The organism is Streptomyces sp. NPDC005728 (genome assembly GCF_040630895.1).
Lineage (GTDB): Bacteria > Actinomycetota > Actinomycetes > Streptomycetales > Streptomycetaceae > Streptomyces.
In genome coordinates, this window is the sequence record NZ_JBEXYL010000059.1 from 1 (window position 1) to 57671 (window position 57671).

At 68.2% G+C, this 57671-nt stretch carries 45 protein-coding genes, 1 tRNA gene and 3 pseudogenes (1 of these 49 running past the window's edge); 30 read left to right on the forward strand and 19 right to left on the reverse strand.

Annotated features, from left to right (window positions below; translation table 11 throughout):
* Positions 1-590: 590 nt before the first annotated feature.
* The 4 genes and pseudogenes from ABZ471_RS31385 to ABZ471_RS31400 all read right to left on the reverse strand — a co-directional run bounded on the left by ABZ471_RS31385 (position 591) and on the right by ABZ471_RS31400 (position 4233).
* Positions 591-1445, reverse strand: a pseudogene (locus ABZ471_RS31385) (DUF4041 domain-containing protein).
* Positions 1446-2209: 764 nt separating this feature from the next.
* Positions 2210-2398 carry a hypothetical protein gene (locus tag ABZ471_RS31390; protein ID WP_359071120.1) on the reverse strand — a complete coding sequence of 63 codons (189 nt, stop codon included), beginning with the start codon at positions 2396-2398 and terminating at the stop codon, positions 2210-2212.
* Between the two features lie 50 nt (positions 2399-2448).
* Positions 2449-2745, reverse strand: coding sequence for a hypothetical protein (locus ABZ471_RS31395; protein WP_359071121.1), 297 nt, complete (start codon positions 2743-2745; stop codon positions 2449-2451).
* 90 nt (positions 2746-2835) lie between these two features.
* Positions 2836-4233 carry a replication-relaxation family protein gene (locus ABZ471_RS31400; protein ID WP_359071123.1) on the reverse strand — a complete coding sequence of 466 codons (1398 nt, stop codon included), beginning with the start codon at positions 4231-4233 and terminating at the stop codon, positions 2836-2838.
* 1353 nt (positions 4234-5586) lie between these two features.
* Here ABZ471_RS31400 and ABZ471_RS31405 point away from each other — a divergent pair.
* The 4 genes and pseudogenes from ABZ471_RS31405 to ABZ471_RS31420 all read left to right on the forward strand — a co-directional run bounded on the left by ABZ471_RS31405 (position 5587) and on the right by ABZ471_RS31420 (position 8404).
* Positions 5587-5838: a hypothetical protein gene (locus tag ABZ471_RS31405; RefSeq protein ID WP_359071124.1), complete on the forward strand. Its 252-nt coding sequence runs from the start codon at positions 5587-5589 to the stop codon at positions 5836-5838.
* Positions 5839-5843: 5 nt separating this feature from the next.
* On the forward strand, positions 5844-5969 hold the full coding sequence (locus ABZ471_RS31410; protein WP_359071125.1) for a hypothetical protein: 126 nt from the start codon (positions 5844-5846) through the stop codon (positions 5967-5969).
* A 308-nt stretch (positions 5970-6277) separates the two neighbouring features.
* A pseudogene (locus ABZ471_RS31415) lies at positions 6278-7459 on the forward strand (IS3 family transposase).
* 240 nt (positions 7460-7699) lie between these two features.
* Positions 7700-8404: a nucleotidyltransferase domain-containing protein gene (locus ABZ471_RS31420; RefSeq protein WP_359071126.1), complete on the forward strand. Its 705-nt coding sequence runs from the start codon at positions 7700-7702 to the stop codon at positions 8402-8404.
* 110 nt (positions 8405-8514) lie between these two features.
* Here ABZ471_RS31420 and ABZ471_RS31425 read toward each other — a convergent pair whose 3' ends face one another.
* From ABZ471_RS31425 to ABZ471_RS31440, 4 genes are all read right to left on the reverse strand, one after another.
* Entirely contained in the window at positions 8515-8913 is a 399-nt protein-coding gene (locus ABZ471_RS31425) for an NUDIX hydrolase (protein WP_359071128.1), read from the reverse strand.
* A gap of 26 nt (positions 8914-8939) precedes the next feature.
* Entirely contained in the window at positions 8940-9893 is a 954-nt protein-coding gene (locus ABZ471_RS31430) for an FAD-dependent oxidoreductase (RefSeq protein WP_359071129.1), read from the reverse strand.
* Between the two features lie 39 nt (positions 9894-9932).
* A complete protein-coding gene (locus ABZ471_RS31435) occupies positions 9933-11057 on the reverse strand; it encodes an IS630 family transposase (RefSeq protein ID WP_359071131.1) in 1125 nt (374 codons plus the stop codon).
* 689 nt (positions 11058-11746) lie between these two features.
* Positions 11747-13936 carry a tetratricopeptide repeat protein gene (locus ABZ471_RS31440; protein ID WP_359071132.1) on the reverse strand — a complete coding sequence of 730 codons (2190 nt, stop codon included), beginning with the start codon at positions 13934-13936 and terminating at the stop codon, positions 11747-11749.
* A 142-nt stretch (positions 13937-14078) separates the two neighbouring features.
* On the opposite strand from ABZ471_RS31440, the gene ABZ471_RS31445 reads away from it, so the two are divergent.
* Positions 14079-14165 (forward strand) — tRNA-OTHER (locus tag ABZ471_RS31445).
* 13 nt (positions 14166-14178) lie between these two features.
* On the opposite strand, the gene ABZ471_RS31450 is transcribed toward ABZ471_RS31445, so the two are convergent.
* From ABZ471_RS31450 to ABZ471_RS31460, 3 genes are all read right to left on the reverse strand, one after another.
* On the reverse strand, positions 14179-14781 hold the full coding sequence (locus ABZ471_RS31450) for a pentapeptide repeat-containing protein (protein WP_359071134.1): 603 nt from the start codon (positions 14779-14781) through the stop codon (positions 14179-14181).
* Positions 14778-15164, reverse strand: coding sequence for a hypothetical protein (locus ABZ471_RS31455; RefSeq protein ID WP_359071136.1), 387 nt, complete (start codon positions 15162-15164; stop codon positions 14778-14780). The genes ABZ471_RS31450 and ABZ471_RS31455 overlap by 4 nt, the downstream gene beginning before the upstream one ends.
* A gap of 597 nt (positions 15165-15761) precedes the next feature.
* Entirely contained in the window at positions 15762-16361 is a 600-nt protein-coding gene (locus ABZ471_RS31460; protein ID WP_359071138.1) for a hypothetical protein, read from the reverse strand.
* Positions 16362-16942: 581 nt separating this feature from the next.
* On the opposite strand from ABZ471_RS31460, the gene ABZ471_RS31465 reads away from it, so the two are divergent.
* The 7 genes from ABZ471_RS31465 to cutA all read left to right on the forward strand — a co-directional run bounded on the left by ABZ471_RS31465 (position 16943) and on the right by cutA (position 30931).
* On the forward strand, positions 16943-18292 hold the full coding sequence (locus tag ABZ471_RS31465) for a hypothetical protein (RefSeq protein WP_359071140.1): 1350 nt from the start codon (positions 16943-16945) through the stop codon (positions 18290-18292).
* 640 nt (positions 18293-18932) lie between these two features.
* On the forward strand, positions 18933-20561 hold the full coding sequence (locus ABZ471_RS31470; protein WP_359071142.1) for a TIGR02677 family protein: 1629 nt from the start codon (positions 18933-18935) through the stop codon (positions 20559-20561).
* Positions 20558-21883 (forward strand): TIGR02678 family protein, encoded by a 1326-nt coding sequence (locus tag ABZ471_RS31475; protein ID WP_359071143.1) that lies wholly within the window; start codon positions 20558-20560, stop codon positions 21881-21883. Before ABZ471_RS31470 ends, ABZ471_RS31475 begins: the two co-directional genes overlap by 4 nt.
* Positions 21880-26118 carry a TIGR02680 family protein gene (locus ABZ471_RS31480; protein ID WP_359071145.1) on the forward strand — a complete coding sequence of 1413 codons (4239 nt, stop codon included), beginning with the start codon at positions 21880-21882 and terminating at the stop codon, positions 26116-26118. Before ABZ471_RS31475 ends, ABZ471_RS31480 begins: the two co-directional genes overlap by 4 nt.
* On the forward strand, positions 26115-27395 hold the full coding sequence (locus ABZ471_RS31485) for a TIGR02679 family protein (protein WP_359071146.1): 1281 nt from the start codon (positions 26115-26117) through the stop codon (positions 27393-27395). Before ABZ471_RS31480 ends, ABZ471_RS31485 begins: the two co-directional genes overlap by 4 nt.
* A gap of 495 nt (positions 27396-27890) precedes the next feature.
* Entirely contained in the window at positions 27891-29405 is a 1515-nt protein-coding gene (locus ABZ471_RS31490) for a NaeI family type II restriction endonuclease (protein ID WP_359071147.1), read from the forward strand.
* Between the two features lie 1199 nt (positions 29406-30604).
* A complete protein-coding gene (cutA, locus tag ABZ471_RS31495) occupies positions 30605-30931 on the forward strand; it encodes a divalent-cation tolerance protein CutA (protein WP_359071149.1) in 327 nt (108 codons plus the stop codon).
* Positions 30932-30985: 54 nt separating this feature from the next.
* On the opposite strand, the gene ABZ471_RS31500 is transcribed toward cutA, so the two are convergent.
* Entirely contained in the window at positions 30986-32230 is a 1245-nt protein-coding gene (locus tag ABZ471_RS31500) for a helix-turn-helix transcriptional regulator (RefSeq protein ID WP_359071150.1), read from the reverse strand.
* Between the two features lie 248 nt (positions 32231-32478).
* On the opposite strand from ABZ471_RS31500, the gene ABZ471_RS31505 reads away from it, so the two are divergent.
* The 17 genes from ABZ471_RS31505 to ABZ471_RS31585 all read left to right on the forward strand — a co-directional run bounded on the left by ABZ471_RS31505 (position 32479) and on the right by ABZ471_RS31585 (position 47222).
* A complete protein-coding gene (locus ABZ471_RS31505; RefSeq protein ID WP_359071197.1) occupies positions 32479-32877 on the forward strand; it encodes an ATP-binding protein in 399 nt (132 codons plus the stop codon).
* A gap of 449 nt (positions 32878-33326) precedes the next feature.
* Positions 33327-33458, forward strand: coding sequence for a hypothetical protein (locus tag ABZ471_RS31510; protein WP_359071152.1), 132 nt, complete (start codon positions 33327-33329; stop codon positions 33456-33458).
* 130 nt (positions 33459-33588) lie between these two features.
* The gene (locus tag ABZ471_RS31515) at positions 33589-33843 is read left to right on the forward strand and encodes a hypothetical protein (RefSeq protein ID WP_359071153.1); all 255 of its coding nucleotides are present in this window, start codon (positions 33589-33591) and stop codon (positions 33841-33843) included.
* 242 nt (positions 33844-34085) lie between these two features.
* Complete coding sequence (locus ABZ471_RS31520) at positions 34086-34568, forward strand: DUF6082 family protein (protein WP_359071154.1); 483 nt, start codon at positions 34086-34088, stop codon at positions 34566-34568.
* A 34-nt stretch (positions 34569-34602) separates the two neighbouring features.
* Entirely contained in the window at positions 34603-35298 is a 696-nt protein-coding gene (locus tag ABZ471_RS31525) for an HAD-IA family hydrolase (protein ID WP_359071156.1), read from the forward strand.
* Positions 35295-37142 (forward strand): hypothetical protein, encoded by a 1848-nt coding sequence (locus tag ABZ471_RS31530; protein WP_359071158.1) that lies wholly within the window; start codon positions 35295-35297, stop codon positions 37140-37142. Before ABZ471_RS31525 ends, ABZ471_RS31530 begins: the two co-directional genes overlap by 4 nt.
* Positions 37139-38089, forward strand: coding sequence for a thymidylate synthase (locus ABZ471_RS31535; RefSeq protein WP_359071160.1), 951 nt, complete (start codon positions 37139-37141; stop codon positions 38087-38089). The genes ABZ471_RS31530 and ABZ471_RS31535 overlap by 4 nt, the downstream gene beginning before the upstream one ends.
* A gap of 8 nt (positions 38090-38097) precedes the next feature.
* Positions 38098-39816 (forward strand): carbamoyltransferase C-terminal domain-containing protein, encoded by a 1719-nt coding sequence (locus ABZ471_RS31540; RefSeq protein ID WP_359071162.1) that lies wholly within the window; start codon positions 38098-38100, stop codon positions 39814-39816.
* Positions 39813-40865 (forward strand): hypothetical protein, encoded by a 1053-nt coding sequence (locus ABZ471_RS31545; protein ID WP_359071164.1) that lies wholly within the window; start codon positions 39813-39815, stop codon positions 40863-40865. Before ABZ471_RS31540 ends, ABZ471_RS31545 begins: the two co-directional genes overlap by 4 nt.
* A 96-nt stretch (positions 40866-40961) precedes the next feature.
* Positions 40962-41471: a topology modulation protein gene (locus ABZ471_RS31550; protein WP_359071166.1), complete on the forward strand. Its 510-nt coding sequence runs from the start codon at positions 40962-40964 to the stop codon at positions 41469-41471.
* A 31-nt stretch (positions 41472-41502) separates the two neighbouring features.
* Complete coding sequence (locus tag ABZ471_RS31555; protein WP_359071168.1) at positions 41503-42351, forward strand: class I SAM-dependent methyltransferase; 849 nt, start codon at positions 41503-41505, stop codon at positions 42349-42351.
* On the forward strand, positions 42348-43109 hold the full coding sequence (locus ABZ471_RS31560; RefSeq protein WP_359071169.1) for a phosphotransferase: 762 nt from the start codon (positions 42348-42350) through the stop codon (positions 43107-43109). The genes ABZ471_RS31555 and ABZ471_RS31560 overlap by 4 nt, the downstream gene beginning before the upstream one ends.
* Entirely contained in the window at positions 43106-43762 is a 657-nt protein-coding gene (locus ABZ471_RS31565; RefSeq protein ID WP_359071171.1) for a histidine phosphatase family protein, read from the forward strand. The genes ABZ471_RS31560 and ABZ471_RS31565 overlap by 4 nt, the downstream gene beginning before the upstream one ends.
* Positions 43759-44595, forward strand: a complete 837-nt coding sequence (locus ABZ471_RS31570) for an aminoglycoside phosphotransferase (protein ID WP_359071173.1) — start codon at positions 43759-43761, stop codon at positions 44593-44595. Before ABZ471_RS31565 ends, ABZ471_RS31570 begins: the two co-directional genes overlap by 4 nt.
* Before the next feature lie 35 nt (positions 44596-44630).
* Entirely contained in the window at positions 44631-45629 is a 999-nt protein-coding gene (locus tag ABZ471_RS31575) for an NAD-dependent epimerase/dehydratase family protein (RefSeq protein ID WP_359071175.1), read from the forward strand.
* Positions 45630-45660: 31 nt separating this feature from the next.
* The gene (locus tag ABZ471_RS31580) at positions 45661-46782 is read left to right on the forward strand and encodes an adenosylhomocysteinase (RefSeq protein WP_359071176.1); all 1122 of its coding nucleotides are present in this window, start codon (positions 45661-45663) and stop codon (positions 46780-46782) included.
* A 5-nt stretch (positions 46783-46787) separates the two neighbouring features.
* Entirely contained in the window at positions 46788-47222 is a 435-nt protein-coding gene (locus ABZ471_RS31585) for an NUDIX domain-containing protein (protein ID WP_359071178.1), read from the forward strand.
* 558 nt (positions 47223-47780) lie between these two features.
* Here the strand turns inward: ABZ471_RS31585 and ABZ471_RS31590 are convergent.
* From ABZ471_RS31590 to ABZ471_RS31600, 3 genes and pseudogenes are all read right to left on the reverse strand, one after another.
* Positions 47781-50921: a DUF87 domain-containing protein gene (locus ABZ471_RS31590; RefSeq protein WP_359071180.1), complete on the reverse strand. Its 3141-nt coding sequence runs from the start codon at positions 50919-50921 to the stop codon at positions 47781-47783.
* 158 nt (positions 50922-51079) lie between these two features.
* Positions 51080-51460 (reverse strand): hypothetical protein, encoded by a 381-nt coding sequence (locus tag ABZ471_RS31595; protein WP_359071199.1) that lies wholly within the window; start codon positions 51458-51460, stop codon positions 51080-51082.
* Between the two features lie 183 nt (positions 51461-51643).
* Positions 51644-51721: pseudogene (locus tag ABZ471_RS31600) on the reverse strand (zinc ribbon domain-containing protein); the annotation flags it as partial.
* A gap of 178 nt (positions 51722-51899) precedes the next feature.
* On the opposite strand from ABZ471_RS31600, the gene ABZ471_RS31605 reads away from it, so the two are divergent.
* The gene (locus ABZ471_RS31605; RefSeq protein WP_359071182.1) at positions 51900-52634 is read left to right on the forward strand and encodes a hypothetical protein; all 735 of its coding nucleotides are present in this window, start codon (positions 51900-51902) and stop codon (positions 52632-52634) included.
* A gap of 205 nt (positions 52635-52839) precedes the next feature.
* Here the strand turns inward: ABZ471_RS31605 and ABZ471_RS31610 are convergent, their stop codons facing one another.
* From ABZ471_RS31610 to ABZ471_RS31625, 4 genes are all read right to left on the reverse strand, one after another.
* Positions 52840-53184, reverse strand: a complete 345-nt coding sequence (locus tag ABZ471_RS31610) for a hypothetical protein (RefSeq protein ID WP_359071183.1) — start codon at positions 53182-53184, stop codon at positions 52840-52842.
* A gap of 771 nt (positions 53185-53955) precedes the next feature.
* Positions 53956-55020, reverse strand: a complete 1065-nt coding sequence (locus ABZ471_RS31615) for a hypothetical protein (protein ID WP_359071185.1) — start codon at positions 55018-55020, stop codon at positions 53956-53958.
* 1235 nt (positions 55021-56255) lie between these two features.
* Positions 56256-56582, reverse strand: a complete 327-nt coding sequence (locus tag ABZ471_RS31620; RefSeq protein ID WP_359071187.1) for a helix-turn-helix transcriptional regulator — start codon at positions 56580-56582, stop codon at positions 56256-56258.
* Positions 56579-57671, reverse strand: partial view of a tyrosine-type recombinase/integrase gene (locus ABZ471_RS31625; protein ID WP_359071188.1) — the 3' portion only. 23 nt of this gene lie beyond the right edge of the window; 1093 of the gene's 1116 nt are visible here — the last part of the coding sequence; its start codon lies beyond the right edge, outside the window; its stop codon occupies positions 56579-56581. The genes ABZ471_RS31620 and ABZ471_RS31625 overlap by 4 nt, the downstream gene beginning before the upstream one ends.

The following is a 57671-nucleotide window of genomic DNA, read 5'->3' on the forward strand; positions in this document are numbered from 1 at the left end:
ACCCACCCCCATCGGGATACCTCATACCCCCGGCATAGCGCGACCAACGACAGCCGTCACGCCCCCGCGTAACCCGCACCGTTAAAGATCTCTAGCTCGGCGTAAACCAGCATCTGCTGCGTCGGATAGTAGTCAGAACCTTCAACCTCCGGAGAGCTCGCCGACCGCGCGGCCCACGCTCTGGTTCGAGTGGGCGACGAAGGTCGCGCCGACGTCGACACAGCGCACGACGCCGACATCGCCAGCGACTGCGCTGGCCGACACCGAGCAGCACCGAGCGAAGATCCTAAGCAATTACAGTAGGCAACGGCCTGGCATCAACCAGCAGTCCGCCCGCGCCCGAACAGCTGATTCGGCGGCCGAGTTGGAATCACCGATGTGGGCAAGCGTATGCGGCGCAGCTCGAGCCGCTTCATGGCCTATTTCGCGCTTCGCCGGATCCGTCAGCCAGATGTGAAGCTCTGCGCGACCTGTTGAACGTCGAATCCAACGCCTGGCCCTGGCCGTTCAACAGTGACGGATGTCGGCAGCGCTCACGTCATGGTCCTGGCTGTTTCTAAGGGCCTCCCGGACAGGGAGGGTGAACCTCTTTATGTCATTGCCCTCGCTGCGGAGAAGGGAGGGCAGCTTGCCCTACTGGCCCTCCATTCCAAGGCTTGGGGCTCCTCCGTGAACTCGACGAGGTGCTGTCCGGCGTACCGTTGCAGGGCTTCGCGCACCTGGGACGGGGTGACGCGGAAGAATTCCTTGCGTGCGTTGACGCGGTTGACTCGATGTTCCGCGAACTCCTGGTGAAGCTGCGACTCCAGGCCAACCGCGACTTTGCTGAAGATCAGCGCGTGGACGTCGAATCAGAACGGAGCTGCGGCACCACTGAGTTCATAGATACGTTCCAGTGGTTCCAGGCGTCGAGTCATGCCAATCTTGACCATGCACTCACCGAAGGCGCCGATGTTGGAGATCACGTACACGTAGCCGGCTCGAATGTTGGCGGCGCGTGCTTCGACGGAGCTGAGGGCCTGCTCAATTTCCGCCAGCTTCGCTTCCATCTCTGCTACCGCGTCGACATCACCGCGGACCCGGAGCCGGTCCAGGGCAGCCTGATAGTGACGCTGCTCTTTCTGCAGCTTCTCACGCTCACGGTCCAACTCCCTCTGAGCGGCCGCCTCTTCCCATTCGCGAGCCCGGATTTCCCGCTGGGCCTCCCTCTCCTCCTCCTTCTTCTGTAGAGAGTCCGCCGTAAGCTGGAGCTCACGCACGCGGGCGTCGTGGTAGGCGTCGGAGATGCGGATGTTCATGGTCGCGCCGAGTTTGGCGATGGTCTCCCTGCTCTTATACAAACGATCGACGAGCGACGTGAGGCGGTGGGGTTTCATGGTCCGCACTGCGTAGTCCGCGTCGGCGTTGTACGCCCTGAGCATGAGCTTGGAGAAGTCCCGAACCATCTTGCGTCCTGCGCGCACCGACCCATTGACGTGGGGGCGGGCGCCGGGGTCAGCTGCGCTGGTGGCGCAGTCTGGCCGATGGCGAGCCGATCCGTCCCTACCGCAGTGGGATCAGTGACGCCGACGGCACTGGCGTCGCGCATGGGATCGGGCACCCACAGCTGCCACCCATCCTGAAGCGGCGGCCAAGAAGGGTCCGGACGCCATTCGGGCGGTGGCGTACACCCGGCAGGCGGAGTCGGCCAACCCGGCGGCGGATTGAACCTGTACAGCAACGTGCCTCCCCACCCCAGCCTGTCCCCACAGGCCGGCAACGAGCCCACACCCCGTGTCGATCAGAATACGGTCCGTCAAATTACGTGGATGCGAAACTGTTCTTGAGGCTGGTATCACGGTCGTTGGGTGACCCTCGCGGCACGGGTTCCTGGGCGTTTCCACGCCACCGTTAAGGCGGCGCGTCGGCCGAAGGGGCACCCTCGCCGCCAACATCTGAGCCGACGCAGAAGGACGGTACGTCGCCGCGGAACCCGGGTAGCCGGCCGGGGTCGAATGGACGCTGCTGTGGATCGAGAACTCCGGCAGCCAGCTGACCGAGGGCAAGTCCTAGCAAGCCAATCGCAGCTGACGGGCCAGCCGCAGGCTGACCTGCCGTGGTCGGGCCCATGGGGTGGATGCGACCACCAGGCCGACCACGCCCCGCAGGCACCCGCCCAGGCGATGCAGACAGGTCAGGCAGCACTCCACTGGTGCGCGCCGCCGCCGCGCTACTCGATCCACCGGTCGTCGTCCAGGATGTTCTCGGGATCGTGGATGCCCGCGCTCTCGAGGAACACCACCAGATCGTGATCGCTGTAAGCGGTGCCGAGGATCTCGTCCCGGCCCGGGGAGTGCACGGTGACTCTCTGGCCATCCGTGCGGGAGGGCGGGTGTACGACGATCGGCGCGCTGTTCACGCTTCCCAGCGTGCCCCTGGCAGGCCCGCCCAGCGAGCCTGCGCCAGCGGTCAGGGACTGTCGCCGGAGTAATAGAAATGGCACATCACGCCGGGGCCAGGCGTACGCGGATCGCCGGGATGCGGGTCGTACAGCGACCGTCCGCCGGGCCACCGCCCCAGCTCGGTAAACAGAGCGACGCCGTCGTCGACTTCCTCGGGCCGCCATCCTGTGATGTCCAGCAGCAGCCCGTCCAGCGGTCCGCCTATGAGCGCGGCGTAGGTCTGCCCGGGGAGCGGGCCGGGGTTGGGGGCGTCGTGGTCGCAGCCGTACACCCGGCCGCGCAGCAGTTGCTCATTGCCGTTCATCCATCCAGCCTTCCAGCCGCCACCGACAACGCGGGCTTGCCCAGGGCTGCCTTGGGCTTGCCCGCACTGCCGGCGGAAGGCTTGCCCGGGTCAGGTGCGGAAGCGGGAGAGCCAGCCGTCGGCCTTCTGCGCAGCGGCCTGTTCCTCTGCCTCCTGTCGGAGGCGTTCTTGCGCCTGGCGCTCGCGTTCGTCGGCTTCGGCCTGCTGCTGGGCTGCCACGGCCCGGCTCTGGCAGTCGCCGCACAGGTGCGGGTGCGACTCGCGCGGCTGGCCCCAGTCCCGCCAATCGACCGCGGCCCATCGGCCGTCGGTGAACTTCCGTCCACAGTCAGCGCACACCGGCCGCTGCGCCTCCCGTGCTGCGGCTTCCTGCTCCGCGTGGCGCCGTTCCTGCTCGCGTGCGGCGTTGCGGTGGCGGAGGAGGGCGGCGTCCCGGCGGGGGTTGCCGATCGCGTCCAGCAGCGGCTGATGCTCAGTGCGGCCGAAGCGCCAGAACGCGGGCCCGGCCGGGCCGTGCTCGCGCAGTAGCTCCAGCGTGGTCGCCACGATCGGGATGCGGCCGTCATAGGAGTGGAAGCCGTCCGTGCTGTGCCAGGTGCCTTGCCAGTGCTGGCGGGTGAGGTCGGCGACCTTCTGTATCTGGGTTTTTGCGGAGCGCCTGCCGACCTGGTGAAAGACGAGCAGGACCGGCGGGTGCACGCGCTCGTACAGCTCCAGGTCGGGCGCGGACCAACGGGTTTGCCACATCGCCTTCTCGATGCCGTCGGTGTCCTTCGCCTTCCGATTGAAGAACCGCATGTACTTGTCGAACTTCGCGGCGATGAGTGCGGCGTCCTCGGTGCAGTTGTCGGCTTCGATGAAGAGCAGCGGCACCCCGGCCTCCGGAGCGACAAGGACGATGTCGGCGCGGGCGCTGCCGATGCCGGGGTTCTTCCAGGTGCCGGTCGCTGGGAGCGCGACCTCGGTGGCGTAGGAGGTGATGGTGCCGATCCCGTCCAGGGCACGGGCGGCGGCCTGCGCGGCGGCGACCGCTTCGGCCGGCTCCCCCGCCACCAGGTCCATGTCGGGCTTCGGTCGGATCATCGCGATGACCGTCTCGTTCACCGTCATAGGGTGCGAGGCACCGGAGCGGCCCGCGCCCTTGGGTATGCCGCCCATCTCTTCCGGCGCGCGGTCCAGGTCGATCGCGGCGGCGCCCAGACCGGCCGCGGTGAGCAGCCTGACCTCTTCACCGCCTCGGGTACGGCCGCCGTCGACCGACAGACCATGGCGCCGCAGGTCGTTCGCCGCACCGCGGTGGGATGCGGTGCGTGCTTCCTTCTGCTGGGCCGCCGTCTTCTTCAGGGTGTGCCGGTAGGTCAGGTGCGGCGAGGACAGCCGCTGGATCTGGTCGGCGGTGGCGACCTTCAGCACCCCGAGCACGCGCAGCACATCGCCGCGCAGGTCGTTGGTCGATCCCGCCTCGTTCGCCTTCCGCTTGCCCGCCATCAGGCTCGCCCTCCCGTCGTCCGCGACCGGCCAGCGGCCGGGCGCCGGCCCCCGGCCGTGGAGGGGACCGGGCCCCCCGAACCCGATGATCTCCTCCACCACCGACAACCAACTCAAGAACAAGCGGAGAGAAGAGGGTTGTGACGATCCGGCGCGGACCCGGAAATCCGTGGTGAGCTGCGGGAATGCGGGGCCTGTGGGTGCCGGGCACGGAAGTGGCTTCGGCAGTGGGAACGCAAGCGCCGACGGCAGGAGCTCACCAGGGCTTACCCACGCCCCCCGGCCAGGTGCGGTCGGTGCGGGCCGAGCGGCGAAGTCGTGGCGCGCCAGGCCCCAGGATCCCGGGCGACGTCGCCCGTGGGAAGGGGCGGCAGGTTGGGCTGCGGGCACGGTGTCCTCGCATTCTCCGACACCAGGGGCGGGTGGGCGGGTGATCGTCCAGTCCCGCGCGCAACGGACGCGTGCGGGACTGGATGCCACCCTGCCCAAGCACCCCTTGACCACGGTCTACTCACAGCGTTCCGCCGCGGCCGGATCGACAGCAACCCCTTCTCCGTCCGGGCCTGCCCCCGACGCAGCGAACCGCGCCCGTCGGTCAAGGCATCCCACGCCCACCGGATTGGGGCGGCCGGTGGAGTCAGAGGCGGGGGCGTATGTGGGATTCATGCCGTCAGCTCACCACCGACCCCGACCCGGCTGACGGCCACCAGCCCCGACCATCGGTCACGATCCGGCAACGCACCCGCCCAGCTGGCATGGTCGGGCCGACCACGGCCTCCAGGCCCCGGCATGCCCATGGTGCGCAGCCCGATTGCGCACCCCCGAACGGGCGGTGCGCAACGGGGCTGCGCAACCGATCGAGGATCGTTCGCAGTCGGATTGCGCGAAGCGGATGCGCAGTGCGGCCCGTGGCGCCGGACGTCCCCGTTGCGCAGGTCAGGGTGCAGCGATGCGCAGACGCCTGCCACGACCCGGGCTGCGTCCGTGTGCGCATCAGTGTGCGGGGGCCGGTCGCCGGACGGCATGACGGCCTGGACGCCGTCTTCGGCCGGGACGCGACTGGGCTCTCGCCAACGCTCGACCGACCCATGGTCGGGCCTGTGGTTGGGCCGTCCACGACCCCAACCATGAGCCTCGTATCCCCATCACGACTGTGGTAGGGGTCTCGTGGTCGGGGTCGGCGGGTTTTCTCAAGGTCAGCAACATCTGACTTGACCTGGGAGTTTGACCATGTCTCGTGGCAAACAGGCTCTCCTAGAGCGAGGCCGCTGCTCCGATGGCCGCGGGCGCCCGGCAGGAGGCGATGCGTCGCCGTGTCCGCCTCTCTCGCGCCTGGCCGTTCTGACCGCAATCGTGGCCGGCTCCATCGCCTTGGGCGTCGCCGTCACCTCCACCCCGACGACCGTCGAGGCCGCCACCCCCGCCAAGCCCACCGCCGTGCGCACCACGGCGACCGCCGCCAACCCGGCAGGCTATGCGCAGTTGTTCGTCAACGCGTGGCTGCGCAGCAGCGCGGATGAAGCCACGAGTGTGCAGGCGCGGCTTGCGCAGTCGATGGCGCCGGATGTCGAATTGCCGGCCGCGGGTGCGCAGCCGAGGCCGTAGTCGGTGTGCGCGGTGCGCAGCGGGAGGGCGGCACGTGGTCGGTGACGGCGGCTGCGCAGCGCACCGACGGATCGGTGCGCTACTACGCCGTGCCGGTGGCCACCGACCACACAGGCGCCACGTTCGCCTGACCGGTGCGCCTGGTGTGGTGGCTGGCCCGGCTCGGGCCGAAGTGCCGACGTCGTCGTACGGCGTGAGTGTCCCAGAGGGTGATCTGTCGTCCGCCGCCGGGGAGTTCCTCTCCGCGTACCGACCAGTGCCGGGGAGGTCGACCGCTACCTCGCGCCCAGGTGAAGCTGTCGGCGATCTCCCCCGCCCCGTACACGACGGTCACGGTGCAGCAGGTGTCCGCTGTCGAGGGGGCGGCGGCGGGCGTTTCCCCTTGAGCGTGGACACCTTGATCATTGGATCGTGAGGATCCATAGGACTGGAGTTCCCGTTGGGGAGGTCGAAGTACTCGCCTGAGTTCCGGGCCGATGCCGTCGCGCTGTACCACTCGAGCCCGGGTGGGACGTACGCGTCGGTGGCCAAGGACCTGGGCGTCAACCACGAGACGCTCCGCACGTGGGTGCGGGATGCCGAGCAACCCGCCCGGCCCGGGGCGGTGGAGGCCACCGCGATGGAGAAGGAGAACCGGCAGCTGCGGGCGCGGGTGAAGGAACTCGGGCTCGAGCGGGAGATCCTGCGGAGGGCCGCGAAGTATTTTGCGGCGGAGACCAGTTGGTGAGCAGCAGCTTCCGGTTCGTCGAGGATCACCGTGGCGCCTTCGGCGTCAAGCGGCTGTGCCGGATACTCGCGGTCTCGCGTTCCGGCTTCTACCGGTGGCTGGCCGGCGCATCCGCGCGGGCCGGCCGGGCGAGGGCGGATGCCGAGCTCGCCGAGCTCATCAACCGGATCCATCAGGAATCGGACGGCACCTATGGGGTTCCGCGCGTAACCGCCGAGCTGAAGGAGGCCGGTAGGCCGGTCAATCACAAGCGGGTCGAGCGCGTCATGCGCAAGTTCCACATCGTCGGGCTGCACCTGCGCAAGAAGGTCCGCACCACCATTCCCGAGCCGTCGGCGACACCGGTGCCGGACCTGCTCCAGCGGGACTTTGCTGCCCAGGAGCCGAATACCAAGTACGTGGGAGACATCACCTATCTCCCGATCGGCAACGGCCAATTCCTCTATCTGGCCACGGTGTTGGACCTGTGCTCAAAACGCCTGACTGGCTGGTCGATCGCCGACCACATGCGGACCTCGCTGGTCACCGACGCGCTCAGGGCCGCAGCGAGGGCCCGCGGCGGGGACGGTCTGCGCGGGGCGATATTTCACAGCGACAACGGAGCGGCAATATGTGTCGAAGGAGTTCGCCCAGGTCTGCTCGGAACTGGGCGTGACCAGATCGCGCGGCGCGGTCGGCACAAGTGCGGACAACGCCGCCGCGGAGAGTCTGAACGCGACCATGAAGCGCGAGACGCTCCAGGGCCGCAAGCGGTGGAACGGGGCCAGCGAGGCCCGCCTCGCGGTCTTCCGCTGGGCGATCCGCTACAACACCCGCCGACGGCACTCCCGCCTCGGCCAGATCAGCCCGATCACCTACGAACAGCGATCAACTACGCTGGCCACCGCCGCATGAAAACCGGTGTCCACGATCACGGGGAAGGCCCCGAGACCTTCGGCAGTCTGCGCCTTAAACGATCCGGCGTCGCAGGTAACGCCCCTGCACGCAGGAGCGTGCTCACCTCGCACGACTAGATTCACTGTCAAACGACTCGATTGGACGGCAGAGGACAACTGGGATGAGGGGCGCAAGCCGCCGCAGCCCTACCGGGAGAAACGGTGTGCGTGCGGTGGGGACAGTGCTGATAGTTGCCACATGGATGCGATCGAGGCCGCACGCGCCGTCGTAGAGGAACATCACCCCAACGCGCAAGCCGCGTTCCTGGGAGGCAGCGTCGTGACAGGCCGACGCACGGCGACGTCGGACCTGGACATCGTGGTGCTGCTCCACGGCGCCCCAGCCCCGTACCGGGCAAGCCTCCAGTACGCCAGCTGGCCGGTGGAGATGTTTGTGCACACCGAGGCGACGTGGCACGCCTACGTCGAACGGGAACGACGCAAGCGCCGGTCACCACTGCTGTGGATGTGTGCCGACGGGTTGCTGCTCTTCGACACCGATGGGCTCGGAGCGCGCCTCGCCGCAGAAGCCCGGAAGCTGACCACCGCAGGACCGCCGCCGGTGCCAGCGGAAGAGATCGAGGACCGCCGCTACGCGATCAGCGACCTCCTCGACGACCTCGCGGGAAGCAACGACCAGAGCGAGCGTCTGTTCATCGCCACCGAGCTGGTCCGACGCACCGGCGAGCTGGCGCTGGCCATCGGCGGTTCGTGGAGCGGAGGAGGGAAGTGGCTGGCACGCCGTCTTGAGACGACCACCCCGGGACTCAGCACGCGCCTGCACCACGGTCTCCGCGAGGTACTGAGCGGGCGGGTGGAGCCACTCGTGACCGTTGCGGACGAGGTGCTCGAACAGGCAGGCGGCCGGTTGTGGGTCGGCTACCGGCGTACCGGCACTCCCTGAACGATCGCGCACGGCGGAGGCGGCCAACGCCCCATGGGTTTCACCGACTTGACCGACAACTGTGAGTGAGAAGCTCGGTGGCCCAGGCCGCCAGTCGCGAGCACCGGATCTCAGGAGGGCAGGGCTCCGTCGAGGTAGTCCCGCACGGGCTCGAACAGCCCAGCGGGCACATACTGAGTGATCTCTCCACGGGTCACCCAGGCAAGTTCGGCCAGTTCGTCGGGGGCGGCGATGTGGGCCGTGCCACTCATCACATCGCAGGCGACGTACGACATCACCCGACCCGTCTCCGGATGAACCCGCTCGCCGAGCATCGTCACAGCCGCCACAGCCAGGCCGGTCTCCTCCTGCGTTTCACGCACGGCCGCGTCTTCTCGAGTCTCACCAGGTTCGACCTTGCCGGCCGGGAACTGCCAGGAGAGCGAGCCTTCGCTGACACGGCGCCGCACCAGCAGTACACGTCTCCCGTGAACGATGACGGCTGCGGCTACGCCCGGCTGTTCTGCCACAACGTCTGTTCCTCCGAGAGATCGGATCACTTGGTGGCGAGCAACGTCCGAGTCTCCTCGGCGCACCCCCACGACAGCGTGACGCCGGAGCCCCCGTGCCCGTAGTTGTGCACGACCACGGTGCCGTCCTCCCACCGGTCGCTCTCCACACGGATCGTGGCGCGGGTCGGTCGAGCGCCGATCCGGTGCTCCAGGACGCGGGCCTCACCGAGGCGGGGTTCGACCTCGGCGCAGCGGGCGAGGATGCCGGCCGCCGCCTTGTCGTCGGGGGCAAGGTCGCCCTCACCGTCGATCGCTGTGCCGCCCAGGACGACGGTGTCGCCGTGGGGGTAGAAGCACAGCAGATCCGGCGAGAGGCCGGCGTCCTCTGAGAAGAACTCGGTCAGCCCCGGGTTAGTGACGACGACGTGCTGACCGCGGATGGGCCGGAGGTCAGCGTCCGGGACCAGGTCGCGTGCACCGAGGCCCGCACAGTTGACGATCACCGAAGCCGGACCGGCATCCGCGAGCGAGACCAGCCGTCGCCGCTCGATCGCTCCCCCGGCATGGTGCAGCCGGCGCATGAGGTAGTCGAGGTAGATGGGCATGTCGATCAGCGGCACGGTAAACCGGTAGCCCGCCGTGAACCCGGCCGGGAGTTCGGCAAGCTCGCACGGCCGGAAGCCCGGCAGGGTCGTGGCCCACTCGGGCGGGGCCTCGGCCGTGCGGGACGCATCGATACCACTGGTCGGCCGGACGCCTGTCGTCGCGTCCTCGGCCAGCTCCCGGAAGATCTCCAGGGACCGTTGTCCCCACTGCTCGACCTTGTCCTTCGGCTCGACCAGGTACGGACCCCACATCGCCCCGGCCGCCAGCGACGTGACACCAGGCACCTGCTCGGCGATCACGTGCACCGACACCCCGGCCTCGGCGAGAACGACGGCGGTGGTGAGCCCTGCCACCCCAGCCCCGACAACGACAACGCGCTCCCCTGCGGTCATGGCTTTGACCCTAGTGTGATGCGCCAGAAATTCTGAGGGTTAGTTCTGCTCTGTTTTCTGGCCGGTGGTTCCGACTTTGGTGAGGTAGTCGGCGAGGGAGTTGAGGATCTCGTCGGCTGTCTTGGTCCAGGTGAAGGGCCGCGGGTTGTCATTCCAGGTGCTGATCCACGCAGTGATGTCGTCCTCCAGTGCCTTCACGGAGGTGTGGACGCCGCGGCGGATGAACTTGTCGGTCAGCAGGCCGAACCACCGCTCCACCTGGTTCATCCAAGAGGAGCCGGTGGGGGTGAAATGGACGTGGAAGCGAGGGTGTTTGCCGAGCCACGTCCTGATCTCGGCGGTGTTGTGGGTGGCGTAGTTGTCACAGACGAGGTGCACGTCGAGCCCGGCGGGCACCGCCTTGTCGATCCGGATCAGGAACTTCTTGAACTCAATCGCCCGGTGGCGGCGGTGCAGTGCCGATATGACGGTGCCGTCGGCGATGTTGAAGGCGGCGAACAGACTGGTGATGCCGTGCCGGTAATAGTCGTGGGTACGCCGTTCGGGCATGCCCGGCATCATCGGCAGCACCGGCTGGGACCGGTCCAGCGCCTGGATCTGGCTCTTCTCGTCCACACAGAGCACGACCGCCTTCTCGGGCGGGTGATGGTACAGGCCGACAACGTCGACGACCTTGGCGACGAACTGCGGATCAGTGGACAGCTTGAAGGAGTCCTGCAGGTGGGGCTTGAGGTCGAACCGCTTCCAGATTCGCCCGATCGTCGACTTCGACAGGCCAGTGCGCTGGGCCATCGAGGCCCGCGACCAGTGCGTGTCCTGGCCCGGGACCGACTCCAGGGTGGCCACGACGACCTCCTCGACCTGGTCGAGGAGGATCGAAGGCGGCCGACCCGAGCGCGGCTCGTCATGCAGACCATCGAGGCGTTTTGCGATGAACCGGGCCCGCCAGCGGTCCACGGTCGACCTGTCGATGCCGAGGTCGGCCGCAGCCTGCTGGTTCGTCCCGCCCTCCGCGCAGCGCAGCACGATCTTGGCCCGTAACGCGAGGAACTGGGCGGTCTTGGCCTGCCGCGCCCACTGCTGCAGCTGCCTGCGCTCGGCATCGTCGAGGATCAGGTCGGCCTTCGGCCGGCCGATCCAGCCGGCGTCCTCAAGCCCAGCCATCCGCTCTGCGGCGAAAGCCCGACGCCACTTGCTGACCGTCTTGGCCTACCGACGAGCCGTGCGACACCCGCGTTTGACATGCCGTCAGCACACGCCAGGATGATGCGGGCCTTCTCGGCCGAGCGCCGGTGCGGCATTTTCGTCCGGCGCACCAACTCGGCGCGCTCGGCCTCGGACAATGTGATCGCCACAGCAGAAGGCCCCGAATGCGACATGACAACAGGGTACTTACTAACCATCAGGATTTCTGGCGCATCACACTAGAGGTCATATCAGCCATCACACGCCCATGTGACGCAGTTGAACGGCCCTGCATGCCGCCCAGCAAGGCACCAACAGACTTGGAAAGCGTGAATACCGGGAAGCGGCGCATCGCCATCCAGCCGTGCGCGTTCTGCCTGAAGACGGACGGTCGAACGGTGCTCCCCGTTAGGTTCGCCGTCCGCGCTGTGGGCCATCTGTGGGCCATCTGTGGGCCAACGTACCTATCCCACAGATAGTTTGTGGCATCAGTGCAGATCAGAGAGCGGGGCCAGTGCGATGCCCCAACGCCTTGAAAACCGCCGTAGTGCAAGGCGGTGCGGAGCGGCATCCGTGGAGGGCAACGGGACCGTAGGCGTACGCCAATACCCCGCAACCCATGCGACGAGCCCGTCAGGCCCGGGGACGGCGTCGGATCCCGTCGGCCTTCAGGCATGGGGTGTCTCTCCCGCCTTCCCCCGCCAGTAGGCGAGGCTGTTGCGGGTGGCCAGGGTGCGGGGGTGGTCCTCCCCCAGTACTCGCAGCCGGTCGGCCAGCAGCTGCTCGAACGCGGCTACGGCACCGGCCGCATCTCCCGTCTCCCCCCGCCTGTAGGCGAGGTTGTGGCGGGTGATCAGGGTCTCGGGGTGGTCCTCACCCTGCACCCGTAGCCGGTCGGCCAGCAGCTGCTCGTACGCGGCTACGGCACCGGCCGCATCTCCCGTCTCCCCCCTCCAATGGGCGAGGTTGCTGCGGGTGATCAGGGTCTCGGGGTGGTCCTCACCCAGCACCCGAACTCGATCGGCCAGCAGCTGCTCGAACGCGGCTACGGCACCGGCCGCATCTCCCGTCTCCCCCCTGCAGTAGGCGAGGTTGTTGCGGGCGGTCAGCGTGTGGCGGTGGTCCTCACCTTGCACCCGCAGCTGGTCGGCTAGCACCTGCTCGAACGCGGCTGCGGCACCGGCGACGTCTCCCGCCTCCCCCCGCCATCGGGCGAGGTCGTTGCGGGTGGCCAGGGTGTAGGGGTGGTCCTCACCTTGCACCCGCAGCTGGTCGGCTAGCAGCTGCTCGAATGCGGCTGCGGCGCCGGCCGGGTCTCCCGCCTCCCCCCGCCAGTAGGCGTGGTCGTGGCGGGCGGCCAGGGTGTCTAGGTGGTCGGGGCCGAGGCGGTGGCCGGTGGTCTCGGTCAGGTGATGGAAGTGGGCTGTGGCGGCGGTGACCTGGCCCGCTTCGCCGAGGCTTCGTCCGGCCAGGTACAGCACCGCGTGCGCGTCGGGCTGGTACAGGGCATCTTCGGCGGTGCGGGTGAGGGTGGTGGCGTTGGCGCGCAGGGCCTGGGCGAGTTCGGTGTCGCGTTCGATGGCGGGCCAGGCGGCGGTGAGGGCGCTGGCGGTGGTGCGGGCGAGTCGGTCGTGCTGGTCGGGGGTGAGCGTGTCACGGGCGGCGCGCTGGATGAGCTGGTGGACGCGGACGGCTTGGTGTGGGGTGGCGGGGGTGTGGTCGATGAGGCTGAGCCGATCCAGCGCCCGCAGAGCACCGACCGCCTCGGCCGCAGTGACAGACACGGGAGTCTTGCGGTGCCGGGTCAGGTGGTCGAGGGCGGGCGCGCTGGCCAGAACGGCTTCGGGGATGCCGTTGGGGCTGAGGAACGCGGCGAGCTGGAGCATCGGGCGGGCCAGGCCCACCGGGCGCAGGCTGTCGGCACGGTCCACGGAGAGCGACCAGGCCGCCGCCGCGGTCTGGGCCTGACCGTCGGGCAGGACCTCGGGAGCGGCATCCGCGAGAGAGGCGCTACGGTCGGCCAGCCGAGCTCGGTAGGCGGCGGCGCTGATGCCGGCGTCGATGAGGTAGGCAGCGGCTTGCGACAGCGCGAGCGGCAGGTGTCCTAAGTCCTGGGCGAGCGCGCTGAGTTGTTCGTCGGGCTCGTGGCGGTTACGGGCGCCCAGTGCGGAGGTGAGGTAGGCGAGGGATTCGGCCTCGGTGAACAGTCCGACCTTGATCAGACGGCCGGCCAGGGCGGCGTCCTGACGGCGGGTGGTGACCAGGGTCCGGCCGTGCGGGCCGGCCGGCGGCCACAGCCCGTTCAGGTCGGCGGGGTCGGTGACGTCGTCGAGGACGACCAGCCACCGGCACGGCGTCGCGTTCGCCTTGGGTTCCAGCCAGGCCAAGAACGCGCGGGCTGCCGTCTCCCGGTCCGCGGGGTCGGCGCCCAGGAGTTCCACGGCGGCCTGCGCATACCCGGACGCGGCTGCGGTGGCGTTGCTCGCGGTGATCCACACCAACACATCCAGCTCACCGGCCCGCCAGGCCGTGCGGGCATAGTCGGCGGCCAGCTGCGTCTTGCCCACCCCACCCATACCGGCCAGCACCTGCCCGCGCACCGTGTCCTGCCCCACCAGGACCGCGGCCCGTCCACCCGTGAGTGCTTCACTCAGCCGCACCACTTCCGCCCGGGTTTGGAAGCAGCCCGCCCGTGGCGGGATCACCCCCACCTGATGCAGCCACCCGGCCGCGGCCCGCCGGGCCCCGTAGTAGTGGTGATGGTCGCCCTTGCCCGTGACCGGACCGGTGAACACGCCATCGCGGAAGTCGACGTGGTCTCCGCCCTCGGCGCCGTACCGCGCCTCCCCGCCCGCCACCAAAAGCCCCCTCGAACACGGCCGGAATCCAGCACCCCGACCGTACCTGCGCGCTTGCCCCGGCCACCGGCTGTTCGCGACACAGAGCAGACCTGGAACAGACGCCGATTCCCCCAGGCATCCCCCAGACGCGGCACGCAGAGGCAAACCTGCAGGTCACGGATAGCGGACTTAGCCCGCTGTAAATCTGCCGGCTCAGCCTTCCCAGGTTCGAATCCTGGCGCCGCCACACGGGGCCTTCGTCATACATGCGGATGATCGGGCAACTGCCTGTTCCTTGAGAAGACCCGGATGTTCTTGACTGGGGCCCGTTCGACCTGCGGGTGCTGCTCAAGATGCAAGGGCAGTTTTGTTGACGCGTCGAACTCAGTCTCAAGGAGCTGTTCCAACGAGATCTGCGCGGCAAGACGATCGCCAACGAGGTCTGCGCCCCGCAGGTCCGCGTTCGTCAGCTTGGCATCGGCGAAGTCGACGGCAGCCAGATGGGCGAAGGCGAGGACCGCACCAGAGAGGTCGGCACGGTCTAGTGCGGCGCCAGTCAGGTCGGCACCCCGCAGATACCCGCCAGACAGATCGGCACGCCTAAGGTCCGTGAACGACAGGTCCAGTGATTGTTTCTCCTCCCTGGTAGGACGCCGCAGGAGTACGGTGAAGGCGGCCTGTACGTCGTCCTTCGGCGCTGGCATTGGGACGTCCCGTTCGTCGGGACGCGGAAGGTCGGGGTCAGGGGCTGGCGCATACTTGCGGACGAAGGCCGCGAGCACCTGGATCGCTGTCTCGTGATCCTTCTTCGAGTCCCGCATGATGCGTTCGAGGGAGTAGATACCTCCCAGCCTGGCCATCATGCCGTCGTCACCTGGTGTCGACAGAAGCTTGATCGCCTCAACGTACCGCTCAGTGACTTGGCTTTCGCGGGTGAGTTCGGTCTGCCCTCGGTCCTTCTCTCTGGCATGCGCGAATTGCTCTTGGCTGTGTTCATACAACTTCTCAGCTGCCGATGACTCCGGTGCGTGTAGTGCAAACCGAGAGCGGCGACGGCTCCAGCACCAAGGGCAACGAGCATGGTGCGGAAGCCGGTGATGACGACGCCGTCGGCGGGCTGGAGGTTCTTCGTGCGGAGGTGGGCGCCGTCGATCCACCAGGGGCCACGCCACAGCAGCAGCGCGTACCCGATGACCACCACGACAAGGGTGACGGCGAGCACGATCCGCTTCGTCTTCGGGTTCATGCGAGCAGCATGCCGTCGCTCGCCGTCCCTCAATCGCAGAACGCCTCCGTTCAGAGCCGAAGTTGAGGTTCACGGAGCCGTGCGATCAGGCGGCCTGGGTGGTGGTGACGAGGGGCTGGCCGTCACGTCCGGCACGAACGGCACTCACGTGTTCAGCGTGCCCGGGCGGCGGTAGCTGCTGGGCTACGGCGTGCTCAGCACCCAGCAGTCGCCGACATCTCCTGTCTCGGGATCCTGCGCACACTCCCACCGAGTGGCAGATGTAGTGGGGCTAGGTGAGTCCGCTGGCCTTACCCGCCCGCCGTCTGCTGAGACCAGCATGACCACCGCAGCGAACGCGGCGCACGCCAGAAGGGCCACCGGGATGAGCAACAGCCCCTTGAACGTGAACTCCTGGAGGATCCACCTCAGGGTCTTCATGGAGTTCCCTTCTGGATTCGCGCTTGGGAGCTACTTGATGTCACCGGTGCGGGGCTTCGGCGAGGGAACTGCCGTCCTTCAGCCAACCGTCGTCCATGCTCTGGGCCTCCGGCCAGGCTGGGCGGAGTGCCTCGGCCTCTTCTTCGCTGGGGCTCACGCTCAGGGTACGTTCACCGGCTACTGCTCCCTGCGGCGCCAGGGAAGACGGCGCCGAGTGGGCGGGTGGAGGACAGCGCGCACCGCGGTCCCGAAGCCAGCGGCGGCTGCTTCAAGCTGCCGGGGGTCACGGGTCTCGTGGTAGCTGAAGACAGCCGTCACGAGCCTGTCGGTAGCCTCCACCACTTCGGCGCTGGGGTGTCGCTGGAGCGGAGCGGCGGCAGCTTCCAGCTTCGGTGTGATGCTGGCGGAGGCCGTCCTCGACTGGTGTCGCTCGTGGGCCAGGAACCAGCCTGCGCCTCCGAGGGCGGCGGCGATCTCTCGGCGGTCGGAGCCCCTGACGAACGCGGCTGGGGCGAGTCCGGTCACCGTCGCCAGGAGGAAAGTGCGTGCCTGCTCCTTCCAGCCGCTCCACAGGACGTGGTCTGCTTCGACGGCTGCGCGGAGTCCGGCGACGGCGAGGAGCATGGCGTCGAACTGAGCGCCGAGGGCATCGCATTCGGCTTTGGCTTCGGCACGGGCGGTCGCCCGGGAGTTGATACGGGCGGTCAGCCCAGCACCGAGTGCGACGGCCGCGAGTGTGCCCGCGGTATTGATCAGGGCATTGATGTCGATGTGCACCGGCTCAGGATGTCCACGCGGCCGGCGGGCTGCCGTGGATGTTGCGGAGCCGTGACGGCCTGAGTCGACTGGCAGCGGCAAAGAGGGCGACGGGCGTGGAAATGAGCGTCGCGGTGATGGGGGGGGCCATGCGCGTGGTCTTCCCATGCGGAGGGTGCACGAGTCCTCACGGGGGTCGGAAACCTGAGCGGAGCGACTCACTCCGGGCGCCCGGTGGACGACATGTGTACGGAGTGAGCGATGAGCCGTGACCTCATGACCGTCCATGCAGGTCAGGCGGGTTTCCCGCGGATCATCTCCGGGGGACTGTAAATCTGCCGAGCACCACAGCCGGGCCGTCACTGGGCCGTGCGAGGGGACCAGCGACAGCCACGGGGGCGCGGCGCTCCGCCGCGCCCCCGTAGGGCTCTTATCCTGCTAACCCCAGGTGTCCAGCCACATCCACGCCCGCCAGTGGGACACGCAACGCGCAGCTACGTTGCTTGACAGTGCCTGTTTACGCCCCATGCGCACTTGTGTGCGCCCCTGAGCCGCCACCTACGTTGCGACGTCAACCAAGTGGCGTGTCGGAGGGGAGCAACGTGAAGCCAGCAGCAGACGTACTCAGCGACCTCGCGCAAATATCCAACGTTGCGGTGCATTCGGACGCAGCGCTCGTCGGCAGCGTAGCTGCGGCAGCGGCCAAGGACGACGAGAAGCGTAAGGAGAAGGAAAGCGAAGCGCTGCGGCGTAAGGCTGACCTGCAACCTGTATCCACCAGGGAAGTTGGCTCCCTGCAACCGACCCCTTGGAATGTCTTGCACACGCTTGGTCGAGCTATCGCACTGTCTCGGCGAGGCGCCGGCCGGGGTCTCGCCGAGCACTGGGGCAGTCTGAAGTACAGCCAGGCTCTGGCTGGTAGCTCCAGCGAGCACATGAAGCTCTCTGCTGAGGGACGGGAAACAGCGGAGCACTACAAGGCGCTTCAGTCTGAGGAACTGGGGGTCGGCTTCGCGCTGGCGTTGGCCAAGCAGGTTCTGGTTCGGCGCCACCCTGGGTACTGCGTTTCGATAGTCCCGGCTGATACAACTCTTAGAGCAGGTTGGGCCCTGAACAGCAGGGACAAGGGGCCCCGATCCGGGTACCGCTACCGTCCGCGATTTTTCGCTGAGGTCTGGAAGCCAGGGGCGGAGTCGTTGGTGTTCCCGATCGAGTGCAGGGGGCACCACGGTAACGCCGCTGAGTCAGACGACCAGCTCGCTGCTGCCTCGGCCGCCGTGGAGGCAGTGCACATCGGTGGATGGAACGAAACGCCGAGCCTGGTGTTCAGCACGGAGCTTCCCCTCAAAGGCCCGCTTACAGTCCACGTACTGCAGTCCACGGGCGAGGGTGGGCGTCTGAGCAGGCGGGCGTCCTCGTATGAAAGAAGCCTGGATGATCGACTCGAAGACGAGAACATCTATCCAGGCATCCAGCCGCCGCCTGATGGAGACGAGACGCAGCCGTCCGTACCTGGCTTCCATGTGGAGCCGAAGCACTATGGGTGGTTTCGCCATGTACTAGCGCGGACGGCAGTTGCTGGGCTGACGGCCTTTGCTGGTGATGGGGCAGCAACCGCCCAGTACTTGACCAAGCGGCAGGGGCAACGGCACTTCACCGGCTTCACTCATGCGGCTGCTGGCAGTGTTCAGGACGCCCGCGGGGAGTTTCTGGGCATTCCCTGCGTCGGTACGGACCACGTGTTCCGGCTGAACAGAACACGTGTGGAGGCGTTCTCGGGGGTTGCTGAAGATCTCTTCCGTCACCTCGAAGCGGGCAGGGTGGAGCGATACCGCAACGAGGTGTATGCCCGGCGCACAACCTGGCCTGGTGACACCTGGGACCACGAGTGGTGGGGACCCGTCTCAGTACACCCAGACGGATCCGTGTTGGCCATGCGCGTTCTGCAATGAGGTGACCACCCCCAGTGCGCACCTAGATCCCCCAAGTGCCCCCGAGACCACATCATTGATGACGAATCCGCAGGTCAGGGGATGCGAATCCGGCCCGCTGTAAATCCGCCGGTTCCGTCCTGCCAGCTTGAGGGCCTCACCCATGGGCGAGGCCCTCGGCTATTGAAGCGGGGCCGTCTGTGGACCGTCCCGGGGAGGCCAATATCGACCAACAACGAAGCCTCTTCGCGCAGCTGCACACAGATGCGGAGTGCGACAACGTCGCGGAACGAGTAGAGGATCGGCCTCTCGCTGGAGATCTCGGGCACGAGCACGGCGCCCTTGGGCCCGGAGGCTCGGCGCCAGTGGGACAGCTGGCGCAGAGTCGCGCCGGAAAGAGCCGCGGCGAGTTTGGGTTCGTACGACACCGCGTGCCTCCTTCCGTCTTCCGCCACCATCGATATCGGCCTGAACGTACCCCATTCTCCTGGAGGCCACTCAGCACAGAAACCGAAGGACCCATTCAGGGTGAGCCGGGGACGCCGGACGCCCCCATGCCGCACACGCCGCTGCCACGGGAATCGCCACAGGCCGGCACACGTCCGTGGCATTTTCGGCCACCCACCGACGGCGCCCGTATGCGCCGCGTAACCTCACGGGCATGGGGGCATCAGCATCCGGTGCAGGTCAGGACGCCGACGAGGAGGCGCGGCGGCGGCTGAACGCGTACACGTACCTCAGCGCGCCCGAGCGGCTGGAGCACGTCGCGATCATGCGGGTCTTCTGCGGAACGCTGCTGGCGGATCTCGCCGTCCCGGACATCATGGCGAAACTGCGCCAGGCCGGTGCTTCCGCCGCAGAACTCGACGCCGACACCCTCACGGTCCGACTGGAACAGCTGGTCCAGTGGGGAAACCTGCTCCGCAGCAGCCACACGGTGAACGCGTCCAGCATCAGCGAGTACCAGCGATCCCGCTCGCGCTACCAGCTGTCGAAACTGGGCGAACGTATCCAGCGGGACGCCGACGGGGTCCTGGCCGAAGCCGACGCCGCCCGCGAGGTGAGCAACGAACTGCTGGCACTGGTCGAGCGCGGACTACGGGAGCTGGCCGACCTCGTGACCGCGCCGGGCGGCGTCGAGCCGCAGGACGGACTGGAGCGGATCAGCACGCTGTTCGTACAATTCACCGAGTTCGCGGACTCCATACGCGACTTCTACGCCTACCTCGGCCAGGTGCTGTCCCGCTACGACCTGGACAGCGCCGAGTACCAGGGCTTCAAGGAGCTGCTCCTGGACTACGTCGAGGCGATCACAGAGGATGTGGCGTTCCGCGCGCCCCGGATCTCGGCGGCGTTGGACACCCTGTGGCCAAACATCCCAGCTCTGCTGGATCGGCTGGACTCCCACGCCCAGGGGCTCACCGGGCTCTCGGCGCAGGCGCAGGGCGAAAGCCGCCCGGGGGTCCGCATCCAGCGCAGCCGGGGCCGCGAATTCGCGGACTGGGAGGGCCTGCGCGGCTGGTTCAGCAACACCGACGGCCAGGGCAGCCAGGTCGACCAGCTACGCGACGCCACCCTGCGCGCGTTGCAGTCGCTGCTCGCCAACGCCAAGCGGATGCTGCGGTCGGCCACCGGGGAGATGTCCCGGCGCAAGGATCTGCTGCGGCTGGCCCGCTGGTTCGACGAAGCGGCGCCGCGGGACGCACACGACATCGCCGTCGCCGCCTTCGGGCTGTACGGCGCCCGCCATCTGGGCATACCTCCGGCCACCGACGAGGTGGTGCCCGCCTACACAAGCTGGTGGACCGGTCCGGTGGTCGAGGTGCCGGTGGCCCTGCGCGAAAGAGGCAGCCGAGCCCAGCGGGGCCGAGCCTCAGCGGTGGAGGACCACTCCGCGCAGAAGCAGCTGCTGAGGGAGGCAGCCCGTCAGCGGGCAGCAGCCAGAGCAGCGGCAGCCGACGAACTGCGCAGCGCGTCCGGCCGGTTCGCCGAGGTGCGCCTCACGTCAGCGGCACTCGGCCTGCTCCTGGAGCTGCTGGCCACAGCGCTCGGAAACGCACAGCTCAGCAGGCCCGTCAGCACGGACGGGGAGAGGACGGCGGGGTTCGACCTCGAATCGGCCGGCAGTGAAGACGCCGAACTGCGTATCCGGCTCACCGTGCACCGGACGCCGGGCACGCAAACAATGCTGTACTCGGCCGATGGCGACCTGCTGCTGGATGACCTGGAGCTGGAAATCGGCCGTATCTCCGCCGCAGTCGATGGCGAAGCGGAGGCGAGCGTGTCATGACCCTTCCCTCGACTCACGACGTGGCCCTGGCAGCCGAGCGCCGCACCGCCGCCCGGCTGCTGCTCGCCCACCCGCTGGTCGCGTCGGACGGCCCCCATGCCGACCTCTTCCCGCTGATCCGCAGGCACGCCGACTGGCTGGGCAAACGGTTCCAGCAGGTGCTCGGCTACCGCCTGCTGGTCGACAGCTCCTATGCCCGGCTGTTCAAGGCGGGGCTGGGGGCGGAGTCGGGTCATCGGCTGGAGCGCTCCACCGGCACCCCGTTCACCCCACACACGTACGCCTGCCTCGCGCTGGCCCTGTCCGTGCTGGTGACCGCTCCCGAGCAGATGCTGCTGTCACACCTGGTCGCCGATATCAGGGCTGCCGCAGCCGACGCCGGGATCGAGCTGGAGGAAACGGGCCGGGCGGCCGGGAAGCGGACCCTGGTCGCGGCTCTGCGCCAGCTCGTCGACTGGGGCGTGCTCATCGAGACCGAGGGCCACGTGGCCGCGCTTGCGCAGGAGGTGGGCGGAGAAGCCCTGATCACGATAGATCGGGAGCTGGCACGCGTGGTCGTCGCCGGCCCGCTCTCACAGGCACGGGACGGAGCCGACCTGGTCCGGCGGGCAGCGGACCCGGGCTTCGGCGGACCACGCACCTACGTGCGCCGGATGCTCGTCGAGACACCCGTCGTCCACCTCGACGAGCTGACCGACGCCGAGCGTGACTGGCTGCGCACCCGGCAGCGTCGGGAAGCCCAGGCTTTCTCCGAACTCCTGGGTCTGGAGATGGAGATCCGTGCCGAGGGCGTGGCGCTGGTGGACCCCGAGGAGGAGCTGACGGATCTGCACCTGCCGGGCACCGGGACCGTCGCACAGGCCGCGCTGCTTCTGGTGGAACGGCTCGTGGAGCGGCTTCGGCCGCAGGAGCCGGGGCATCCGGCGACCGGCGGGACGCTCGTGATCGGGGTGGCTGTCCCGGACGGCTTGGTGGACGAGGTGCTTGCCGGGCTGATCGCCGAGTACGGGCAGCGCAGCAACTGGCAGCGCGGCTACCTGGAGGACCTTCCCTCCCTGCGAGAGGCCGTACTGGACCTGCTGGTCCGCATGCGGCTGATGGCCCGCGCCGGGCGGCTGCGCGCCGAGGGGGAAGGTCTGTTGGAGGGGTACGTCGAAGAGGCATCGGAAGGACGCACGGTGACCGATGTCCATGGCGCACGGCCCGGCGGCGACGGTTGGGTGCTGCTGGCTGCGGCGGCCCGCTATGCCACCCACGTCACGGTGCGCCCGGCCACCGCAGCCGGCAAAGGCGTGGATGTTCAAGAGGAGTTGCCGCTATGACCACCGACGCGCGTGGCCTCGTTCCGCTGCCGCGTTCCGGCCCCGCGACGACCACCGGCGCGCGCTTCCGGCTGCACCGGGCGGGCATCCAGAACGTCTGGCAGTACGACGAGCAGGAGTTCTCCTTCGGCGACGGACGACTGCTGCTGCGTGGCAAGAACGGCGCGGGCAAGTCCAAGGCCCTGGAGATGCTGCTTCCGTATCTTCTGGACGGCGACTCGCGGGCACTGGACGCGACAGGCACCGGCCGCACCACACTTGCCTGGCTGATGCTGGACGGGTTCGAGCAGACCAACCGTCTCGGGTATCTGTGGGTGGAGTTCCGGGGCACGGCCGACGACGGCGGTCACCGCCACCTGACGCTCGGTGCCGCCATCCGTGCCTCGAAGTCGACGCAGAAGGCGCTGCCGACGTTCTTCGTCACCCCGCTGCGGATCGGTGAGGACCTGCATCTGGTCGAGGCCAGTAAGCCGCTACCTGTCGACCGGCTCAAGGAGATCGTCGGCTCCGACAACACGACCGACCGTGCGGTCCAGCACCGCTCGCGCGTGGCCCGGGAACTGTTCGGCATCACCGACACGACGCGCTACCGCAACCTCACCCAGCTCCTCCACCGGCTGCGGCGTCCGACGGTCGGCGACCGGATCGAACACGGGGGCCTTGTCTCCCTGCTGAGCGAGACCCTGCCGGGGCTCGACGAGGACGTGGTCGAGAAGGTGGCACGCAACCTCCACGACCTCGACGCCGTACGGGACGAACTCGGCCGCCTGGAGCGCACCGACGCGGCCTTGCGCACATTCCTCACCAGTTACCGCGGTTACCTGGCCGGGGTCCTGCGCACCTCCGCCCAGAAAGTGAGCCACGAGCTGGGCGTCCTCGCTCAGCGGCGCCGGGCGGCCGGAGACGCCGCACAGCGGACGAGCGACCTGAGGACGCAGGAGGAGGAGTCGGAGGGCCGACTGGAGACCCTGCGCGAGGAGGAACAGGACGCCCGGACCGACCTGGCCGCCCTGCACGCCAGTCACGCCTACCGCAGCCTGCGCGAACTGTCGGAGCGCCGCGGCACGGTGGAGGCGCTGCGCACCGCCGCCGGGGCCGCGTTCACCACCCTGCGCAACGCGCACGATGCGGAGGAGGGCTCGGCGGAGCGGCTGGCCGAAGGTGTCGAACACCTCGGAAGCCGCCTGGCCGAGCTGGGAACCGAGCATCGGGAGCTGCTGACGCAGGCGGAGAAGGCGGGGCTTCCCACCGGCCATCTCGGCGAGGCGGTAGCCCTGCCGCGCACGGTTCTGGCCCAGGCCGCCGAGACCGAACTGACGACTCCGGACGGGGAGATGCGTACCGTACGGCACCGGTCGGCGGCCTGCGTGGACACGGTCACGACGCAGGAAGCACTGCGGTCCTGGCAGAACCAGTTGGAGGACGCCGAGGCGGTCGCGAGAAACCGGGCCCGGATGGTTCAGGAGGTAACCCGCCTCATCTCACGGGCGGACGAGGTCCGGGCCGCGGCGGCTCAGGCCGATGCCGAGCGGGAACGGCTGGAGGGCGAGGCGGAAGAGGCCGCCGGCCATCTCGAGGGCAGCCGTCAGAAGGTCGCTGAGGAGAGCGGCGCCTACGCCCGCCATGTCGCCGAGTGGGCGGCGCGCACGGATACTGCGCTGGGTGCCGACTGCCCGGCGTTGGATGCCGTCCACGCCTCGGTCGCCTGCGAGACCTCCGCCGACGCGCCGTTCGCGGACCGCACACTGCCGCCCGACATCGACAGCCAGGCGTGGCGGACCGCTCAGGCCGCGTTGGAGCCGTACGGCGAGGAACTCACCGAACGCCGGGACGCCCTGGTACTCGGCGTCAGCCGGCTCGGCGAGGAACTCGACCGCCTGGCGGAGCAGAAGCGGGACTGGGAGCAACGTACCGACCCCGAGCCGCCGGCACCGCACCATCGCGCCGCCGCGAGGACGCCGGGCAGTGGAGCCCCTTTCTACCGGCTCGTGGACTTCGCGGACGACCTGGCTCCGGCCGACCGAGCCGGTCTGGAAGGGGCGCTGGAGGCGAGTGGAATCCTGGACGCGTGGGTGAGTGCGGGCGGCGTCCTTCTCGATCCGCGCACCCGGGACACCCTTCTCCAGCCGTGTCCCGTGCTGTCCGACGGGCCGACTCTCGCCTCGGCCCTGCGCCCAGCCCCTGAACCGGGTTGCGGCGTCACCTCCGAGCAGGTGGGGGGTCTCCTGGCCACCATCGCACTCGCATCGGCACAGGAGACCTCCGCGCACAACGCGGTCTTCTACGACGGCAGTTGGCGTCTGGGCGTACTCAGCGGTCGTCATGACAAGGGCGACACCGAGTACGTGGGGGCCGCCGTACGCGCCGAGACTCGGCGACGCATCCTCGCCGAGTTGGAGGAGCGGATCGCGCAGACTCAGCAGCGGCTGGCCGATGTCCGCGAGGAGCTCACCGTAGCCGATGCCATGCGTCGTGCTCTCACGCTCGCGGAGCGGGACTTCCCCAGGGCACGGAATCTCGCGGACGCGTGGAGCAGGACTGAATCAGCCGAGCGGACCTTGCGCGACCTGACCGCCAAGGCGACCCGGGCGGCGCGGCTGGCCGAGGAGACACGCGCTCTCGCGGTATCGGCGCGGACCGAGGCGGATGCCACTGCGACTGCCCACGACCTGCCCGGCGACCCCGCCTCCCTGGACCGTGTGCGCACCGCACTGGCCGGCCTGCTCAGCGGTGCCGGGCATCTGCGCAGGGCCGTCGGCGGCACGGGCGAGCGGCTCGGCGCGAACCACGCCGATGCCGACCGGTACGGACGCGCCCGGAAGGACCGCCTGGCCGCGGAAGAGAGCTACCGGCTCCACCTCGCCGGGCTCCGCACCGCTGAGCAGGACCTGCGCACCCGCGAGGAGGCCATCGGTTCATCCGAGGAGGAGATTCTCACCCGCGAGCAGGAGGCCAAGCAGCGCATCGCGAACGCCGTCCGTGCCTTGCCTGGAGCGCAACGAGCTCGCGACGATTTCCACGATCTGCGCGTGCGCGCGGAAGAGGACGAGAAGCGCCTGCGCGGGGGCCTGGCGGACCAGGAGGCGGCGGTCATCGACGTCGGCAGCGCTCTTCGTGGTGCTCTCAGCCGACCCGAGGTGGTGCGCGGTGCCGGCCTTGACCGGGCCTCGCTGCCCGAGTACGTGTCGGACGATCCCGGCGCGGACGTGCGCAGCCGTCTGCGAGCGCTGCGGGCCCTCGCCGACGCCGTGGAACAGGCCCTCGGCCGCCCGAAGGGCGAGGTGTCGGACAGCACCCTCCTCAACCGCCACACCGATCTGCGCGACCAACTGGCCGGCGGATTCGACGCGCAGCTGGAGGAGCGCGACGGGATCAAGGTGTGCCGCTTGGTCGACGACCACGGGTCCCATGACGTCGCAGCCGTGGGCGAGCGGATCGCGGTGCAGGCAGCGGAGGCCCGGGGGCGGCTCACCGAGCGCGAACGTGAGGTGTTCCAGCGGTTCCTGACCGGTGAGCTCGGCGACCACCTCTCGGCGCAGGTCATCACCGCGGCGAACCTGGTCGCGGCTCTCAACGACACCCTGCGGACCGTGCGCACCTCCCACGGCCTCGGCGTCGAGCTGCTGTGGAAGCTGGACGAGGACGTGGACGCGGATGTACGCGCGGCCGTCGAGCTGCTGCGCAGTCCGTCGAGCCTCAGGACGCGCGAGCAGACCGAGCAGCTGCGCGAGGTGCTGCAACGTCGGATCGAGGACGCTCGCCGTGCCGACCCGTCAGCCGGTTACGCCGCCCATCTGCGGACCGCGCTGGACTACCGCGACTGGTTCCGCTTCCACACCTTCGTGGTCGAGGACGCGGCTCCGGGCCGCCGTAGGAAGCTGACCGGCCGGACCGGTCTCAGCCAGGGCGAACAACGGGTCCTCTCCTACCTCGTGCTCTTCGCCGCGGCTGCCGCCCACTTCACCAGCCTCGCCGAGTCGGCACCGCACGCACCGCGGCTGATCCTCCTGGACGACGCCTTCGCCAAGGTCGACGAACCCACCCACGGCCGGCTGGGCCGTATCCTCGTCGACCTCGATCTCGACTTCGTCCTCACCAGCGAGCGGCTCATGGGCAACTGGCCCGAGGTTCCGTCCCTGCACATCTACGAGTGCCTCCGTGATCCCCATGTACGCGGGGTGGCCACCCTGCACTACACCTGGAACGGTCGGCACCGGCGTCTGGTGTCCGTATGAGCGGGCTGCCCGCCGCAACGCGCGACTGGCTGACGGGACCTGGACTCACCCGGCTCTGGGATGGGGTACGTAAACGCCTGGAGAGCAACGGCGTACAGGCCACGGGTTCGCTCCGGCTGACCGCAATGAACGCCCAGGAACGCACCGACCTGTCTCTCCTGCTGGGCAAACCCCTCACAGGTGCCGCCGTGACCATACGGCTCGACGTGCTCGACGCACGGCTACGCGCTTCGGCCGCCGGACTCGGCCTCAGACAGACCCTGGAGGAACTCGGCCCGCCACTCACCGACCGCCGTGCCGCCCGCGCGGACGTGGCAGCACGGAGGGAACAGGTGTGGTCGTCCCTTGCTTCGTCACTGGATGCCTCCCCACTCGCCGACCAGGAATGGCCCCGACAGTGGTACGACCTGCTGCGCCGTGCCGGTGTTCCGAGAGGAGTGAAGCCCGAAGCGGCGATATGGACACTCCAGCAGGCGGTCCAAGTCCTCACTGCTCTTCTCGGCCCCGAAGGACCTGAACGCAACGGCACACGCGGCCGAGGAGAACTCGCCGCCATGACGACCGGCTCCGCGCACGGCCTGGACGACGGCACCTGGCTCGCACGCCTCGTCCAACGCGGGGTCGCCCTCGCCCATGGCACCGAGTTCCCCGACGACGCGGCCGGTCGACGCGCTCTGTGGCGGCTGGTGTCCGTCACGCCGGACGAGGTCTCCAGCACGGTGCTCACCTACGGGCTGCGACCCGACGGCGAGGGCTGGCGGGAGCGTGCTCTGCGGGAGCGAGCCGACCATCACTCCGAAGTTCACGTCACACCACGCGACCTGCATGACCTCCGGCTGCAGCTCCCCGCCGCAACGCTCATCCACATCTGTGAGAATCCGCGCGTGGTGGAAGCCGCGGCGGACGCGGCCTGCGTCCAGCCCCTCGTGTGCACCTCCGGCAGCGCCGCCACCGTAGTCTTCACGCTTCTCGACGCCCTTGCCACCGCGGGCTGCCGCTTCGCGTACCACGGCGACTTCGACTGGCCGGGGATCGCTCTGGCCAACCGGGTCATCCGCCGCTACGAAGCTCGGCCGTGGCGCATGGGCACCGCGGATTACGAGCATCTGGCCGCGCGCAGTCAGGCCGAGGGCATCCCTCAACTGGCCCTCGATGGCCAGCCGGTCAGCGCGGACTGGGACCCGGATCTCGCCCCTGCCATGACCGCCCTCGGCGTCGCGCTCCATGAGGAGGCCACTCTCGACCTCTTGGTGGCCGACCTGTCACGCCTGGCGTAGAGACATCGGCACCATGCCGGACTCCGGGAGCCAACCTGTTCCGAAGGCCCCCGGCCTGGGCCGGTTCCCGACTCGGACACCGGTCCGGAGTCGGAAGCGGCAGCAGAGTCAGCGCCATGCCGTCCCCCGGAGCCCTGTGACGGCGGCGTGCCTCCACCCTGGCGCCAGGCCGAGTAGAGGACGGCCGCGGCGGAGGTGCTCGCGATGACCTGATCGGAAGGCAGATTCAAGGCGATCAGAGCTGTGGGCGTGCCGACGATGATGGCGAAGGCGCAGAGATCGGCCGTGCGCTGACGCATCGACGTCCTTTCTCACGTAGCGATTTCCTGCTGGGGTGACCACGGTGCCGGACGTCCACGGAGTCCGGAAGTTCGATCTTCCGATCAGATAGATTGAATACTCTTTTGCGGAGATCCAAGGAGCGGGGGCGAGGACATGGCGCGCCGAAAACGGGGCGGTCAGTGGTCAGAGGTGGACACGGAACTCTGCATGCCCATGCGGGAGATCGTGGGGCTGCTGCGTGATCTGGTCGACAGCAGCGGAGTTCAGCTCAAAGGGCTGCAACAGCTACTGCTGGCGCAGCACCGGGAAGGCCCGCGCCCTCCGTCGTATCAGGTGCTCTCGGATCGGCTTCGAGGCAGAGGGCTCCAGAACAACGCCTCGTTGATCTACGCGATCATCGCGGTGCTCGCTCCACCAGAGCGTAAGGAAGCCATGACCGAGGAGGTCAGGCAGCACCTGGTGAATGCGCGGGCCACGCTGGCAGCCGGCAGTATGCAACCATCGCAAGAGCCGACGCCCGGTAGCCCGGATCCGGAACTCGTGGACGTGCTGCGAGAGAACCGCGACCTTCGCGGCAAGGTGGAACGGATGGAGCGCCGCCTGGCGCGCAAGGAGAAGCATCTCCAAGCACTGCGCGACCAGCTGGCCGCCGCCGAGCGCCGAGCCCCGGCTCCGTCCGTCGGCCTAGCACGAGATGAGCCGACTACCGCAATCCCATCCTTTCCGGACGAGGATGTCGCAGCGACCCGCTCGGCAAACTCCGACATTGCAGCCGCGACCAGCAACCCTTCTTTCGCCGCCGCAGGAACTGAAAGCGGGTCTGGCTCCTCTGGCGTCGCGACCGTCGCGGATGCCCTCCGCGGCATGCCGGACTTCGAGGCAACAACGGCGAACGCCCTGCGCCACGCATTCGACAGCGTGCTCGACGGACGGCGAACGGGGCGATTCGACCCGGCCACGCTCGGGAAATCCGAAAAGGTCTACCTCGGCGCCAAGGTCACTCACGAGCTCGCGGCGGCCTGGGGCTTCCCGCCTGGCCAGGAGACCACCGACCTCCCGATAGGACGCCAGCAGGTGGTACTGAAGTTCACCACGGGCGCGACATGGGCGATTACGCCCGGGGAGATCGGGAGGGTGTGCCTGCTCGTGTCAGCCAACGACGAGCGGTCCTGCTGGAGCCTCGGACTGATCCGGATCGATCCCGGCCACCTCAGCGGAGCGGCCAACCGCGACTTCAAGCGCACGCTCTCGGCCTCAGGCCGACAGGCCGTCACCTGGCTCTTCCACAACGCGCATCTGCCGGAGAACACCCTTCTCCACCTTCCGGCACCGCTTCGAGAGAAGATTTTCGCCACCGAAGTGAGCCGGGGCGGCAGCCAGGCCCGGGTGAACAACCTCTTCAGGCTCACGCAAGGACGGCTACTCAACCGAACCACGATCTCCACCGTCTCCGTGACCGCAGATGGCCCGAAGCGGGTCCGAGCTGCCCGGGAGGCGTTGCGCGGCGATGGCATCCTCGTGCTCGGCGGTACGAGTCGACAGGCGTCAATCGCCCGTAGCCTCGGCCTGCCCGTGCCGCGCGACGGTGAATGGGTCAGTCAACGGGTCACCCGCCGACGCCCCGAACATGGCGATGCACCGAGCATCGCCCTCTCCGATGAGGTGTGGACACTGGCTGGACCAGACGACCCCATCGAGGAGGCTCCGTCGCTCGCGAAGCTCTGGTAGCGCTGAGGGAAACGTCGGCGAACACCCCCCCCCAGTACACCGAGCCCTGCTCCGGTATGTCCGTAACCGCCTGCGCTGTCAGTCCTGTTCGGCATGATTGGCGTCCGCACCTGGTAGACCACCGTGCCCGGGTGGGTCCGACCATAGGCCAGGGGCACGATTTCGAGATTGGGGTCCAATGGCCGCGGCGGAATCACATACGTCTCTCCCTTTTGAGTTCCTGCGTACGGTCATCGCGCAGGCGTCCGCCGACTCCCCACCCACCCGCATGGCTGTCGAGGCGATACGCACAGCATCCCAAAGCACGGACCGGGACGGTCTGCTCATGACCCTGCTCAGGGGACCGCTCGCACAGGCAGCGCCCGATTGGCTGTTGGCCATGGCGGTGAAGAGCGATCTGAATCGCGAACCGCAGCCGTACATGCCGGCGGATCCCATGGAGTTGACCCGCGTTGCCCTGTCGCACCCCGCCTGCCCGAACGCATACCGAACGCGGTATTTGCGGGAGTGCACTGAGGCACGACTCGGTGTGCTCGGCCGGAGAGAGGGTGGGGCAGCGCTCATCCGCGCCGTCGTCGCTGAGCTCAACCCCCGCTCGGCAACGGACCTGGCCATCACCCCCGAGCTGCTGACGGCCCCGACGCCCGCCCAGCTCGTACTCGGTGAACACGGCCTGCACGAGGCCGTGTTCGTCACAGACCTTGACTGCCTCCCGTCCGGGCCAGACAAGCATGACGGCGAAGAAGACGTCGAGACGTGGATGGAGCGCCACCGTGCCGCGTCCGACGCATGGGACAGCATGTGGTCCGGCATCGTCCGGGCGCAGACCGTGCATCACCGCCGTCTGCTGACCTGGTGCGCGCGGCACCGTGACGCCGATCGCGTGGTGCGCGAGCACCTGCTCGGCTCGTCGCCGTGGCACGTCGAGCCGACCCTGTTGGAGGAAGTCGCCGCACACGACCTGGAGTACTTCGGGCGAGCAGTCCTCCTCACCCGGATCTCCCGGTCCTGCCGAGACGGGCTGACGCCCGCGCAGGGCACGGGAGCGCTACGCCGACGAACTGGCGGCCGCGTCCCAGGAGGAGCGGGACTACGTGGAGCGATTCCTCGACGAGGAGATGCAGTCCGGGTACCTCCAGACCATGGCCTGCCGCTCCGCTGGGTAGGGTCGCGGTACCCGAGCTGGAGAGGTAGCCCGCATGGACCACGGGATCGTGATCGCTCAGACGACCAGTGACAACGAAGATCAGGCGAGGGCTCTCGCCCGAGGCGCGGTTGAGAGCAAGCTGGCAGCGGGCGTTCACATCGATGCGCCGATCACCGCCTTCTACTGGTGGAAGGGGAAGATCGAAGCAGCACGGGAGTGGCGAATCTCGTACATGACGTCGACGGACCGTCTCCCAGCGCTGGAGGCGTGGCTGCACGAGAAGCATCCGTATGACGTCCCCCAGTGGGTCACGCTGCCCGTGACCGGAGGGTCGGAGGCGTACCTGTCCTGGGTGGTCGACGAGACGCACCCGCAGTAGGGGCGAACACCCTTCCAGCGCCTCACTCTCAGCGAGCCTGCACGCGAGGACGGCTCACGACGCGAACGCCAACAGGTGGCTGGCCAGATCGTGCTCCGTGTCGGGGAGCCCGGCGGCGATGGCCTGCGCCCGCTGACGTCCCATGGTGTTCGGCTTGGACTCCGCTGCCGCTGCGAATTGGTGCGCGACGTAGGCCCCGCGGTCTACGTCACCGCCGCGCAGAAGGGCAGAGGCCAAGTCCCCGAGGACAACCACTCCGGAGTCGGGCAGTTCCTTACCGAGGCGCTCGACCGCGGAGTCGGCGGTGGCCGTCAGCTCTTGGCGCTGGAGTTCGCCGTACACCGAGAGGGTCAGCGAGTCCATGCGGTACGGCGTCACGAAACGGACCCACGCCTGCTCGCTCGTATGGTCGGCGAAGTCGTATGCGAATCGTGCCTGCTCCAGGGCTCGGAGAGCGCCGGCATCGTCTCCTGATCGAGCCGCCTCCTCCGCATACCGCCCCAAGGCCCACGCTGCAGCGGTTGCGTTGCCTCGCCCGCGCACATCCTGAGCTGCCTGTGACAGCATCTCCAGCGCCTTGGTCGGTGTGGCGGCACCGTAGCTGGCGTAGCCCAGCGCCAAGGCGCGCAGAGGGGGATGCCCGGCCTTCTTCGCGCACTCCGAGGTCGCCCCGTAATAGGCGGCAGCCTTATCGTGCTCCCCGAGATCCCAAGCGACCCACCCAGCAAGAGCTGCGGTTTCCCCTGCCGCAATGGTCAGCGCTCGCTCGTGAGTGCCAGCGCGGGGAAGGGCCGCGGTGATCGCGTCCAGGTGCGACTCGACCCGACTCTGCAGACTGCGTGCGCTTTCGCTCAGCTCGTCCACATGCAACCGGGCCGCGTGATCGATGAGCACGCCCGCCGACTCGGGGTCGATCCTGGCACCCTTGCTGAGCGCGTAGGCGAGCCGACCCCACGGCTCAGCAGCCGCAGCTGCGCCGACGACGGCGCCTCCCAGCAGCGTTCGGCGCTTCACGTCGTCCAGGTCCTCCCCTTCAACCTCGTCCCTCTTTCGCCGCCTGCCTCGGGCGGCCTTCGCCTCGCGCAGCAGCGGCTCCAACGGGATGCCGCAGGCCACGGCGATGTGTCCCAGTGTGTGGTTCGTAGGGACGTTTTCACCATTCTCGTACCGACTGACCTCGCGGCGAGTCACCGTCGCCCGGCCGGAAGCCGCGTTGATCGCATCCGCCTGCTCGTCCTGCGATCGGTCCGCGTTACAGCGCAGCTGACGGAGTAGTTCGGCGAACGGATCTACTGCCATGAGTCTGACCTCTATCGGTGGGGGAAATCCAATCCTCTCCCCAACTCCCCCTTGGTTTTTCCCCCTTGACAAAGATTTCCCCCCTCGGGTTTCCCCTGTTCCGGATCGCGAGGCCGCGGTGCGATGGGCACATGACCACGCACCGGGCAGCATCGTTGCCCCGACCTGAGAGGAACGACGGAGGGTGCACTGCCGCCGGCAGTGCACCCTCCGGGCGACCGCTGACGTCTCGCGTCTTCGAGATGGTCATGGAACCGGCGGGAATCCACGTCGCTCAAGCGCGAGGAACCACAGTCGCCGTGCTGAGGCAGTGGTCGTTGCCGAATGCCCCGACAGAAGACGCCCAGCTCGTCGTCTCGGAGTTGGTGACCAACGCGATCAGCCACGGCTCTGGGGCTGTGCGGCTGCGGGTGTGGCACGACAACCACCAGCTCCGGATCGAGGTCAAAGACGGCAGCAGTACCCCGGCCAGGCGACGACGCGCAGGCGCCAACGACCACGGCGGTCGAGGGCTGCTCCTTGTTGCGTCTGTGTCACTTCGGTGGGGCGTGGCCGACGACGGCCGGACTACATACGCGGTCATCCCCACCCCTACGGAGACACCATGTCGGCGCACGACGCAGCCAACCCTGGATCCGACGTGTTGAGCCCCGCGGCTACCCCCGGCCTGAATCGGGAGACTCAGGTAGTTGGCGACTGGTCGGTTGCCAGCAAGAATCGCCCGAGGCGGTCCCGCGCCCCACACCCCTCGAAGCGGCAGTCCCGGACTGGCCAACTCCGCGAGATCCGCCAGCACTTCTACCGATTGATTGTCGACAAACGGGATCTCCGGACGGGCGACCAGCCGCTGCGCCTGCTGGCGTACAGCTTGGTGCCGAGTCCGGGGCCCGACCCGACGAGGACTGGGGCACGCTACAGGCCGAGGCCGAGCAGCACGGTTACGCGATCGGCGCTCGGCTCCACGATGTGGCCGTCCCGGTGCCCACGACGTACTTCCCCGGCCTCCCGTGCGAGCCGGAGCGTCTACACGCCTCCCTGGCAGCGTCCTGGCTGGCGGGAAGCCGAGCGGCAGCTCCGGGACGGCTTGGCGGAGGGCGTGATCGTCCTCGACCGGCACAACATCAGCTCCGATGACGACGAGTACCACGCCGTGATCATGCATCTGGGCGAGCAGTGCCGGGCGTTTGTCCACCTCGTGATCTCCGAGGAGCCCAGCGCGCCGACTTGAAGGCGTCCGCTGCGCTGGATGGACAGGAAGGGCTGGGGCTGGAGGCAGATCAGCGCCCAAGTCCTCCTCGTGGCCACCGTGTGCGCCGTGCTCGCCATCACCTTAAAGACCACCTGACCAAGGGGCCACCATGACATTCGAGGGACACACCGACCGGGCGCCGCGGCTCCTACCGCACCGCGAGCAGGGCGAAGCCCTCCTCGCGATCCAGGAGGCCGCCCCGCAACCGCCCAGCGAGGCCGGTCTCGACCTCTTTGCCGTTGCTGCCGGCGAGGTGCAGGGAGGCGGCTTCAACCTCTCTCGCTTCCACCGGCTCTCTCGCCTGCCGGTCTCGGAGAACGGAGCGGACTCGCCTTCGACGGACGGTCCGCCGGACGCAGCATGAGGCCCCTGTTGGGCCGCCCATCGCCTGGACCCTGACCACCACTGGTCTCCATAGGGCTGTTGAGCGGATGAGTGAACCGTGAGTGATCCGAATTCATCGTCCCGTCACGGCCCCCGACAGCGGTTTCCTCGTTCCAGCCTCGCCCGACGTATGCGTGCCATTTCAGCCGTCGCCCACGCGCTTCGCCAGAGGAGCGCGACACCCCCACATCATCCCCACCCACCCGCGAGCAAAGGTTGCAGATGAACCGTCCCGTTCTCGCTCTGGCCGCCACCATCGCCATCGCGTCCGCGGTGCACACCGCCCAGCGGCACCTGCACCACCGCCAGTTCCTGGAGATGGCGGTGCACCAGGCCCACGGCCGCATGCTCGAAGTCCCGACGACACACCCGGACTTGGGCCCGATATGGTCGCGAAACCACCCTTATCATGTCAGAGAGGGTGAATCGTGTCCTCTTCTGATGTGCCAGTGGCGGCTTGAGTTCTGGCGCACCGGCCTCAACCTCGGTGTGTTCACACCTGCCGTGCTGCGGCAGAACGCGAAGAACTTCATGCAGGACCCGACGGCCCTCAAGGCGTGGGCCCTGTCCCGCCATGGGCGGGCTCGGCAGTCCCGAGGCCAGCGCGACCGCATGCACGTGGCGTTGCTCAACGCGGCCTTCGAGGAGGCCGGCGGCCCGGATCAGTACCCCGAGTGCGAACTCGAACCGGCTTCGGCCCTCTGAGGCGCGACGGCCACCCCTGACGAGAAGGACGATCATGACCTTTCCCGCTCCCGAATCGCCACCAGCTCCGCCCGCGCCGAGCGACCACACGTCGCACGCTCTTCTCCTTGACCTCGACGGCGTCCTGCTCGACACCCGTCCGGTGATGCGGAAGGCGTGGCGGAAGGTCCAAGAGCTGCACGGCGTCACCCTGCCGTTCCACGACTACGAGCGCCACCTGGGCCGCGAGTTCGGCGACATCATGCAGCGACTGGGCGTGACCGACGCCGAGGCAGTCCGCCGGACGTACGAAGCGGAATCCGTCGCCGCCGCCCACCTCGCGCAGGAGTTCACCGGCATCGTCGAGATGCTCCACGCCTTCGTGGCCGCCGACTGGCGGCTGGGTGTGGTGACCTCGAAGCACGTCGACCGCGCGGCCCCTCTCCTCGCGCGCCTCGGATGCCCCTTCGCGACCATCCGCACACCCGCGGGGGCGGGCCGGACGAAACCCGCCCCGGATCCGCTTCTCCTCGCCCTGGTCGACCTGAAAGTCGATCCCGCTGCCGCCGTCTACGTGGGGGACATGGCGGTCGACCAGGAGTCGGCCGCACGCGCCGGGGTCGCCTATATCCACGCTGGATGGGGATACGGGCAGCCCACGGCTCCCGCACCCGAGATGGCCGCTTCGCCCGGGGAGTTGCTGCGCCTTCTCCGCCCCGCCGAGCAGCCCGTCGAGGGGAGCATGGTGTGAGTCCCCTCACGACTGGTGGTCTGGGCCTGGTCCGCTCCGCCTTCGCCGGGAAGCCGACATGGGCTCTCGTCGGTAGCGGCACCCTGGCGCACGCGCGAACCGACCACGTCCACACCGCGGAACTGGAAGCGACGGCCGTCGAGCGGCAGGAACTGCGCGCCTGCGTTGAGGACGTCATGGCTGCCCTCGACCGCTACGGCACCTCGCTCGCCTCCACTCCGGGCGGAGCCGGCTGGCTCCACGTCCAGCACGTTCCCGTGCGGCGCTTCGTCGCCGAGATCGTGCGCAAGCTCCTGGCCCTGAACGCCTGGGAGCCGTTCGCGTCGGCGCCGGGGCCCTTGGCCCTGGCCCCGTACGAGGGGCTCGTGGGACTGCGTTCGAGCAGCTCGCGTGAGTACCTGGCGTACACCGTTACCTGGTCCGGCATCGCGTACCTGCTCGGGGCAGCGGCACCGCACAACCCGACCCGCTCCGCCCAGCTACGCAACCGCGCCCGGGCAGGCACGGCGAAGACGGAGCCGAGCCCACTTTCCTCGAACCTCGGACGGCGGGACGTCCTGGCGCTGTCCTGGACCTCCCGCCACGCTGCCACGCTAATGCCGGTTCTCGTCGAACTGGCATGCGACGGGCAGAAGAGTCTTTTGCTCGATCTCGCCACCGACCCCGTAGAGCGGTGCACCGCCGGATCGGTCACAGGCATCGAACTGCGCTCGGCGCCGAGCGACCTCTTCACCCTCTCCGGCACCGTCAGGGGCCTACACCTGCCCGACGACGAGCACGCCGTCCACATAAAAGGCCACGATGTTCAACTCGCACGGCTCGTAGGGCTTTTGTCCGTGCTGCTCGAGACCAGCGGGGGCTGCACCCAGCCGTCGTGGCGGACCCTAGTGCGGGCGGAGAGCTGGCTCGACGACCTGCTGTCGACAACCCGGCCGCATACCGTCCTCCTCAGCAACGACACCAGCCCCCTCGGCGTGCTTGCCGCGCACGCCGCCGAACGACACGGCGCGAACTCGGTACACGTCCAGCACGGGGCGTGGACGGCGGAATCTGCCGCCTGGCCGGCACTGCACAGCCGCGACATCATCGTCATGGGCGAACGGGACCTCGCTCTGGGGCGAGCGTGGGTGCGCCACCCCGACGCCGAGGTGCACGTACTCGGACAGCCCCGCTTCGACGTACTCGCCGCCTTGGGCCGCGAGGCGCAGCGGCGGTACCTGGAGAAGCTGCTGGCTCCGGGTGGCCGCCGCGCACCCGCCCGGATAGCGGTGTGGGCCTGCCAGCCCTTCAGCCCCGATCACCTCAAGTCCCATGCGGACCTCCTCCTGGACGGACTCGGCAAGGCGGACGGCGACTGGGGTCTCGTCATCGCTCCACACCCGGCGCAGGGCGCCGACGCCTTCGCCCCTCTGATGAAGCGGGACGGCGGGCCGCCTGTCGCCGTGGCCGATCCCCGGGTCGGAGCACGAGGCTGCCTCGCCGGCGCTGACGCCATGGCGAGCGCGTACTCGACGTGCGGTATCGAAGCCGCGCTGCTCGGCGTCCCGGTCCTCGAAATCGGCCCACCGGGCGAACGCACGCTGGCCCTGGCCGGTCACGGTCTCGCGACCCGGTGCCACGACGCCGGTGGCGTCGCCGAAGCGCTTTCCACACTGCGCGAGGCACGTACGCCGATCCCGCAGACGGCCCTGGACGCGGTGTGCCGGTGGCGCGGCGACAGCGCGGCTCGGATCGCTCGCCTCATCACCGACCGCGCCGCATCCGCCACAGGGCCCGGCAATTCCATCCACCAAGATGCGGGCGCCGCTGCGTCGCCCCAGGACGAAGGAGCATCCGTCCGATGACACACCTCACCGCCGACAGCATGGCCGAGCTGTTCTCCGGCGCCGTCACGCTGGCGAAGTCCGGCGAGAAGGTCAGCCCCCGGGGCATGGCCACCCGCGAAGTCCGTGACGTGCACCTGCTGCTCACCCAGCCGCGCGCCCGCCTGCTTTACACACCGCCGGCCCGAATCGTGAACCCGGCCTTCGCGGTCGCCGAGACGGTCTGGCACCTGTCCGGATCCGACGCCTCGTGGATCTTCGACTACAACGACCGGCTGCGGCAGTTCGCCGACGACGGCGTCCTTCTGGGGGCGTACGGACCCAGGATGCGGAACTGGGGCGGCAAGGTGGACCAACTGGCCCGCGTCGTGGAGATCCTCCAGGCGGACCCCGACTCCCGGCGAGCCCTGATCCAGCTCTACGACCCGGCCCAGGACGCCGCCGGGCACAAGGACGTGCCCTGCACCCTCGGGTTCCGGTTCCACCTGCGCGCCGGCCGCCTGCACATGTCGACCATGATGCGCGGCCAGGACGTGTGGATCGGCATGCCGTACGACCTGTTCTTCTACACCGTGCTGCACGAGCTGGTCGCTGGGTGGCTCGACGCGGAACTGGGCGAGTTCCACCTGCACATCGGCTCGCTGCACATCTACGACGAACACGTGGAACAGGCCGACGCGCTGACCTCGCTCTCGGCGAGCCCGATCATGCCCGACCTGCGAACGCCCTGGACGGGCTTGGCCGGCCTGCTCGACCAGGTCGAGGCCCGCGACGTGACCGGCCATCCCGGCTGGGACGCGATGGCCGAGACGTTGCGCAGCTACCGGCTGTGGAAGGACGGCAAGCACGAGCAGGCATGGCGGGCGGCCGACAGGATCGACGGACCCCTCGGCCAGGCCCTCACCGCATGGTACGGAGAGCTGAAGCGGCGCTCGGCCAAGCGCGCCGCGACGGCTGGGGCAAGGTGACCGCCGCCATGAAGCGCACGCCTACCAGCGTCCTCGGCCTGTGCTCGTACACCCACGACTCGTCGGCCGCCCTTCTCGTGGACGGTGAACTCGTCGGCTTCGTCGAGGAGGAGCGCCTCTCCGAGCAGAAGCACACCAAGCTCTATCCGGCCCGCGCCGTGGGATGGCTCCTCGACCAGGCCAAGCTGAGCGCCGCCGACGTGGACGCCGTCGCCTACAACTTCCAGCCCGCCCGCTACCTCGCTGAGTCGCCCGCCGCCCTGCGCATGGCGCTCTCGCCGACGACGCGCGACCGGAGCCTGGCGCGCGCCCACGGGTTCGCCAAGGTCGCCCTGCGTACCCGACGGCGGCTGCGTGTCCTCGGCAATCAGTTCCCCTCTGCCCACGTCACGCCGGTCCTCCACCACCGCGCCCACCAGCTCACCGCCTTCGCCGCCTCCGGCTGGGAGGAAGCCGCCGTGCTCGTGGTCGACAGCCTCGGCGAGCGGCAGACCACCACCATCGCCCACGGCCACGGCACTCATCACCCCCGCGCCCGAACGCTGGAAGCGATCAACGACCCGGCCTCCCTGGGGTACGTGTACGGCGCCGTCACCGAGCACCTGGGCTGGCGCCGGGGCGACGAGGAAGGCACCGTCATGGCGCTGGCCGCCCTCGGCGACCCCGCCCGCTTCCGCCACCTGTTCACAAGGGCCGTCCGCACGACATCAACGGGTTTCCACATCGACCCCGGCTACTTCCCGACGCGCACCCTCACGTCGGGATACGCGAGGACATCGCGGCGGTTCGTCGCCGAGACCTGCCCCGAGCGGCACCCGAGCGAGCCACTCACGGACGTCCACCGAGATCTGGCGGCTGCCCTCCAGGAGCGGACCGAGCAGGTGATGGTGCACCTCGCCCGCCGCGCCCGTGTGCTCACCGGCTCCCGGCGCCTGTGCGTGGGCGGCGGTGTCGCCACGAACTGCGTGAGCATCGGGAAGATCATCGAGTCCGGCATCTTCGACGAGGTATTCGTGCCGCCGGCACCAGGTGACGCCGGCACCGCGATCGGTGCCGCCCTCGCCGTGCACGTCGATCGGCGCAGCCCTCGCCCGATCGCCGGCATCGCCCGCAACTGCTACCTCGGCCCCTCCTACGAGGACCAGCCCCTCGACCTCACCCCCTGGCCCGGCCTCCGCCAGAAGACCCTGGGCATCGAGACCGCCGAGTTCCTCTCCGACCAGTTGACCCACGGCACGATCGCCGGACTGTTCCAGGGCGCCGTCGAAGCCGGGCCGCGCGCCCTGGGCAACCGCTCGATCCTCGCCTCCCCGCTGGAGCCCGGCGTCGTGGAGCGCCTGAACGTCACCGTGAAGTTCCGCGAACCCTTCCGGCCCTTCGCCCCCATGGTCCCGGCCGAGCGCGCTGACGAGTTCTTCACGCTCGGCCAGCCGGCGCCGTACATGTCCATGGCCTCCGGGGTGACCGACCAGACGCGCGAGCGCGTGCCAGCCATCGTGCACGCCAACGGCACCTCCCGCCTGCAGACCGTCACCCGGTCGCAGAACCCGTTCATGCACGCGGTCCTGACCGCCTTCGGCCGCCGGACCGGCGTACCCGTGCTGATCAACACCTCCCTCAACGTCAAGGGCAAGCCGATCTGCGGGACACCCGAGATGGCACTGGACTGCCTGGCCAACTCCGGACTCGACGCCCTGCTCCTCGAAGGGCGGTGGATCACCAAGTGAAGATCGGATACAGCTTCTGGGGCTTCCTCGGCAACGGAGTCACCGACACCCCGGACGGGGGACGCAGCCACCGACGCCCCTTCGTCGACGCCCTCCTCGCCCGCGGGCACGACATCGTCTTCCTGCAGGCCGACCGCGACCGCCTCGAAGCCGGCGACGACCTCGGCGACGCGTACGCCTTCGACGACGGCAGCCCCGCCATCGACGTCCTGTTCCTGGAATGGCGCTGGGCGATCCCCGGCCGCAACACCACGCTCTGCGGGACCGAGGGGCACACCTGCGACCTCCACCGGCAGGCCCAGCTCATCAACCACTTCACGGTCCGGCACCGAACGCCCACCGTGATCTGGGACAAGGACCGCACCCTGCGGGCCGAGAGCGCGTGGCGCCGTACGGCCCACACCCTCGTCTGCGAGGCCGCGCTCGCGCCGACCCCCGGCGCGCGCTCCCTCCTCTTCCCTGTGGCCGAGGACCTCGTCGCCCAGGCCGACCCCGGGGCCCTCGCGGCACAGCGGCGGGACCTCGTGCTCGGCTACGTGGGCAACCAGTACGACCGGGACGAGCCCTTCGAGCGCTTCTTCGCCCCGGCCGCCACCCACGTCGACCACCTGGTCGCCGGAAAATGGACGAAGACCGACCGCTGGCCGCACGTCCGCTTCGTGGGCCGGATCCCGTTCGAGGCCGCCGCCGGCGTCTACAGCCGGTCCCTGGCCACCGTTCTCATGCTGCCCGAGCGGTACTCCGCCGTCGGGCAGATGACCCAGCGCATCTTCGAGGCCGTGCTTGCCGGGTGCCTGCCGCTGGCCCCGGCGGACATCCGCTTCGCCGACCGGTTCGTCCCCCAGGAGCTGGTCGTGCGCTCCGGCCGAGACGTGCTCGAACGCCTCTCCTACCTGCGCGAGATCGCCAGCACCCAGCAGCACGCCGACCTGATCGCCGCGTGTGTGGACCGCCTGAGCCTGTTCGGCCTGACCAAGCAGGTCGACACCCTGGAGTCCGTCCTGCACGGGCTCGTCGGGACCAACGCGACCGAGCAGGGAGCTGCCTGATGCAGACCGCTCGATTGGCCCAGGCACCTGGATCATCCGATCGTGTCCCGGGGGACGGGCCCGCCGGACACCCGAAGCTCTCTACGCTGGAGCACCATGAAGAAGGTCGCCATCGTCGGCTGCGGAGGCAGCGGCAAATCCCACATGGCCCGCGAGCTGGGCACGATCCTCAACGCCCCGGTGACGCACCTGGACGCCGCGTTCTACGACGACGAGTGGAACGCGCTGCCCATGGACAAGTTCACCGACGTGCAGCGCGAGCTGGTCGCGCAGCCGCGGTGGGTGATCGACGGCAACTACAACTCGACGCTTCGGGTACGGCTCGAAGCCTGCGACACGGTGGTCCTGATGGACGTGTCGACCGTGGCGGCGCTGTACGGGATCTTCTCCCGGCAGATCCGGCACGGGGCTGGGCACAAGGGCAACGGGGTGCACAACCGCATCCACTGGGGCGTGATCAAGTACGTGTCCACGTACCGGCGCAAGATGCGGCCCCGCGTGATGGCGAAGATCGAGGAGTTCGGCTCCGGCGCCGATGTGGTGCTGCTGGCCAACCGGCGCCAGACGCGCCGCTGGCTGCGGAGGGTAGCCGCCGAGCAGTCCTGAACGGCCCGCGCCCCCGGTCAGGGGGTGCGGCATGAACGAGCCCAACCCGTTCCTGGACCCCGCCCGGCAGCGGGAGCTGTACGGGCATGCCTCGCGGCTGGCCAGGCGGACCAGCGCCCTGATGCGTGCCAAGACCGCCGGCCGCCCCGTGCCCGAGACGATCGTCAGCCTGGTGCAGACCCACCACGGGCAGCCGGACCGGCTTGGCGTGGTGCTCGACATCGGCTGCGGTCGCGGCACGAGCAGCCTCGTCATCGCCGAGCAGCTCCGGCCGCAGCGCGTCGTCGGCCTGGACGCCGCCCCCTCGCTGCTCGCCCAGGCCCGCGAGCGCGCCAAAGACCTGCCCGACGCCACGGTGGACTTCGTCGAAGGCGACTTCCACGACCTCCCACTGCCCACCGGGTCGAGCGACGTCGTCGTCGCCGCGTTCTGCCTCTACCACTCGCCGCACCCCAGGAACGTCATCGCGCAGATCGCCAGGGTCCTGGCCCCCGGGGGCCTAGCCGTGCTCGTCACCAAGGGCCTCGACAGCTACCAGGAGATGGACCAGCTGGTCGCCTCCGCCGGCCTCGACCCGCGAGCCGCCCAGCACGACAGCCTCTACACCGCAGCCCACAGCGGCAACCTCGCCGACCTGGCCGCCTCCTCGCTCGACGTGATCGCCGTCCTGGACGAGGAACACGCCTTCACCTTCGACGGCCACGACCACACGGCGCAGTACCTGGCCACCAACCCCAAGTACGACCTGGCGCCCGGCCTGTACGGCAACCCCGAGGTCCTGGCCGCGACCCTGCACGAATTCCTTCCCGACCAGCCGCTCACCACCCGGTCCCGCATCACCTTCGTCGTCGCCGAGCCGAACGAAGGACGGCCGGCATGAACCTCATGCCGTTCACCAAGCACTACGCGACACCGGAGCGCGCGGCGGGGGCTGTGCGCAACCACCGGTGGATCAACGAGCACGCAAAGCCACTGCTGCAGCCGGCGCTCCACACCGTCGGACCGGACACCCTGACGTTCGAACGGATCGAGGGCCGCTCCGTACAGCCCAACGACCTCCCTCGCGTGGCAGAACTGCTGGGCCACGCCCACGGTGCCGCCTGGGCCAGCGATCTGTGGTCCGCGTCCCTGGACACCCCGCACCACTTCCAGGACGGCACGACGTTCGACGACTACCTCGGCCCCCGGAAGTTCGCCCTACGGCGACGCCACGAGCAGGGCTACCTGCCGAACAAGGCGGCCTTGCACGCGATGCTCGGCCTGCTGGAAGCGACCGCCCAGGGACCATGCGCCTTCTATAAGGACAGCAACCCGCGGAACTTCATCATCACCAGCACGCAGGACATCGTCGCCGTCGACACCGACGACCTATCCCTCGCCCCGATGGGCTACGACCTCGCAAAGCTCATCGCGACGCTCCACCTGACCTACGGACCGCTCACGGACCAAGCCGTCACCACCGCCCTGCTCGCGTACAACGCGGCAGCCCGACGCCACGACGCCCGGCTGGGCACGACGGACCGAGGCCAGCTCGACAGCCTCCTGGGCCTGCACGCCGTGCTCACCGCCCCGTACGTCGGCCGCAACGGCTACCGCTACAGCCTGCCCCTCCGCTTCCGCCACCGAGGAGCCTCATGATCACCACCGAACTCGTCTTCGTGCGGCACGGCCAGGCCCAGTGCAACGCCGACGGCCTCGTCGGGGGCCCGCGCACCTGCACCGGCCTGACCAACCTCGGGTACGCCCAGGCCGAACAGGCCGCGCGTCGCCTGGCTACCGAACACCTGAAGAAGCCCTTCGACGTGGTCTACACCGGGCCGCGGATCCGCCTCGTCCAGACTGGCGAGATCATCGCCCAGACGCTCCAGATCCCCGTGCGTCACGACGACCGTCTCGACGGCCCGGTCCACGGCGATGCCGACGGCAAGCCCTGGGACGCGGTGAAGACGGCCGCCAACGGCGGACCGCACGCGCATCCCGACACCCCCTGGGCCGCAGGCTCCGACACCTGGAACGAGTTCCTGAAGCGCGCCAGCAGGAATCTGAGCCAGCTCATCGAGGAGAACCACGGCAAGCGCATCATCTTCGCGGCCCACGGGGAGACGGTGATCACCGCACACACACTGCTGCTCGGCATCCCGATCGGCTCGCCGGCGGGCTTCACCCAGAACCACGCCTCCATCACCCGCTGGCAGCACCACCGCAATCGCCTGGGCCAGACCCGCTGGATGCTCGACCGGCACAACGACACCGAGCACCTCAGTCTCCTCACGCCGGAGCCGACCCCGTGATCGCGACATCGGACGACCCCCGGATCCGACTGGCGCACCGCTTCCTAAGCACCGTCGAGATCGCACCGGACCCCGTGCTTCCGCCCCGGGTCGTGCGGCTGGTGGCCGGCGACGGGCGTCACTTCATCGCCAAGCAGCACGCGGAACGGGACCGGTACGCCGGGGAACTCCGCGCCTACGGAGCATGGGGCACCCATCTGACCGCCCATGCGCCGAAGCTGGTCGGCCGTGACGACGCCACCTTCACCCTGCTGCTCACCGCGCTCAGAGGCGATCGGGCGGACACCATGGCCCCAGGCTCACCCGAGGAGGAACTGGCCCATCACGAGGCCGGCCACGTCCTCGGCAAGCTCCACCGGGCCACCTCCATGCCCCAGGGTGGCGCCATCGGCGCAGCGCTCGCCGAGCGCTTCCAGCGCTGGATCGACCGGGCCGTCCACACCGGCCTGATCGACACGGCCGAGGAGAGCCTGCTGAAGCACCACGCGGCAATCCTGGGCACCAGCCGCATGGACAGCGCGGTCTGCCATCTCGACTACCAGCCGCGCAACTGGCTGATAGGCGACACCTTCGGCATCTGCGACTTCGAGCACATGCGACACGACGCCCGCGTCCGCGACTTCGCGCGGCTCGAATTCCGACGCTGGCAAGCCGCACCCCACCTCCGCACCGCCTTCTTCGACGGCTACGGGCGGCCGCCGAACGACACCGAACGACGTCTCCTGGAGTCCTTCGGCGCCATCGAGGCGGCCACGGCCCTGGTCAAGGGCCACCAGGAGAACGACCCCGCCCTCAGCGAGCACGGCAGAACCGTCCTGTCCCGGCTCAGCTGATCTTCCCCTTCGACGACACCTCTCTGGAGATCCCCGTGCCACAGCACGAGCAGCCCCCGACCAACGCTGCCCCCCGACGGGCCGTGGTGACCGGCTCCGCCGGATTCATCGGCTCCCACCTCGCACTCGCCCTCGTTCAGGCCGGCACCACCGTAATCGGCGTGGACCGCCGAGACCCGTCCACCGATCCCACGGCCGCCGCCAACTTCGCTGCGCTGCGAGGGCGCCCGGGATACCACCACGTCACGGCCGACCTCCTCCACTGCGCGATCGACCCTCTCCTGATCGACGCGGACGCGGTCTTCCACCTCGCCGGAATCCCCGGTGTACGACCCTCCTGGGGAGCGCAGTTCGGCGACTACCTCGCGTCCAACGTGCTGGCCACCCACCGCGTCCTCGAAGCCTCCACCCGCATCGGCGTCCCCCGACTGGTCGTTGCCTCCTCCTCGAGCGTCTACGGTCCCACCGACGGCGGCGCGAGCCTCGAGGCCGACCGCCCGAAGCCCGCCTCCCCTTACGCCGTGACCAAACTGGCCGAGGAGCAGCTCTGCCTCGCCTACGCCGAGCGCCCCATCGGCCCCAGCGTCGTCGCCCTGCGGTACTTCACCGTCTACGGCCCCCGGCAGCGCGCCGACATGTTCACCCATCGCGCCCTGCACGCCGCCCTGACCGGACAACCCCTGCGTCTGTACGGAGACGGCCACCAGCGCCGCGACTTCACCTACATCGATGACGCGGTCGCCGCCACAATCGCCGCCGCCGTCGTACCGACCGCACACGGCGCCATCAACGTCGGCGGCGGATCGAACGCATCGCTGCTGGACGTGATCAACATCGCCACCAGCCTCACCGGCCGCGACATCCAGCTCCACCAAGACCACGAGCGCAACGGTGACGTCCTCCTCACCCGCGCCGACCCCAGCCGCGCCCGAGAAGTCCTCGGCTGGCAGCCGCGAGTCGGCCTCCACAGCGGACTGCGCGCCCACATGCAGGCCCTGGCTGCCCAGGTTCCGGACTACAGCCGGGCCGCGTAGCCCTACGCCTCGGAGCCGGAGAGGAGTGCTCATGGAAACTCCCGAGCGAGCGCGACTGGACGCCTTCTTCCGGCGGATCACCGCGCAGTTCCCCGCCGGCGAGACGATCACGACGCTGGTCATCACGCACCTGCTCCCGGAAAGACCAGCGTTCCTGCGAGCGATGACCGCGGTGTCCACAGTCGGCGCCGTGCTCCCCAAGCCCCGATCGATCCACCAGCCGACCCTCGACGCCGTCCGCCGCACCCTGCCGGTCCACGACCTGACCCGGGAGCGGTTCACCGACGAGACACAGGCCCGGGACTACCTGGAGGACACGGCCGGCGGCCAGAACGTCGTCCTGGTGGACATCGGTGGGTACTTCGCAGCCCGCCTCGACACCCTCGTGAACAAGTTCTCCGGCCGCATCCTCGGCGTCGTCGAGGACACCGAGAACGGTCACCAGCGATACGCGGCCCTCGACTCCCTGCCGTGCCCGGTTGTGTCCGTTGCCCGCTCCCCGCTCAAGGACTGCGAGGACCACCTCGTCGGCCGGTCGATCGTGTTCTCCACCGACGCCCTCGTCCGCGCCCGCGGGGACATCCTGACCAGCCGCAGCGCCTGCGTCATCGGCTTCGGCAAGATCGGCCGCGCCATCGCCCAGACCCTGCGCGCCCAAGACCTGCGCGTCACCGTGTACGACAGCGATCCGGTCAAGCGGGTACAGGCGCACTCCCTAGGCTTCCGCACCAGCGCGTCCACCACCGAGGCCGTCCGCGACGCGGAACTCGTCCTGTGCGCCACCGGCAATCTCGCCCTTCGGCATGAGGACTTCGCCGCCCTACGGAACGGTGCGTACCTCGGATCGGTGACCTCTTCCGAGGACGAACTCGAACTCGGCAGCCTTCACGACCTCTACGAACGCCACTCCGTCGGCGCCCAGTTGACGCGATACGAGGTCACCGGCCACTACTTCTACGTTCTCGCCGACGGGGGTGCCGTCAACTTCGTGCACGGCGCCGCCGTCGGCGCCTACATCCATCTCGTCCAGGCCGAGATACTCGCCGCCACCGCCGCACTCAGCCACGCCCGCTTCCAGCCCGGACTGCACGTGATGCCGGCGGCCGACCGCGACGCCATCGCCAGAACCTGGCTCCGCCACTTCGAAAGATGACTCCGGTGCCTCCCTCCACCGACCACGTCCGCTCTGTCACCGAGGCGTACCTCGCCCGCCACCCGGACGAACGCGACTCCCTCCCCCTGCTGTTCGCCGCGCTCGCCAGCACGGACGCCCCCACCAGCCGTAAGACCTTCCCCGCCCACGTGACCTGCAGCGCCATCCTCATCAACGGTGAACGGCTCGTGTTGCACATCGCACACAAGGCGTCCGGGAAACTGCTGGCGCCCGGCGGGCACAACGAACCGGCTGACCGGCACCTGCGTGACGCCGCCCTGCGCGAACTGCACGAGGAGACCGGCATCCCGCCCAGCGCCGTCGTTCCCCTCGCCGGCTACGAGGACGTCCCCGACTGGGGAAGAGTCAGTGTTTCAACCCTGCGCTATTCGGCGAGTCCCTCACAGGTCTGCTCCATCTCGGCAGCACGCTTGGGCTGACCCTGACCCGGCGGCAGCTGATGCGTGAGGGGAGCGCCTGCGATCCCCCCTCAGCTGTCCGCTGTTGCTGGGGTGTGGGCACCGGACAAATGACTGGTCCAGGGGCGGCCGCGGAGAAGGTGCTGCACCTCTGGAAAATCCCCGCGCCCTCCTCTGCGAGCCCTCCATGCTGACGGGCATGCGCCCTCGTGACAGAGAGATATGGTTGTCGATCGATCAGGGCCTCCGGGCGATCGACTGGGAGGTGTGGTTCGGTTGCCGGAGGGCGCCGACTATCTCTCCCCCGCAGGTCACGAGGTGACCGCATGTGCGGTGGCCGGCCTCACCGCGTTCTTCGACAGCGAGTCCGCGGGCCGCCCCCATGCCAGCGGCGGCCCCGGCGACGTCCGTATCGGTCCGCGGTCTGCCTCTCGACCGGGTCCGCGGCAAGGGATCGGCAGGTCCGGCTTGGTGCTGATCAGTCACTGGATGATGGCGAGGTCCTCAGTGATGGTGACCTCGTCCATGCTGGTGGTCTCTGCCTGGCCCTTATACCGCATGAGTCTTCCGTCTCAGCAGTCACTCTGGCAGGAGCCCATGTAGGTGCTCCGCGAGCGGCGTGCCGAGCAATGGCGCGTCTTCTGCAGACGGACCACCCGCCTTCGGCTCTCTCAGCAGGTCGGCAACCGCCCGGCGGACGGTTGCCGGATGCGCCTGGGGCTCGGACGTCAGCATCTGCTGTGCGAAGCACAGAGCCACGCGGTCTGCGGCCTCACGGAGATGTGACGCCGTCTCTGCGTCCGTGTCCGTCTCCGGAAACTCCACCAGTTGATAGGAGGCGTCCTTGCAGATGTCCCACAGTGCAGGGCGGCCCGGCGTGTCTGAGGATCGGTCGGAATTCCGAGCTGTGGCCCATGCCTCCGCGAAGTCGCCCGATGCGACAAGTTCGGCAACCGGCGCACGGCACAAGCATGGGTCCGGTCGCCCTGCCCATATTCGGGGGCAATCCTGGAAGGGGCCGCAGCGGCCGCCTTGTTGAGAAAGAAGCCCCTCCCGCAGTTCCTCCACGGCGGTGTCTGCCGGTTCGCCGTCGAGGTGTGCGCCCACGACCTGGCTGATGAGGCTGGCAATCGTCGTCGTCTCGCCATAGCTCCAACCCATCCGGGCCCCACGGATGTCGGCGAGCTGCCGAGAGGCATGGCGTGCGAATCTGTGCAATACGGTCGGCGCGTCAACCCAGGGCGGCAGCGAAGGTGAGACCGCTGCGAGCACATCCGGCCAGGTACGGGTCAGTCCTCCCGGCGTCAGCACCGCGGACAGTAGCGTCCGGGCGAACGTTCTGAGCACTTGTGGGTCATCGACGAGGGAACGGGCCGCCTCGCACGCTGAAGGGTCGGCCTGGCATCCGCCGTCGCAGTCGCCGGACGCCGGCAGCGGTCCTGCTCCCTGCACGCGCATGTGCTCGCGCACGTCCGTGTCGGTGGGCCAGGTACCAGAGCCGCCCTTGACCTGCGGCACTTGCACGAGGAGGGGCGCGTCCTCGCCGTCGGTGAAGACCGCGGCCCGGCCGGCAGGCAGACTGGCCATCGCCACGTCCTGACGGGAGGTCATCACCATCGCATCGCCCAAGACCTGGCGGTCGTCGCCGGCGACCATGCGGTGAGCGACCTTCAGGTTGGTGTTCTTCAGTACATCACGGGCGACCTTGGTGGGGATCTGGTCAACCACGACGACACCCTGTCCGTAGGCGCGGATCTCCGACAGAAGGCTGGTAAACGTCTGCACGGCCTTGCTTTTGACGTCCGCTTCCGTCTCCGAGCGGGTCGCACCGGAGCCTACGTCGGCGAGCAGCCGGTGGGCCTCCTCCACGACGAGGAGGTGCTTGAGTTCTTCCGTGTCGCCCTCGGTGCGGCGCTGCTCTACTAGCCGGATCATCAGCAGGCCCATCATGAAGGCTTTGTCGTCGTCATCACCCATGCCCTCGAGTTCCAGCACGGTCGGCTGCCTAAGCAGGTCGGACACCGGCAGCGAGCGGCGGGTGTCGAGCATGCACCCCTTACCGCCAGTGCGCAGGCTGTTCAGCCGGGTACACAGCGCCGCGCGCATGTCACCGGTGACCTTCTCCTCATAACCCAGCCGCGGGACGATCTCCTCCACCTTCCGGACCAGATCACTCAGCGTGGGGAAGGCGTCGGCGCAGTCGCCGGCATCCAGGCGTCGGTTGCCGCCGGTGGTGATATCCCACCCCCGGTCGGCGTACACACCATGCAGGCTCGTCTCCAAGATCTGCGGCAGCGGCGTCCACATGCCGAAGCTGGTGTTGAACACCGACCGCAGCAGATCGAGGTGAACCGCGACCGGGATGCCCTCGGGCACCTCGAAGGGGTTGAGACGGAAGGGCGAGACGTTCTCGTTACCAAGCGTGAGGACCTGCAACCCCGGACCTAGCTGAGGATCCCGCAGAAGTGCCCGGTACTCGGTCTTCGCCGGCTCCAGTACGAGGAACGGCACCCTCAGTGCGCCTGCCTGCCGAAGGAGATGGAAAACCGTGTTCGTCTTGCCGGAGCCGGTGACACCGGTGACGAAGGCATGCCGGGTCAGCTTGGCCGGGTGGATCCCGTACCCGGTTGATGTGACGGCAGAGCGTTCAACGACCGAGCCGAGCATCATCGCGCCCGAATCGAGGGGCGGAGGCACAGTGTCGAAATCGGGGATCTCGGAAATGCCAAAACCGTGCGTTTCCGCCTCGGGGAACCGTACGTACGTCGCCAACTGGGATGACGTCAGCAGCGTCTGGTGGTCGAACGGCCGGTGATACAGGCCCGGGGCCGTACCGTGGTCCAGGGGGTCGGGCAGTGCCCATGCCGTCGCCAGCGCCGGAACGTCCTCGCGCTCCCACACGCGTACCGGCTCGGGTAGGGAGTCCCGCCCTGAGAACACGCCCCTCCACAGACTGCTGGTCTCCGCGAAGCTGTCACCGTCGGACAGCAGATACACGGCTGTGCGCCAGGTGCCGGTGCCCTGCCCTTCGGTGAGACGATGCAGCTGCCCCGCCAGCAGTTCGACGTAGTGCGCGGCAAGTGGGCTGGGCACTCCATTCAGCTCCACACCCGTCTGTACCGAGCGCATCTCGTTGATCAGACTCATCCGCAGCTCGCGCACGGCCTCCTCCGCCACCGGCTGCGCGAGGACCAGTGCACTCCAGCGGGCATTCCCTAGACCCTGGAGGAGCCGATCGAGCTGTCCGAAGCCGTCCGTGTCCGCGGTCGGCTTCAACGTGGGCACGCCCAGCGCCAGGCCGCCCACGGGCCAGCCGCCGGTGTCCGGTTCCTCCGGGGCGAGGACGACGGCCGGATACAGCGCCCGCAGCGCGGATTCCAGCAGACGGCCGTTCCGGCGGGCCGAAGGCACCTGTCCGCCGGCGGGAAGCCAGGTTCCGATCCGCAGACTTACCCGCCCGGGCTCGCCCCCGGCCAGGAACACCAACGGAACCTGGTACTGGTGCAGGCCCACGAGCAGATCCCTAGTGACCGGGACGACCAGATCCTTCGCACCGGGTCGGCGGCCCTTGTCGTACCGGCCAATGCTCTCGACCCTAACCAGGATCCGAAGCCCTGGCGGAGCCTCGGTGTACGGGGCGGAGGCAGTCAGCGAGGGCGGTTCGGAGTCGGAGCGCTGCAGATAGTCCAGGCTGCCGACGGTCAGACGCTCGATCATCATGGCGCTGTTCGCTCTCAGAAGCCCGAGGGGGCCCGGTGTCGGTCATTGCGGACTAGAAGAAGAGCCAGGCGGTGACCGCCGTCCCCCAGCCAGTGGAGGCGGCTCAAAGTCGAGCCACTGCAGATGGTCGAGACTGGTGGTCGTCAGGCCGTTGGTTGTCATGGCTCTGGGAAGTCGGGAGGCGGGCCTCCGGAGCTACCAGAATCTACGATAGTCCAGATGATCAGCGCCACGACGAAAAGGACGAAAATGGTGATGGCTGCGATGTAGGCCGCCTTGGATATGCCTTTGGCGCGTACATGTGCTCCGGTGCTCAGGTTCTCCAGTAGGGAGACGCGCAACGTACCGGAGTGCATCCGCCCGCGGGCTCGCACCCAGTCACCGTCGCTGATGGAGCCCTCGAATGTGCGACCCCGCATCTCCACCGGCAATAGCAGGGTGCGGTTCCCTGCGTTGTCGTACCGCTCGATGCGGAAGGTCCAGATCGCTTCGGACTGGTTCTCTCCGCGGTACTCGGACCGCACCTGCATCGCACGCACCTGTCCCTCCGCGATGGTCGTACCGTCCGCGACAGCGGTCGGCCCTCGGGAGTGGCGCAGGGGCGCGTGACTGAAGCTGCCTGCGGGAGGCGTGCCACTCGACCCGCTGCCCTGTGTCGATGGCCGCCAAGCACCGCCACGGGGACGGTCACTCCCCTCCGGGCCTGGGTCCGTGCTGACCCTCTGGCCGCAGCGCTTGCAGAATTGGTCGCCCGGCGTCAGCGATGCCCCACAGTGCGAACATGCCACCCAACTGGCCATGGGGCCAGTCTATTCCGGGACCAAACTTTTCGCAGACCAGCTCAACAGAGGTGTGACGCGAAGCCAAACCGAGCGGAGAACGGGGCACCACGGTCACTTGCATGCTTCTCGTGTTGCCCGGAAAGCTCAACAGAGGTGTGATGGGAAGCCAATTAGGTGGTCGTCGTCCGGGCCCTTCGTGAGTGATGACTACATCCTGAGGAAAGGAGGATGTGAAATGGGGGAAGTGCGGAACGACCACAGCCGGGAATCCGAGGCGAGCAGATCGGACGCCGCGCGATCCGGTGCCCAGGACCGTGGCGAGGTTGCGAACCGAACAGTCGATCGCCCTTTTCAGAATGGTAGGGAGCGGCTGGAATATGATATGGGCAGAAGAACGATTGACGTCCACGATGACTTCACGAAAAGGGACAGTCACGGCGGATCGACGAATGGCACTGTAGATTCCAGTGCATCCAAAGGATCCGACGGAAAGACGAACATCGACACTACCGTCAGGGACGGCAGTGGCAAAATCACCGAAACGTCCAAGTCGGAGAGTGAAACAAAGGATGGGGTAACGAGGACCCATACCGACAAGTTCGACACCAATGGAAACAAGACGGGCAGCTCCGACTCGGCGTCCGTAAAGACGAATGACGGGAAGACACACACTTTCACTGACCGCTTCGATGCCAATGGGAACAAGACAGGCAGCTCCGAATCGACGTCCTATACAGACAAGAAGGGGGTGACGCATACCCATACCGAGAACCGTGACGCCAATAACCATAAAACCGGGAGTTCCGACTCGACATCATGGACAGACAACAAGGGAATTACTCACACCAACACCACGACCAAGGATGAACATGGGCACAAAACAGGAAGCCAGTCCCATTCAAGTAGCGTGAGCTCCAACTTGAAGACGTAGCGCGTCAATGCACGGCTCTGGCGCGCGATCCACTAATTGGTGCGGCCTGCGATCCGACCGATTTTCCTATTTGACTGGGGAAGAGTCGGTGTTCCAACCCTGCATTCGGGGGCGAGGTGACGTGATCGACTCTGTAGTCCTGTCCAGCTTCCGCGGGCAAGTGAGGGAAGCGGCCGTCGGGAAGCGGCGCCGATGCATAGAGCTACTAGGCCAAGACGTCGATGCGTCCAGCACACGCTTTCAGGATGGCATGCAGGTTCTTACGCGCCGAGGCAGTGGCCGTGGGATCGGCGGCTTTGATCTCAACCAGCACCTCCCTCTCCAACTCGTCCACCTCATCCCTGGTAAGGAGCGGCAGCCCGAACAGCCGGTAGCCGCTGTCTACGGTGGTACAGAGGTCGAGCTTGAGAGCATCCCAGTTCTGGCGAGCCACCATCTGCTTATCAGCGTGCTTTGCGCCTTTCCCCTGACGGCTGCAACGCCAGCGCCGCCAATCCGTCAGTCCCCTCGCCGGCTTGTCCTGCCTTTTCGCATCATCGAACTCGTCCATTGCCCAAAGCAGAGCCTGCACGTCAACGCAGGTCTGCGTGCAGAGCTTCCGTGCCCGCGCAAAAGTCTTTGCGTGACCACAACCATGGTGACCATGAGAGTCAAGACGGTAGAAATAAGCGGCGCCGGATAGGTAGCGGTAAAGCGTGCGCCAAGGAACGCCCCGACTGCGCCAATACCAGCCGTGTTGGCGACGGTGCGAAAGAATTTGGCTCGCCCAATATGACTGGGGAGCCGCGCAAAGGTGTAGTCCTTCGGCTCAGCCCACCGCACGATCAATGGAAGCACGAGATAGATCAGGCCCAGCGATGTTGCGGCAGTGCGGTAGTCACCCGCATGGGCCGCTCGGACGACAGCCGTGAAAACAACATAAGCAGGTCCTGCCAGGAATAGAACCAGGAAGAACACCACCCAGACATATCTCTCATACCCCGCACGAAGTGGGTCCTCATCCACAAACCGCTTCCAGGCTGGCATGCCGCTGACTGTGATAACCCAGCCAGCGATAAATAGAACCCAACCGAGACGCAGATGGGGGCCACCATAAAGATCGTTCCCATACAGGATGATTGAGAAGCCCGCAGGAACTAGAGCGAGTTTCCAGCGGGCAAGCACACGACCGATACTCCATTGCGAAGATGTCATAGACCAAATCGTGCAGGCACACGCTGAACGCTGGGCACGATTTGAGGAAGACCTGAGAGTGCAACGCCAGACTCGCACGCGCATTCGGAATAGTCCGTTTGGCTGGAGAAGGGACCTGATGCCTGCACTATTCGTGGAGCGCGAGGTAGTCGGTCCAGTTCTGTTGGGCGAACTTGGCCCACTGGAAGGTCGTGGCGGCCGAGAGCCCGAAGAGGTCGCTGACCACGATCGGCGGCAGCTCGGTGATGGCGTTGATCATTGCCGTGTTGCGTGCCGCACGGGTCGGGAGATCGTGGTTCCGCAGCCGCTTGATGATGTGGCTGGCGCTCAGGGGGCGACCTGCGTGCCGACCAGGGAGAAGGTAGTCGGACCCGGAAGACGCGCGGGGCTTGAGCATCGAGCTGGCCTGCGGACTGGCTATGTGGGCCTTGATGAGCCGGGCCAGCGTCGGAGGCAGCAGCACGGGGTGGCGATCGATGGTGAGGAAGGCGCCCGCGTCGTTCTGGTGGAACTGGGAGGTAGTGAGCTCCTTGATGCGCACGATGGGGAGTGCGTAGAGGCGGATCAGGGCTCCCACGATGCGGAGTTCTCGGGGCAGAGCCTCGTCTGTGAGGCATCTCCGCAGCTGTTTCTCGTGCTCGTCGTCCGTCTGGAAGTTCGCAGGGAATCCCTTGCGCGCGAGCTGTGTCTCGAGCGGTCGGGTCAGCTTTCGCTTCGTGAGCCATCGGACGAAGGAGTTGACGGCATTCCGTCGGGTGGGGTTCTGCGTAAGCCACACATCCAGGTCTTCCTGGCGCAAGTCCGGGAGGGTTAGCTGGTGCTGGTCGAGCCAGTTCAGCAAGAGGATCGCGGCTCGGATGTTGCCGCGGTCGGCGGTGGCGGCGCCTGGGGTGTAGCGTCCGCGCTCCGCTCGGCGGCGGGCGTCCTTGATGACGTGCCATTCTGCGAAGGGGCTGACGATCCGGGACTGGTATGGGGGCAGGGCTTCGAGGGTGGCCCTGGCCCAGAGTTCGAGCCGGGCGAGAGTCTCGTGGCGTTCGGGGAGGGCTCCGGTTGTGACGAGGTGGTGCCGGACGTTGCGTGTGACGGTGCTCTGAGGCAGCTGGTCGAGGAGCCCATGACTGATTTCGGTGTGCTCCATGGTGAGTTTGTCGAGGAGCCCAGCTGCGGCGCTGGTCCGCAGCCAGTTCATGACCGACCAGGGCTTCTCCGCCTGGGTGAGTGCGTCGGCAAGGGGCTGGAACGGTGGGGCGATCGCGCCATCGGGGCCGGCGAGAAGTCGGGTGACTCGGTCGGTGATGGCACAACGGGTGCATCGGCCGTTGGCGTAGATGTCTCCGGGGTAGTCACATTGTCTGCAGGTCGTGTGCAGGTCAGGGCGTCCGCTGCAGGGGCCGCAGAGGTCCCCGCCCTCCAAGGTGCGTCCCGCGGCTATGCGGGTGTTGCCGCATTCGACGCAAGTTCGGGGGTTGCGTCGGCGGTGGTGGTAGCAGGTGCTGCAGAGCACGCCGACCCGGTAGGTCGCGATCACAGGCTTGGACTTGACGCAGTCAGCGCAAGTCCGAGGCGTCCGTGGCCGGCAGCTGTGACAGAGGAAGGTGCCGCCTCTGCGGATAGTGCCTCGGCGTTGATGGCCGCACTCCTCACAGACCGCGGTGCGGTGGCGCGAGCACGGCTCGCAGATGTCGGGGCTCGTGTCCGTGGCACGGATCTTGATGGTGGTGTTCTGTCCGCAGATGCCGCATGGGCGCGTCGGCCGTTCGTAGCAGCGGGGGCAGATCGGGCCGGCGGCTGTGATGGTGCTGGCACGGGCGACGGTGCCGCAGCGGATGCAGGCGCGTTTGGGTCGAGGGCTGCAGGAGGAACAGAGGTTCGTGCCGTCCGGGCGCCGACTGGTGGGGCGAAGTCGCTGGCAGCGGTCGCACTGACGGTGGTTGACGGGGTCCTTCTGGAAGCAGGAGCGGCAGACCGGGCCGTCTGCCGTACCGCTGTGGATGCGAGTTTGACGTTCGCATCGGGTGCACTGCTGAAGGCGGTCACGTTCGACGCACCAGTTGCAGAGGCGCCCGACGGGCGAGTTGCGAGGCAATGGGTCGTCGGTGCGTCCGCAGCGTGCGCATGCGAGCCTGGCGACGACGTAGCCTGCCGCAGCCAGTTCCAGCAGGAGCCTGGGAAGAGCTGCCGGGCTGTGGGATATCGGTGCGGTGAGCGCGTCAGGGTGTTCGGCCAGGTGGGCGGCCAGAGCTCGGGCGGGCCGAGGCTCCCAGGCGTTGGCTGCCTCCAGGATGCGCTGAGCGTCGCTGGAGGTGAGTTGTGATCCGGCAATGGCCTGGAGGTGGCGTATCAAGTCGACTCTGCGGCTTGCCAGTTCGGCCTGGTGGCGCCGCACTCGCGGTCTGGCCCGGCTGGGCCGGCTCACTGGGTCGCTCACGTGCCGGGGCGGCGGACGACCGTCCGGCGGGGTTGCGTGGGCGGGGCGACGTCGGAGTCACCGCCAGCGGTCTTGCGGACCTGGACGTTGACGACTTCGGGCTTGATGAGGTCGTTGGGTGCGCAGTCGAGGATGTCACAGAGGGCCACCAGGGTGTCCATGCTCATGCGCTGCGGGGCCTGGGTGACCAGGCGGTAGACCTGTTCGCGCGAGAGCTGGATTCCGCGTTCGGCGAGCAGGGGAACCAGGTCGGTGGTCTGGAACATGCCGCGTTCGGTCATCAGCTGACGCAGCTGCCAGTGGTATCCCATCTTCTTGATCACGCGGTCACGTCCCAGACGTCGCCCAGTCGGTTCTTCAACGCCGCCTCCAGCAGCTTGTTACGGTACTCGTTCGACACTCCCATATAGATCGCCGTCGTGGATGCGTGAGAGTGCCCGACCTGCTCTTGGACGAATCGTGCCGGATATCCGAACTCAGTGAGATGGGTGATGTAGCTGTGGCGAAGACAGTGCAGGTCCAGATCCGGATCCAGCCCGGCCGCCTCGCGTGCGGCGGTGAAGGCGGAGTTGATCGACCGAGGCGACAGGCGCCCCGCGCGCTCTGTGACCCACAGCGCCGGGTGGCGTCCTGGGACCAGATGTGGGCGTATCTCGGCCTGCCAGTGCTTCAGGACCTCGACCACCCAGTCCATCTCCGGGACGGTCAGGACCATCCGCCGCTTCGGCGGAGCACCCTTCGACGACTTGCCGAAGCGCACCATCATCGAACCGAAGTTCCCGAAGTCCGGCGCTTGTCTGTTGCGCCGCAGGTCCACGAGGTCCAGACGCGACGCTTCAGTTCGCCGGATGCCGAAGGCGTAGACGGTTTTGATGACGGCCGCGTCCCGCATCGCTGTCAGAGCGCCCTTGCGTCCCTGTCCGCGGATCTTGGACGGCAGGGCGTCAGCGGCGTCGAACAGGGCCTGGACCTCGTCGTAGGTCAGCGGCCGGCGCCGAGGGTCTCCCTCGTACTCGACCGTGTGCATCACCGAGTTGCCTTCGTGGAAGACCTCTTGAGGCACCTCGCCGAACCGCTCTTCGCAGACCTTGAGCCAGTCGTAGCGACTGTCCCTCAGGTACTCGACGAAGAGGCTGATGATGACTTCGTAGCCGCGGGCGGTCGACATCTGGATCGGCGTCTGGCCACCTCGCAAGTCTGCGATGAATGCCTCGCCCTCCGCTGGCGTCCACTGCCACGGGTAGAGCCCGGTGAACTCCTCGAACCGCTCGATCAGCCGCCGCCGCGGGTCGATCGTCGAGCTCTTCAGAAAGCGAGCCGACTGCTGCCTCGCCCACCCATCGAGTATGGCCTTGAACACCGCGGCCGCCGGGTCCAGATGAACCACATTCCGGGCGAGGACAAGGGAAGCC

Coding starts and splice junctions, on each gene's coding strand:
- ABZ471_RS31455 (WP_359071136.1), bottom strand. CDS start 15,164: ATGAACCCGAAGACGAAGCGGATCGTGCTCGCCGTCACCCTTGTCGTG.
- ABZ471_RS31565 (WP_359071171.1), top strand. CDS start 43,106: ATGATCACCACCGAACTCGTCTTCGTGCGGCACGGCCAGGCCCAGTGC.
- ABZ471_RS31490 (WP_359071147.1), top strand. CDS start 27,891: ATGCGGGAGATCGTGGGGCTGCTGCGTGATCTGGTCGACAGCAGCGGA.
- ABZ471_RS31555 (WP_359071168.1), top strand. CDS start 41,503: ATGAACGAGCCCAACCCGTTCCTGGACCCCGCCCGGCAGCGGGAGCTG.
- ABZ471_RS31500 (WP_359071150.1), bottom strand. CDS start 32,230: ATGGCAGTAGATCCGTTCGCCGAACTACTCCGTCAGCTGCGCTGTAAC.
- ABZ471_RS31505 (WP_359071197.1), top strand. CDS start 32,479: ATGGAACCGGCGGGAATCCACGTCGCTCAAGCGCGAGGAACCACAGTC.
- ABZ471_RS31450 (WP_359071134.1), bottom strand. CDS start 14,781: ATGATGGCCAGGCTGGGAGGTATCTACTCCCTCGAACGCATCATGCGG.
- ABZ471_RS31520 (WP_359071154.1), top strand. CDS start 34,086: ATGAACCGTCCCGTTCTCGCTCTGGCCGCCACCATCGCCATCGCGTCC.
- ABZ471_RS31550 (WP_359071166.1), top strand. CDS start 40,962: ATGAAGAAGGTCGCCATCGTCGGCTGCGGAGGCAGCGGCAAATCCCAC.
- ABZ471_RS31395 (WP_359071121.1), bottom strand. CDS start 2,745: ATGAACGGCAATGAGCAACTGCTGCGCGGCCGGGTGTACGGCTGCGAC.
- ABZ471_RS31480 (WP_359071145.1), top strand. CDS start 21,880: ATGACCACCGACGCGCGTGGCCTCGTTCCGCTGCCGCGTTCCGGCCCC.
- ABZ471_RS31485 (WP_359071146.1), top strand. CDS start 26,115: ATGAGCGGGCTGCCCGCCGCAACGCGCGACTGGCTGACGGGACCTGGA.
- ABZ471_RS31470 (WP_359071142.1), top strand. CDS start 18,933: ATGGGGGCATCAGCATCCGGTGCAGGTCAGGACGCCGACGAGGAGGCG.
- ABZ471_RS31560 (WP_359071169.1), top strand. CDS start 42,348: ATGAACCTCATGCCGTTCACCAAGCACTACGCGACACCGGAGCGCGCG.
- ABZ471_RS31475 (WP_359071143.1), top strand. CDS start 20,558: ATGACCCTTCCCTCGACTCACGACGTGGCCCTGGCAGCCGAGCGCCGC.
- ABZ471_RS31615 (WP_359071185.1), bottom strand. CDS start 55,020: ATGAACTGGCTGCGGACCAGCGCCGCAGCTGGGCTCCTCGACAAACTC.
- ABZ471_RS31580 (WP_359071176.1), top strand. CDS start 45,661: ATGGAAACTCCCGAGCGAGCGCGACTGGACGCCTTCTTCCGGCGGATC.
- ABZ471_RS31430 (WP_359071129.1), bottom strand. CDS start 9,893: ATGACCGCAGGGGAGCGCGTTGTCGTTGTCGGGGCTGGGGTGGCAGGG.
- ABZ471_RS31420 (WP_359071126.1), top strand. CDS start 7,700: ATGGATGCGATCGAGGCCGCACGCGCCGTCGTAGAGGAACATCACCCC.
- ABZ471_RS31590 (WP_359071180.1), bottom strand. CDS start 50,921: ATGATGATCGAGCGTCTGACCGTCGGCAGCCTGGACTATCTGCAGCGC.
- ABZ471_RS31610 (WP_359071183.1), bottom strand. CDS start 53,184: ATGGACGAGTTCGATGATGCGAAAAGGCAGGACAAGCCGGCGAGGGGA.
- ABZ471_RS31525 (WP_359071156.1), top strand. CDS start 34,603: ATGACCTTTCCCGCTCCCGAATCGCCACCAGCTCCGCCCGCGCCGAGC.
- ABZ471_RS31540 (WP_359071162.1), top strand. CDS start 38,098: ATGAAGCGCACGCCTACCAGCGTCCTCGGCCTGTGCTCGTACACCCAC.
- cutA (WP_359071149.1), top strand. CDS start 30,605: ATGGACCACGGGATCGTGATCGCTCAGACGACCAGTGACAACGAAGAT.
- ABZ471_RS31400 (WP_359071123.1), bottom strand. CDS start 4,233: ATGGCGGGCAAGCGGAAGGCGAACGAGGCGGGATCGACCAACGACCTG.
- ABZ471_RS31535 (WP_359071160.1), top strand. CDS start 37,139: ATGACACACCTCACCGCCGACAGCATGGCCGAGCTGTTCTCCGGCGCC.
- ABZ471_RS31435 (WP_359071131.1), bottom strand. CDS start 11,057: ATGGCTGGGCTTGAGGACGCCGGCTGGATCGGCCGGCCGAAGGCCGAC.
- ABZ471_RS31515 (WP_359071153.1), top strand. CDS start 33,589: ATGACATTCGAGGGACACACCGACCGGGCGCCGCGGCTCCTACCGCAC.